The organism is Leptospira sp. B5-022, from assembly GCF_000347035.1.
In the GTDB taxonomy this organism is placed as follows: domain Bacteria; phylum Spirochaetota; class Leptospiria; order Leptospirales; family Leptospiraceae; genus Leptospira_B; species Leptospira_B cinconiae.
Window position 1 is genome coordinate 57672 of record NZ_ANIJ01000015.1, and the last position, 57671, is coordinate 115342.

General features: G+C 41.3%; 46 protein-coding genes (2 of these 46 cut by a window edge). 29 read left to right on the forward strand and 17 right to left on the reverse strand.

The annotated features are described in order from the left end of the window. Window positions 1–958, forward strand: partial view of a DJ-1/PfpI family protein gene (locus tag LEP1GSC192_RS06035; protein ID WP_020769115.1) — the 3' portion only. The gene continues 185 nt to the left of window position 1, outside the view; 958 of the gene's 1143 nt are visible here — the last part of the coding sequence; the start codon falls outside the window, past its left edge; the stop codon is at window positions 956–958. Between the two features lie 25 nt (window positions 959–983). On the opposite strand, the gene LEP1GSC192_RS06040 is transcribed toward LEP1GSC192_RS06035, so the two are convergent. Further along, window positions 984–2222: a M48 family metallopeptidase gene (locus LEP1GSC192_RS06040; RefSeq protein ID WP_020769217.1), complete on the reverse strand. Its 1239-nt coding sequence runs from the start codon at window positions 2220–2222 to the stop codon at window positions 984–986. A gap of 11 nt (window positions 2223–2233) precedes the next feature. After that, entirely contained in the window at window positions 2234–3253 is a 1020-nt protein-coding gene (locus LEP1GSC192_RS06045; RefSeq protein WP_020769392.1) for a YafY family protein, read from the reverse strand. Between the two features lie 157 nt (window positions 3254–3410). Here LEP1GSC192_RS06045 and LEP1GSC192_RS06050 point away from each other — a divergent pair, with 157 nt between their 5' ends. From LEP1GSC192_RS06050 to LEP1GSC192_RS06065, 4 genes are all read left to right on the forward strand, one after another. Beyond that, window positions 3411–3626, forward strand: coding sequence for a hypothetical protein (locus LEP1GSC192_RS06050; RefSeq protein ID WP_020769084.1), 216 nt, complete (start codon window positions 3411–3413; stop codon window positions 3624–3626). Between the two features lie 176 nt (window positions 3627–3802). Further along, a complete protein-coding gene (locus LEP1GSC192_RS06055; protein WP_020769187.1) occupies window positions 3803–4903 on the forward strand; it encodes a DegT/DnrJ/EryC1/StrS aminotransferase family protein in 1101 nt (366 codons plus the stop codon). A 936-nt stretch (window positions 4904–5839) separates the two neighbouring features. Next, complete coding sequence (locus LEP1GSC192_RS06060) at window positions 5840–9205, forward strand: efflux RND transporter permease subunit (RefSeq protein ID WP_020769146.1); 3366 nt, start codon at window positions 5840–5842, stop codon at window positions 9203–9205. Window positions 9206–9610: 405 nt separating this feature from the next. Beyond that, on the forward strand, window positions 9611–10636 hold the full coding sequence (locus LEP1GSC192_RS06065; protein ID WP_020769401.1) for an LEA type 2 family protein: 1026 nt from the start codon (window positions 9611–9613) through the stop codon (window positions 10634–10636). Between the two features lie 541 nt (window positions 10637–11177). Here LEP1GSC192_RS06065 and LEP1GSC192_RS06075 read toward each other — a convergent pair. Next, a complete protein-coding gene (locus LEP1GSC192_RS06075; RefSeq protein ID WP_020769339.1) occupies window positions 11178–12443 on the reverse strand; it encodes a sugar transferase in 1266 nt (421 codons plus the stop codon). A 111-nt stretch (window positions 12444–12554) separates the two neighbouring features. On the opposite strand from LEP1GSC192_RS06075, the gene LEP1GSC192_RS06080 reads away from it, so the two are divergent. The 3 genes from LEP1GSC192_RS06080 (at window position 12555) to LEP1GSC192_RS06090 (ending at window position 16946) form a co-directional block, all read left to right on the forward strand. Continuing rightward, a complete protein-coding gene (locus LEP1GSC192_RS06080; protein WP_020769285.1) occupies window positions 12555–13322 on the forward strand; it encodes a response regulator transcription factor in 768 nt (255 codons plus the stop codon). Beyond that, window positions 13306–15318, forward strand: coding sequence for a membrane protein (locus tag LEP1GSC192_RS06085; RefSeq protein WP_020769170.1), 2013 nt, complete (start codon window positions 13306–13308; stop codon window positions 15316–15318). Before LEP1GSC192_RS06080 ends, LEP1GSC192_RS06085 begins: the two co-directional genes overlap by 17 nt. A 152-nt stretch (window positions 15319–15470) precedes the next feature. Further along, a complete protein-coding gene (locus LEP1GSC192_RS06090) occupies window positions 15471–16946 on the forward strand; it encodes an NAD(P)/FAD-dependent oxidoreductase (protein WP_020769245.1) in 1476 nt (491 codons plus the stop codon). Window positions 16947–16993: 47 nt separating this feature from the next. Here LEP1GSC192_RS06090 and LEP1GSC192_RS06095 read toward each other — a convergent pair whose 3' ends face one another. Next, window positions 16994–17650, reverse strand: coding sequence for a TetR/AcrR family transcriptional regulator (locus LEP1GSC192_RS06095; RefSeq protein WP_020769160.1), 657 nt, complete (start codon window positions 17648–17650; stop codon window positions 16994–16996). A gap of 135 nt (window positions 17651–17785) precedes the next feature. On the opposite strand from LEP1GSC192_RS06095, the gene LEP1GSC192_RS06100 reads away from it, so the two are divergent. Next, window positions 17786–19810 (forward strand): FAD-dependent oxidoreductase, encoded by a 2025-nt coding sequence (locus LEP1GSC192_RS06100; RefSeq protein ID WP_020769147.1) that lies wholly within the window; start codon window positions 17786–17788, stop codon window positions 19808–19810. Between the two features lie 13 nt (window positions 19811–19823). After that, entirely contained in the window at window positions 19824–21566 is a 1743-nt protein-coding gene (locus LEP1GSC192_RS06105) for an acyl-CoA dehydrogenase family protein (protein WP_020769063.1), read from the forward strand. A gap of 69 nt (window positions 21567–21635) precedes the next feature. On the opposite strand, the gene LEP1GSC192_RS06110 is transcribed toward LEP1GSC192_RS06105, so the two are convergent. The 8 genes from LEP1GSC192_RS06110 to LEP1GSC192_RS06145 form a co-directional block, all read right to left on the reverse strand. Further along, window positions 21636–22730, reverse strand: coding sequence for a hypothetical protein (locus LEP1GSC192_RS06110; protein WP_020769250.1), 1095 nt, complete (start codon window positions 22728–22730; stop codon window positions 21636–21638). A gap of 172 nt (window positions 22731–22902) precedes the next feature. Next, the gene (locus LEP1GSC192_RS06115) at window positions 22903–23682 is read right to left on the reverse strand and encodes a GNAT family N-acetyltransferase (protein WP_020769118.1); all 780 of its coding nucleotides are present in this window, start codon (window positions 23680–23682) and stop codon (window positions 22903–22905) included. Window positions 23683–23782: 100 nt separating this feature from the next. Continuing rightward, a complete protein-coding gene (locus LEP1GSC192_RS06120; protein WP_020769127.1) occupies window positions 23783–24139 on the reverse strand; it encodes a PilZ domain-containing protein in 357 nt (118 codons plus the stop codon). Window positions 24140–24252: 113 nt separating this feature from the next. Continuing rightward, entirely contained in the window at window positions 24253–25074 is an 822-nt protein-coding gene (locus LEP1GSC192_RS06125; protein WP_020769038.1) for a hypothetical protein, read from the reverse strand. Window positions 25075–25159: 85 nt separating this feature from the next. Continuing rightward, a complete protein-coding gene (locus LEP1GSC192_RS06130; RefSeq protein ID WP_036089281.1) occupies window positions 25160–26056 on the reverse strand; it encodes an alpha/beta fold hydrolase in 897 nt (298 codons plus the stop codon). Between the two features lie 78 nt (window positions 26057–26134). Beyond that, window positions 26135–27091 carry an aldo/keto reductase gene (locus LEP1GSC192_RS06135; protein ID WP_036089205.1) on the reverse strand — a complete coding sequence of 319 codons (957 nt, stop codon included), beginning with the start codon at window positions 27089–27091 and terminating at the stop codon, window positions 26135–26137. Between the two features lie 140 nt (window positions 27092–27231). Next, window positions 27232–29994, reverse strand: a complete 2763-nt coding sequence (gene polA / locus LEP1GSC192_RS06140; protein ID WP_020769369.1) for a DNA polymerase I — start codon at window positions 29992–29994, stop codon at window positions 27232–27234. Beyond that, window positions 29991–31118 (reverse strand): glycosyltransferase, encoded by a 1128-nt coding sequence (locus LEP1GSC192_RS06145; RefSeq protein ID WP_036089294.1) that lies wholly within the window; start codon window positions 31116–31118, stop codon window positions 29991–29993. Before LEP1GSC192_RS06145 ends, polA begins: the two co-directional genes overlap by 4 nt. Window positions 31119–31243: 125 nt before the next feature. Between LEP1GSC192_RS06145 and LEP1GSC192_RS06150 the strand changes: the two genes are divergently transcribed. The 4 genes from LEP1GSC192_RS06150 to LEP1GSC192_RS06165 all read left to right on the forward strand — a co-directional run bounded on the left by LEP1GSC192_RS06150 (window position 31244) and on the right by LEP1GSC192_RS06165 (window position 34188). Continuing rightward, window positions 31244–32032 (forward strand): class II glutamine amidotransferase, encoded by a 789-nt coding sequence (locus tag LEP1GSC192_RS06150; protein ID WP_020769097.1) that lies wholly within the window; start codon window positions 31244–31246, stop codon window positions 32030–32032. 5 nt (window positions 32033–32037) lie between these two features. After that, window positions 32038–32409: a cereblon family protein gene (locus LEP1GSC192_RS06155; RefSeq protein ID WP_020769190.1), complete on the forward strand. Its 372-nt coding sequence runs from the start codon at window positions 32038–32040 to the stop codon at window positions 32407–32409. Between the two features lie 54 nt (window positions 32410–32463). Beyond that, window positions 32464–32850, forward strand: a complete 387-nt coding sequence (locus tag LEP1GSC192_RS06160; RefSeq protein ID WP_020769129.1) for a DUF5329 domain-containing protein — start codon at window positions 32464–32466, stop codon at window positions 32848–32850. Between the two features lie 102 nt (window positions 32851–32952). Further along, entirely contained in the window at window positions 32953–34188 is a 1236-nt protein-coding gene (locus tag LEP1GSC192_RS06165; RefSeq protein ID WP_020769264.1) for a glycosyltransferase family 1 protein, read from the forward strand. A gap of 39 nt (window positions 34189–34227) precedes the next feature. Here the strand turns inward: LEP1GSC192_RS06165 and LEP1GSC192_RS06170 are convergent, their stop codons facing one another. Then, the gene (locus LEP1GSC192_RS06170) at window positions 34228–34635 is read right to left on the reverse strand and encodes a helix-turn-helix domain-containing protein (RefSeq protein ID WP_020768999.1); all 408 of its coding nucleotides are present in this window, start codon (window positions 34633–34635) and stop codon (window positions 34228–34230) included. A gap of 135 nt (window positions 34636–34770) precedes the next feature. Here LEP1GSC192_RS06170 and LEP1GSC192_RS06175 point away from each other — a divergent pair, with 135 nt between their 5' ends. The 6 genes from LEP1GSC192_RS06175 to LEP1GSC192_RS06205 all read left to right on the forward strand — a co-directional run bounded on the left by LEP1GSC192_RS06175 (window position 34771) and on the right by LEP1GSC192_RS06205 (window position 40979). Beyond that, complete coding sequence (locus tag LEP1GSC192_RS06175; protein ID WP_020769102.1) at window positions 34771–35571, forward strand: SDR family oxidoreductase; 801 nt, start codon at window positions 34771–34773, stop codon at window positions 35569–35571. A 428-nt stretch (window positions 35572–35999) separates the two neighbouring features. Beyond that, the gene (locus tag LEP1GSC192_RS06185) at window positions 36000–36365 is read left to right on the forward strand and encodes a DoxX family protein (RefSeq protein WP_020769367.1); all 366 of its coding nucleotides are present in this window, start codon (window positions 36000–36002) and stop codon (window positions 36363–36365) included. Window positions 36366–36667: 302 nt separating this feature from the next. Then, window positions 36668–36928 carry a hypothetical protein gene (locus LEP1GSC192_RS06190; protein WP_020769197.1) on the forward strand — a complete coding sequence of 87 codons (261 nt, stop codon included), beginning with the start codon at window positions 36668–36670 and terminating at the stop codon, window positions 36926–36928. A gap of 106 nt (window positions 36929–37034) precedes the next feature. Beyond that, complete coding sequence (locus tag LEP1GSC192_RS06195; RefSeq protein WP_020769057.1) at window positions 37035–37736, forward strand: CPBP family intramembrane glutamic endopeptidase; 702 nt, start codon at window positions 37035–37037, stop codon at window positions 37734–37736. Window positions 37737–37790: 54 nt separating this feature from the next. Then, window positions 37791–39635, forward strand: a complete 1845-nt coding sequence (locus tag LEP1GSC192_RS06200; RefSeq protein ID WP_020769377.1) for an OmpA family protein — start codon at window positions 37791–37793, stop codon at window positions 39633–39635. Between the two features lie 87 nt (window positions 39636–39722). Further along, complete coding sequence (locus LEP1GSC192_RS06205) at window positions 39723–40979, forward strand: FAD-dependent oxidoreductase (protein ID WP_020769125.1); 1257 nt, start codon at window positions 39723–39725, stop codon at window positions 40977–40979. 4 nt (window positions 40980–40983) lie between these two features. Here the strand turns inward: LEP1GSC192_RS06205 and LEP1GSC192_RS06210 are convergent, their stop codons facing one another. Further along, window positions 40984–41886 (reverse strand): class I SAM-dependent methyltransferase, encoded by a 903-nt coding sequence (locus tag LEP1GSC192_RS06210; RefSeq protein WP_020769185.1) that lies wholly within the window; start codon window positions 41884–41886, stop codon window positions 40984–40986. A 211-nt stretch (window positions 41887–42097) separates the two neighbouring features. Between LEP1GSC192_RS06210 and LEP1GSC192_RS06215 the strand changes: the two genes are divergently transcribed. Beyond that, window positions 42098–44491 (forward strand): transglycosylase domain-containing protein, encoded by a 2394-nt coding sequence (locus tag LEP1GSC192_RS06215; protein WP_020769119.1) that lies wholly within the window; start codon window positions 42098–42100, stop codon window positions 44489–44491. On the opposite strand, the gene LEP1GSC192_RS06220 is transcribed toward LEP1GSC192_RS06215, so the two are convergent. After that, entirely contained in the window at window positions 44466–45962 is a 1497-nt protein-coding gene (locus LEP1GSC192_RS06220) for an ABC transporter substrate-binding protein (protein ID WP_020769223.1), read from the reverse strand. The two genes, LEP1GSC192_RS06215 and LEP1GSC192_RS06220, sit on opposite strands and share 26 nt — an antisense overlap. 9 nt (window positions 45963–45971) lie before the next feature. On the opposite strand from LEP1GSC192_RS06220, the gene LEP1GSC192_RS06225 reads away from it, so the two are divergent. The 5 genes from LEP1GSC192_RS06225 to LEP1GSC192_RS06245 all read left to right on the forward strand — a co-directional run bounded on the left by LEP1GSC192_RS06225 (window position 45972) and on the right by LEP1GSC192_RS06245 (window position 53243). Continuing rightward, window positions 45972–47855 carry an ABC transporter ATP-binding protein gene (locus LEP1GSC192_RS06225; protein ID WP_036089213.1) on the forward strand — a complete coding sequence of 628 codons (1884 nt, stop codon included), beginning with the start codon at window positions 45972–45974 and terminating at the stop codon, window positions 47853–47855. A gap of 11 nt (window positions 47856–47866) precedes the next feature. Beyond that, window positions 47867–48910 (forward strand): tetraacyldisaccharide 4'-kinase, encoded by a 1044-nt coding sequence (lpxK, locus tag LEP1GSC192_RS06230; RefSeq protein ID WP_020769342.1) that lies wholly within the window; start codon window positions 47867–47869, stop codon window positions 48908–48910. 130 nt (window positions 48911–49040) lie between these two features. Then, window positions 49041–50315 (forward strand): LA_0442/LA_0875 N-terminal domain-containing protein, encoded by a 1275-nt coding sequence (locus tag LEP1GSC192_RS06235; protein ID WP_020768987.1) that lies wholly within the window; start codon window positions 49041–49043, stop codon window positions 50313–50315. A gap of 142 nt (window positions 50316–50457) precedes the next feature. Next, window positions 50458–51792: an LA_0442/LA_0875 N-terminal domain-containing protein gene (locus LEP1GSC192_RS06240; protein WP_020769326.1), complete on the forward strand. Its 1335-nt coding sequence runs from the start codon at window positions 50458–50460 to the stop codon at window positions 51790–51792. A 182-nt stretch (window positions 51793–51974) separates the two neighbouring features. Further along, window positions 51975–53243, forward strand: coding sequence for a hypothetical protein (locus LEP1GSC192_RS06245; protein WP_036089298.1), 1269 nt, complete (start codon window positions 51975–51977; stop codon window positions 53241–53243). On the opposite strand, the gene LEP1GSC192_RS06250 is transcribed toward LEP1GSC192_RS06245, so the two are convergent. Both LEP1GSC192_RS06250 and LEP1GSC192_RS06255 read right to left on the reverse strand, forming a co-directional pair. Next, window positions 53237–53998, reverse strand: coding sequence for a HesA/MoeB/ThiF family protein (locus LEP1GSC192_RS06250; protein WP_020769302.1), 762 nt, complete (start codon window positions 53996–53998; stop codon window positions 53237–53239). The genes LEP1GSC192_RS06245 and LEP1GSC192_RS06250 overlap by 7 nt on opposite strands. A 12-nt stretch (window positions 53999–54010) precedes the next feature. Then, window positions 54011–54484 (reverse strand): HEAT repeat domain-containing protein, encoded by a 474-nt coding sequence (locus LEP1GSC192_RS06255; RefSeq protein WP_020769122.1) that lies wholly within the window; start codon window positions 54482–54484, stop codon window positions 54011–54013. A gap of 102 nt (window positions 54485–54586) precedes the next feature. Between LEP1GSC192_RS06255 and LEP1GSC192_RS06260 the strand changes: the two genes are divergently transcribed. The 3 genes from LEP1GSC192_RS06260 to LEP1GSC192_RS06270 form a co-directional block, all read left to right on the forward strand. After that, window positions 54587–55747 (forward strand): LptF/LptG family permease, encoded by a 1161-nt coding sequence (locus tag LEP1GSC192_RS06260; protein ID WP_020769010.1) that lies wholly within the window; start codon window positions 54587–54589, stop codon window positions 55745–55747. 121 nt (window positions 55748–55868) lie between these two features. Beyond that, window positions 55869–56600: an ABC transporter ATP-binding protein gene (locus LEP1GSC192_RS06265; RefSeq protein ID WP_020768986.1), complete on the forward strand. Its 732-nt coding sequence runs from the start codon at window positions 55869–55871 to the stop codon at window positions 56598–56600. Continuing rightward, a protein-coding gene (locus LEP1GSC192_RS06270; protein WP_020769344.1) for an ABC transporter permease crosses the window boundary here: on the forward strand, window positions 56594–57671 show its 5' end (the start). The gene runs 1265 nt beyond the window's last position; only the first 1078 of its 2343 coding nucleotides appear in the window; the start codon lies at window positions 56594–56596; the stop codon falls past the right edge of the window. Before LEP1GSC192_RS06265 ends, LEP1GSC192_RS06270 begins: the two co-directional genes overlap by 7 nt.

Consider the following 57671-nt stretch of genomic DNA (forward strand, 5'->3'; position numbering starts at 1 on the left):
CGCAGTGATCGGTGAAAATAGAATGACCGAGTTGACTGATTTTATGATCCCTTATGGCGTTTTAACTTCATCGAAAATCGCAAAGGTAATTGCAGTTTTTCCGAGAACGGGTCCTGTCCAAATGTTTCCCGCATTAAAAATAGAAGCGGAAATATCTTTCGATCTTTTCGAATCGGAATATCCGGATGGAGCGGATTATGTGATCGTGCCGGCGGTACATTATTCGGATGATCCCGTTCTTCTTTCCTTTGTGCAAAAACAATCCGCAAAAGGTTCTACGATCCTAGGAATCTGTGACGGAGTTTGGGTACTGGCAAAGGCGGGTGTTCTGAAAGAACACAAGGCAACAGGTCATTGGTTTTCTTTTTCAAAATTGGAGAAAGAGTTTCCTGAAACTAGATGGATCAAGGATACCAGGTATATTGCGGATCGTAAGATCGTCACTACTACAGGGATCACCGCTTCTATTCCTGTTTCTTTGGCTTTAATCGAAGCGATTTCCGGAAGAGAAAAAGCTTCCGAAATGGCGTTAAGTTTAGGAGCCAAGGATTGGAAACCAACCCATAATAGTTCCGATTTTTATCTGAGCGGCAAAGATATGTATGTTGCCGCAAAAAACTATCTTGGGTTTTGGAATTACGAAAACTTAGGAGTTAGGGTCTCAGAAGGTATAGACGAAGTTGTTTTGGCTCTTCAAGCGGATTCTTTTTCCAGGACTTATAGATCGGAAGTGTTTTCCGTTTCCGACCAAAAAAAGATCCGAACCAAAAACGGATTGTTAGTACGTGTAGATAAAATGGACGCGGAAGTCGCAAGTTTAGATTTCATTTTAGAAAATCTGAATGGAATCGCTGCAGTGACTGCGTATGATAAAATCCTAACGGAGATTGAATCTAAATACGGAATAGACACTGCCGCTTTTGTGGCCTTACAGATGGAATATCCTTGGCGGAAGTAATTTTCGCATCAGAAGGCCGGATTCCTTATTTCCAGCCTTCTGCGAATTCAATCCTTTCTAAGGTCGTGGGATGAGAATGTTCAAAGATCACTTCCAGTTTATGTGGATTCAAACGGGCCTTATTATCCTTTGCCAGTTTGATCTCCGTACTGATGAATGATTTTTTGTCGTCGGTTAAGACAAGTGCCTCTTTGTCCGCTTGGGTTTCCAGAACTCTGGAAAGTGTCGCCGAAAAAGGTCCGAGTATCGTTCCTACAAGGGATAATATCAGAAACAGAAACGGTAAGGTAGAAGGAGAATAGAATTCTTTTAACGGGATCAAACCTTCTTCTTTTACTTTTTGGAATATATATCCTAATAAGAAACACAATAAGAAAGTTTCCAATGTGCTAAGTGCGATCTCGATCATTTGATGATTGTGAACCCAATGACCGATTTCATGTCCAAGCACACTGACTACTTCTTCTTCGGTGTGGTTTTGGATCAGTGTATCGTAGAGGAAGATCTTTTTACTTTCTCCCCAGCCTGTGAAGTATGCGTTTGTGTGACCTGAATATTTACTCTCGTTGATCACATAGATATTTTCTACCTGGATATTCGCCTTTTGGCTCAGGGCCAATATTTTTGTTTTTAAACTTCCTTCTTGGATAGGGCCGTAATCATAAAAGATAGGAGTGATGAGGATTGGATACAATACGGACATGAGTAATCCAAAACTCAAGGATAAGATAGGAAGTATATATTTCCAAGCGCGCGGAAGATTTTTAAGAACGAATGCGACTACTAAAACAACTATTCCGCCAAATAAAAATCCTAATCCGAAAGACTTTGCTTTAAATAAGATCCAATCCGTTATGTTCATATTGGAAAACTGAAATTCATGTTCTATCACATAACCGAAATAATAACTGAACGGTAAGGAAACGATAAATTCCAAAAGATAAAAGGAGATGAAGAACAGAAATACGGTCGGATAAAATCTATCTCCCGTTTTTTTGCGGAAGTATTCTTCCAGTTTTACCGAGATAGGAGTAAATACAAATGCTCCTGCTAAAGCAAAATCAAGTAATGAACCTATGATCGAGACAAAAAATCCCCTCCTTTGGTATTCTATCCCGGCGTTTATATCTTCTTGCGAAAAATACTTTAGAATTCTTTCATGTAGCTCCGGAGAAAGATCTCCTTGGTAGGAGAAATATTTCATTATTAGCGTAAGTAAGATCTGTAGGGAAAATAAAAAGAATAGGATATTTTTAAGTTTCATGTAATGGTTTTTTATACTTTTTCGTAGAGTTCTGAGATCCGTTTTATTGAGTTTCGGAAGACTGAGTTCAATTCTTCAGGAAGAACCGTTTCAATCGCATCCGGCCATCTCCATAAAAAGGGCAATAATCCCTCCAGGTTGGTGGATTGGAAGCTGAGTTTATTTTTTTCTTCCCTGTATTTGATCCCTGTCAGGAATAATTTCGCTTTTACAAGACCTTCTTCTTTGCAGATCCATTCCACATTTTTGGATTCATGGACTGGGAATAATCCCGCGTGAACAATCAGATCCTCCTCTGTTTCTTTTTTGGCCCCTCTTGACTGGTAAAGTGGATCTCCTTGTAGCAGTTCCACAGATAAGATCTTCGGTAAAACGAATCTTTTTTTGGTTTTTTCTTCCCTATCGTAGGCCAGTAAATAATGATCCTGGCCCCCTTTTCGAATGAGTCGGATCGGATCCGCTTCTTTCGTGTAAGAATCTTCCGGAAAGGTTTTATAATATTTAATACGGATAGGAGTATGATTTTTGAGAGCATCTAGGATTTGAAATGCGGTTTCTCCTAACTCTTCCGGATTTTCCTCCGAATTTTCGGTCATTTCCGGAAAGTATTCCAAATCTCCCGCGAATATTTTTCGAGCGGCGGTATAAAGTTCGTATTTTGGAGCTTCCGAATATCCTTTTAGTAAAAGTGCCGAAATTTCTCTTAGTTCTTCTTCGGTGAAATCTAATGTTTTGGAAAGCGGATCCTTAATAAGCACGTATACAAAATCTTTTCCGTTTTTTTGAGGATAATATTTGATATGGAACCCTAGGGCGCCTAACTCTTCGATATCTCTGGATAGTTTCCTTCTGTCGGAGTCTCGATTTTCATTATCGTAAAATCCCGCCATGATCTTTCTCAAGGAACTAAGCGTGAGTCCTTCCGGAAATCTGAAAAAATTGAATAATAAAGTGAGAAGCCGGTATTCTGTGGGATTCATTTCCCTCGGCTCGATCTCCTGGTCTATATCTTTGTCTAGTTCTTCTTTCATGGCTTGTTCCTAGATCCTTGCTTTTATAAAGTCCCGGGGCAAGGAAAAATCTCTGCCGCGTTTTTGAATTCGATGAAAGTCCCAAAAAACAACTTGATGAGTAAGATCGGATCTCGATAATTCTCTCGTTTCAGTCCCTTATTCTCAGAGGTTTTTTATGGGTAAAATTATAGGTTTTCTTTTTCCGAATTTTATAGGTCTTATTCTTATTTTACTCGGATGGTGGACAACTATCATCAATGTGGCTACTCTTCGCTTCGCAGGTGAGTCTTATTTTAATAAATGGACCTACACGGGACTGACCCTAATCCTTATCGGGGCTTATTTGCCTGAGATTTGGATCGGGATCCGTAACAAAATTTTCGGAGATTAATCCTCTCTTTTTTTTCTTGTACGAAAACGTCTAGACATTTCCGCTGGTATTCTGATTATTTGCGATACGTGCCCTAGATCGTTCTGGGTCCGTGGATTTTGAAAAAAATCTTTACGGGCCGAGTACATGGGTTACAATGCGACATAATAAAATTACTGGAACCTGAGAAGGGGAAGATGAGCGCGGAAACCGAAGTTTTAGAGAAACCAAGCCGGAAAAAAACCGATATCGAATTCCATAAACCCACTCTTTCTCGGGAGGACCTGAAAACCGTATTGGAAGCATTGGTAGAAGACCATCTCTCTTCGGGTTCTGTGACCCATAAATTTGAGAAGGCTTTCTCTTCCACTTTCAGGACCAAACAGGTTGTTTCTGCAAACAGCTTAACTGCAGCCTATCATTTGTCCTTATTGGCGCTGGAGATCCAGCCCGGAGATAAAATCGCTATTTCCACATTCGCGCCTCTTGCTGCCTTAGATGCAATTTTCTTAATGCAAGCCCAACCCGTAGTCGTGGATATGGGAAAACATTCTTTCCATATCTGTCCGGAAAGATTGGCTACCGCCTTGGAAGACGAATCCATAAAAGCAGTGGTTGTGGATCATACCTTCGGCTCATTAGCGGATTTTTCCAAATACGATTTCAAAAATCGTCCCGTGATCGAGGATTTTTCGGAAGCCGTGGGCGCAAGGACCGAAACGTTTACCCCTGGAAAACAGGGAAAAATTTCCATCTGTGGGCTTTCTATCGAGTATCTGATCACAACCGGGAACGGGGCTTTGATCTGTACGGATGATGATTCTTTGGCAAAAAAGATCAGAGCTAGAAAAGATGGAAAAGATCCTTATCCGCGTAAAGAAGGCCAACCAAGACTAGATTACGATATGATCGATTACCAAGCGGCTTTAGGGATCGAACAATTGTCCAATCTAGGCGTGATCTTGGAAAGAAAAAGAAAGATCGCTCAGGTGTATTTGCAATCTATCCAGGGTTCCCAAGTGGGCTCTCACTTTAACGATCCGAATTCCGAAACTTTCAATCGTTTTGTGATATTAGCTCCGGGGAATTACGAACAGGTAGAAAGATATTTCCGTTCTTTACAAATCGGCACTCGTAGAACGGTTGCGGAACCGATCCATCATATTTTAGAACTTTCTAATTCTGATTTTCCGAACGGAGAAAGGCTGTACCAAAGAGGCCATTGTATTCCGATCTATCCGAACTTAACTAAGGATAACGTACAAAGGATCTCTCAAGCGATTCGTAGAATTTACTAATGCTTTATTTTAAATCGTGAGTTGTAGGAGTTCCTGCTTACCTCGCTGCTAATTGCGAACTCTCTATATTGTTTTTATTTTTTTTCGTCTTCCTTTGAAAATCCGTAATTGTAAGTATTGAAGGACGATAATTGTAGTCAGGGTTTTATTCGATACTTTTTCGATCTTTTTGTATAATCTGGAAATTTGGATTTGCATTCGAGGATATTTTAGTATGGAATTTGCAGCTATTCGGTATTGTGAAAACCTAAAAAGTACAATTAACTACATAAAAGTATAATGAAATTTTAATGAATTCATTCTACTTTGAGCAGAAGTCCTCTTTCATTCGCAAGTAGATGCGAGGAAATGTAAAAAATGTTTTTTCAAAACGATTTTCTAAGTGGGACGGATCATGCTTAGAGAAGAGAAATTTGGTAAATAACCCTCCGCGTCTTAGCGTCTCCGCGTGAAAAAAGAATAGAGAGGGTTTTTGAATCAAAGGGAAACAGAGGACGAATAATAGCGACAGCGATCGTAGCGGAAATCCGGCGATGCACCATCGTACAGGATGGAAGGCTTTAAATCAGGGAAAAGTAATGGTGCTTCGCTGATTGAGCGTAGAGCGCGGTCCTGACAAAGTCAGGAGTCGCCCAAACTAGTGCAAAAGTATAAACTCGACCATTTATCCGAATCGATTTCGAAAATTTCTCCTTTCTAACCGACTCTCGTCTAGGAAACCTTAGAATCATTCGACCAACTTCGTATGACGTTTGTTTCTGATTTTGTCTCCTTATTTCCGCGCAACGCACTTAGTCCGATACCAAAACCTTTCTTTCTAAATTTCCGAATCACGGTCCGCGAATTTGTTTTCGAAAATTCAGGAATGGATCGCAATGGACCTCTGAGCTAATCCTTTATTCGATTTTCGAAATGTAAGGATACTCCGGAGGCACCTTGAATATCGCGCTCCTCTCTATCAAACGTCCCATTTTTATCACTAGTCTCGTGATCTTGATGCTGATTACCGGTATCTTCTCCCTTAGCAAGATGGGGGTGGATCTTTTTCCGGATGTGAACATTCCGGTAGTGTCCGTGACCACGATCTATCCAGGAGCAGGTCCGGAAGAGATCGAGGAATTGATCTCCAAACCGTTGGAAGAAGAACTTTCTTCCATCTCCGGTTTAAAGAAGATCACTTCTCGTAACCAGGAAGGTGTCTCCGTTGTTTTCGGTGAGTTTACCCTTTCTACGGATATCAAATATGCAGAGCAACAATTCCGAGATAAAACCGCATTGGTCCGTCCTAAACTTCCCGACGGGATCAAAGAACCTAAAGTAGTTCGTTTCGATCCGGCCGATCAACCTATTATTCGTCTTGCGGTGTTCGCGGATCTGGACCAAGCAAAGTTATACGACCTTGCAAAAGAGACCGTTAAGTCTAAATTAGAACAGATCGCCGGTGTTGGGTCCGTAAAATTAGTCGGAGGGACAAGAAGAGAGATCCAAATCGAATTAGATAGAAATAAATTAGTTTCTTATCAAATGCCTATGGTGGTGATCGCCAACAGGCTGAAAACCGCGGGTTTAAACGTTCCGGTAGGTAAATTCGATTCCGGGGCAAAAGAAACTTCTTATAGAACGTTGGGAAGATATGAATCTCTTTCCCAGATCGAGAACACTATCGTCTCTTTCGGTGGAGATGTCGGGAATTCCGTTTTGATCAAGGAACTCGGTTCCGTCAGAGACGGAACGGAAGACGAAGAAACGTTAGGTTATCTTTGGGCTTCTAAAAGTGACGAGGTGGAAGAAGAAGATGTAGGTCTTCTAACACATCCTTTCACTTGGATGACTCAGTTACCTAAAAGGATTAAAAGGACTTTCGCAAAATTCAGCGGGACCAAAGAGCCTATCGTAGAAAAAGAATTAAAACCTGCGCTATTTATTGACGTTTATAAACAATCCGGTGCGAACACCGTGGCTGTTGCCGACGAGGTTTTGAAAAGGATAGATAAACTGAATGCGGATATCCAGCCTCTCTCCGGTAAACCTAAGATCAGATTGATTCGAGACGGTTCCAGATGGATCCGTTATAACGTGGAAGACGTGACGGAAGCGATCGTATTAGGGATCTTATTAGCGGTAATCACGGTTTATTTCTTCTTAGGAAACTTAAGATCCACAATCATCACGGGCCTTGCGTTGCCAAACTCTTTATTAGGCGCATTTATTATCATGTGGATCATGGGATTCACGATAAACGTTATGACACTTTTGGCCTTGTCTCTCGCGGTAGGTCTCCTAGTCGACGACGCGATCGTTGTCCGAGAAAACATCTTCCGTAAATTGGAAGAAGGTGCAAGCGTCTTAGAAGCCTCTGAAAAAGGAACCATGGAAGTCGCTCTTGCGGTGATCGGAACTTCCTTAACCGTGATCGCGGTATTTTTTCCTGTAGGATTTTTATCGGGGATTGTAGGTCAGTTCTTCAAACAGTTCGGATTAACTGTGGTTTTCGCCATGATCATTTCCCTCTTTGACGGTCTTTTTGTGGCCCCTATGTTGTCCGCTTACTTTGCAGGTAAACTCACTCATGATAAAAAGAACGCTGCGGTGGAAGCATTCGATCGTTTTCAGAATTGGTTAGAAAAAATCTACAAGATCACGATGCAATATGCATTGGCACATCCTGGAAAGATTATCCTACTTACTTTCCTAATTTTTATCCTTTCCTTCGTAAGTTGCGCTTTTGTGAAAAAGACATTCTTACCTGCGAACGACCAGGGTGAATTTATGGTAACCTTAGACCTTCCTCCTGGTACTAGCTTACAAGGAACCAGGGAAGTTTCTGATAAGGTGTTGGCGGAACTACAAAAATTCCCGGAAATGGATAAGATCGCAATCACCATCGGTAAGCCCGATGGGGGAGAACCGAACACAGCCGTGTTGGCAATCGCTCTTGTCTCTTCCAAAAAAAGATCCAGGGATACTACTACCGTCAAAGAAGAGATCCGTAAAATGTTAAAGGCTTTCGATTACGCAAGGCCTGCAGTTTCGGATTATTCCGCAGTGGGCGGTGGAGTGCAGTATCCGTTCCAATTGGTCCTAAAAGGGAATAACCTGGAAGAAGTGGAAGCATATTCCAAAAAAGTAATAGAAAGATTAAAAGGTATCAAAGACCTCGCGGATATCGACTCCGACTTCAGGGGAGGTAAGCCGGAATATCAAATCGTTTTAGATAATTCTAAAATGCAATTGGTGGGCGTTCTTCCGGGAGTTGCAGGCTCCGAATTGAGATACCAGATCGCCGGAGATCAAGTTAGTAAGTTTTACGACAAAGGGATCGAATACGAAGTCCGGATGAGGCTTAAGCCCGACCAAAGGAATTTGAGAGCCGCATACGGCCAAACCAAAGTCCCGAATATAGCAAATCGACTGATCCCACTAGCGGCAATCAGTACCGGTAAAGAAAATTTAGGTCCTTCTAGGATCAACCGTATCGATAGAGCAAGAGCAGTAGTAGTGAATGCAAACCTCGCTCCAGGCGGTGCGATCGGGACTGCAATGGAAGAGGCTACTAAGATCTTGAACAAGGAAATTCCTCCTCCACCCGGAGTCCGTTTTAATTTCCAAGGTCAGTCGGAAGATTTAAAAGAGCTGTTCTTGAATATCATCGTGGCATTCGGTCTTGCTTTGATTTTCATCTACTTAGTCCTTTCTTCTCTTTATGAATCTTTTATCACTCCGATCACGATCTTATTCGCGATCCCTCCTGCAATTTCCGGAGCATTCTTCGCTCTGTTCCTAACGGGGGAAATGTTGAATATATTCTCTATGATCGGACTCATCCTTCTTATGGGACTTGTGGCCAAAAACTCGATTCTTCTCGTCGATTATGCAATGCAGGCAGTGAGAGAAAGAGGTATCACAAGAGACGAGGCAATCTTCGAAGCGGGTCTTGTAAGATTACGTCCAATCTTGATGACATCCATCGCGATGATCATGGGAACCGTTCCGATCGCATTAGGTCTCGGAGAAGCCGCAAAATCCAGGACCGCAATGGGTATAGCTATCATCGGAGGATTGATCCTCTCCACGTTAGTTACGTTAATCGTGGTTCCTTCCATATTCGGCGGTATCGATAAATTCAGAGATTGGCTAGAAGGCAAATTCCGTCCAGATATGACCGCTACCATTCATAGTGAAGGCGGACATTCCGGAAGCACGGCTATTTCCACGAATTCTAATCAACCTTCTCTTAGCGAATGGGCCCAAGATGTGGAATCCAAACCTAAGAAAGGAACTAGTTCTAAGAAGAAAAAGTAATTTGATGGCACCCCACCCTACTTAGGGTGGGGGCCGGTGCGGTGGTACCCAAAAAAGCGTTCGATGAAATCACATCACTTGATTTCATCTTCAATCTCGTTTGACCTCGGTTCTCTCGGTCACCGACTCGTCAGGGACGGTCGTCTTCTCGCTCCTATTGTCGCTGCGAAGGGGGGCCGGTGCGGTGGTACGCTTGCACCCCCATATCACAAAATCCTTATCCTTACAACCACTTTCCTACCCCATACTTTGTTGGAATTCCAACATCGCTCCCCAATAAAATTTTCTTTGTAATAAACCATTTTACTGATCTGAAAACTCCATTTTTTATTTCCATGTCTCCAAAACTTAGTTCCCAATATTACGTAAATCCTAAATAAAGACTTCACCTTTACGGAGGGGTTTATGATCCGAAAAACTTCCTTACATACCTATATCGTGATTACTCTCGCTGCAAACCTTCTATTCGGTTGTGCTCAATTACAAAAAGTTGATCTAAAAAAAGTAAAAGAAAAGATCGAAGATCTGGACAAACCTTCCTTCATCTTGGAAAAAGTTTCCATTGCGGAGATCAACCTATCCGAGATCAAACTCAGAGTCGATTCAAAGGTTAAAAATCCGTATCCGATCGCTTTGCCTGCGACCAATTTGGAAATGAATATCCTCATCGAAGGACAACAATTCACTAAGGCAAAAACCAAAATACCGAACGTGGGTGGGAATTCCAACAAACCTGTACCAGTGGATCTAACATTCGCCTATAACGATCTAGTCGCACTTTACAAAAAAGTTCCCGGAAAGATCGACTTGGTTGTCAAAGTGCAAGGAGTCGTTTCACTTCCAATCCCTGAAAAATACAGATCTATTGCTGGTGCGGCATCTCTCGACTTCCCGTTCGAAGAAGAAAGAAAGATCCCTGCAGTCCTTCCCGACATAGAGATCCGGAATTTCAAAATTATCAAACCGGATCCTTCCACCATCTTAAGCTCCGCAGGCACGGAAGACCTGGCCAAAAAAGCCACGTCATTCTTAGACACATTACTCGGTCCTCAGAAAAAATCCCCAGGTTCGGCAGTTGCCGCAGGAATATCCTCACTCGACTTAAAAGTGGACACCGAATTTCAGATCGTATTAAAAAACAGAGCCACATCTAGATTACAATTTTCTGAATTTGAATTTGACCTTACATTAGAAAAAGAAAAATTCCTAACGGGTCAACCGGTCCGAATCGAAAACCAAGGACAAGAATCCATCTTAAGTGTCCGCACGTCTTTTCCGCTCGGAACGGTTACCCAAGGTATTGCAAACGCGATTTCCAAACGGTCTGCGGCATTTCGACTGAGTGGAAAGGCAAGCACCGAGGCTCCTGAGATCGAAACAGGACCCGTTTTATTCAAGTTCGACAAATCCGGCTCTTTTAGTTGGAATTAAGGACAGGGCGCATGCTCGCCGAAAGGCGAGCACCCGGCTCTACGCTCCAATCCGCTTCGCGGGATTTCCGCTACGATCCGTTGCGCGTTACCGATCCAATATATATTATAATTATCTAATTTATAATCCTAAGGTACGAATTCCTCCCGAAAGAAAACCCTGCCCGATCCGTTCTAATATTATTTTTCTCCAAGAATGTTTGTACACTTTTATTAACACAAAACCGCCCGCCAAAATAATCCACTTCGGATAAGTTTCCAATTTTTAAATATTTTCCTGTTCCAATTTCTTCTTCTTCTAAATCCTTGGGAAAAATTGAAAACCCCTCCTCTAAAAAACCGATAAATCCCCTGACAGTCCCACCGAAAATTTCGTATTTCCCGGCAATACATTTCTTTGGAAGGTGCTTATCTAGCAAATAAGGACCTAAACGATCTCGGATTCGATCCGATTCCGAAATCAATTGATTTTCTTCACATTCAAATCCATAGCCGAAAATTTTCTTTCGAAACACTAAAACCACATGCATAAAAAGAATTCCTCAAACAAAAAATGTCCCGAGGATCTTTTTCTCAGTATTCCGAGAGATAGTCATGAATTGAAGATAACAATCTTTGATCGAAATTTCCAATGCTTTGAACGTTTTGCGATGGTCCAGTAAAACCGAAATACAAGCCACAAAAGAAAGGAATCTCCACACGATCTTGAAAAGACCTCGAGTGATCGGATTTTTGAGTCGGATCTTAAAGAATGTGCAATGAAAAATCAGATGTTTTTCTTCATCCTCCGCGATATGAAGAAGCGCATTCTTTACGGAACCGAAAGGGATCTTTTCCGCTATCCTTTTATAAAAGCAGATACCGATCACCTCTGCGACAAGTAATACCATCAGCTTTAGCCTAGTACCTATAAGCCTTCTTCCAAAAAGAAATAATTTTTCGGTCCAGTTACTTTGGATCAGTTCTCCTCTTAATGCACGAACACAGTCTCCTAAAATACGAGCATGCCTGCCTTCTTCTTTTACGAATAGTTTCAGCGCTTCCCTATAATTCGGATCCACTCCATAGATATGTATATGATCTATATCTTTTGCGATCCTACCTTCTCCCGCTTCTCCTAGTTGAAAGATCGCAAGGGACTTCGCAACCGGAAGTCTTTTCTGAGGAATAAAACCGATGACCTGCTCTTGGACGATGGGATAAGGACGATCTGCATTCTTTCTAAAATGTTTGGCCCAATTTCCCCAAAAATAACCGCGGTCCCGTTTTTGTAAGGAAGTCCATAATAAATTTCTAATTCTTTTTTTACCGAAAAGGTTCATCGCCAAGGTTAAACTTACGATCTGAAGATCTAATAAAAAACTTCTTCTTTTAAGATAAGAAAGATCGAAACAGAGGGAATACTTAGATCCTCTTCCGGAGTATAATTGAGAAAGTCCTGTGATCCCGGGACGAATGCTCCATCTACTTTCTAAATCCTTTGCTCCCCAACCCAATCTCAGAATATCTATCTCAGTCAAAGGGCGAGGACCAACGATACTCATATCTCCTTTAAGGATATTCCAAATTTGAGGAAGCTCATCCAAACCGGTACTTCGCAAAAATGAACCAACCTTTGTCGGAATTCCGTCCTTTAGAGTCTTGAACTTCCAGATCCGAAATAACTTCTTTCCCAAGCCTACTCTTTCTTGTAGGAAAAAAACAGGACCATGGTCAAAGACGGAGATAAGCAAAAATATCCCGAGTAAAACCGGGGAAAATACGACGAGCGCGATCAAAGCCGAAGAAAATTCTAAAATTCGTTTCATGGATCGAAGAATATCGACTTTTCAAAAACAAACCAACCTTCCAAGTGCGGATCACCAAGCACTCAAGTGCTTGACCTGCTAGTTCTTCCTAGCCTAAAATTCCGAGAACAGATGAAAGCCGAACCTCTCAAAATACTGGTTGCAGAAGACAATCTGAAACTCAGAAAATCGATTATCTCCGGCTTAGAAGAATCCGGAAAAATAAGATCCGTATTTGATTGTGACTCGGGCGAAGAGACCATCCGCTACTGCCTGGAAGAAGATACGGACGTTCTTCTTTTGGATGTTAGGCTCGCTGGAAAATTGAACGGAATAGAAACCATTATCGCCATTCGGAAGGAATTCCCTCGTAAACCCGTAGTCATCTATTCCATACAAGACAGCGACGAATATTTCAGGACTTTCAGAAGTTCAGGGATCTTAAGTCATTATGCGTACGTTCGAAAATCGAATTATCTTCTTCCTCAGATGGTGGTCCCACTCATTCGATTGGCTTACGATGGAAAAAGTTTTATAGACCCTGAGATCGAATCCAGAGTCACAGAAGTCAGGGAGAAGGACGAAAATTCTCCTCTCGCAGTATTGGAACCCAACGAAAGATCCGTAGCGGAAATGTTGGCAAAAGGATTCAGTAACGAACAGATCGCACAACATTTCGGATTCAAGGACAAAAGAACGATTAGTAGGATCAACGGACAGATTTATTCTGCCTGGGGATTAAACGAAACAAACTCCGACGAAAAAGTGGCCCGTACAAGAGCGGCGCTCATCGTTTTATCCAATCGTTTTTTAGAATGGGATATAGACGAAAAAATTTTTTACAGGAATTCCTCCGGAGACCGGATTCCATGGACACCTAATATTGACTATAGATCTTGAAATCTTAATCTGTTCCGTTTTTATTTTTCTTTCCACAAATCTGTTTTGGTTGGGATCCACGACCGGAACGAATTTAGAAAAGAAAAACGCTGCTGCGTATTTCAGTATTTTCACTTTAATCGTATCTTCCTTGTTATTCTCCTTTTCTGCGATCTTGGGTCAGAACGGATTTTCGGTAGTTTCTTCTTATCCGATCTTATATTTTTTTCCGGGATTAGTTTTACTCATACTCATCCCATTCGGATGGTTCGTAGTCATTGTTTGGTTTTTCGGATTTTTAAGAAAAAAAGGGATCTTTCTTTTCGTATTCTATATCCTATCCATTTGCCAATTGGTTGCAATCTCCATTCTACTTATCTATAACCCGGCTAAAACCTGGAATATCAGCTTATTTGAATATTGGAAATTTGTACCAGTCTCATTCAAATCCGCTTATCTGATCTATATTTTTACCTGCGTTTTGCTTTCCTTACTTTGTTTATTCTTATTTAAAATTTCGGATAATAGCCTCTCCGAATTAGGAAGGCAAAAGGCAGTCCCGTTCTTGAAAATGATCGGATTTTCTCTATTAGGAGTGGTGTTACTAGTTTCCGTTCTATTCCTAGGAGAGGAATTCGGGATTATAGAAAATCCGATCTTAAAAGCGGAGAAAGAACCCGAGTATTTTTACGGATTTGTACTTTGTATCCAAGCATTGATCTGTATTTCTATTTTAGTTTTAGGTTGGGCCTTAACTTCTTATGAAATACTCACAGGCAGGATCTTACCGAAAATCAGTTTAAAACAAGAATGGAAAAATTCCGTCTACACGGCCTTCACACTTTCAGTTCTATATTTTCTGCTCGCGAAACTTGGATATCTTAAAGCCGAAATTTTTATCGTATTTTCCTATTCCTTTTTTCTCTCCCGATTTTTCACGATCCAAAAGAATAAGCGGATCAGCTCCAATCAAAACAAAGTATTAAATAGGATCCTATCTTCCGGTTCGGTCAAACGTTCTTTCGGATATTTATGTAAGGATGTATTGGAGACTACTAAAGCTGCCCTAGTCTTCGAAGGAAAAATCCCTTATATCTCCGATACATATATCCATTATCCGGAAAATATTCCACCGGAAACATTTGAATTTTCTAAATTAGATCCGGCTCCCGAAAATCCAAACATTCAGTACCTGGACAAAGACAGGTTTTTAGGATTTGTGATCCGAGTAAAAATAGAAAGTGTACTTTCAGGAGAAGCCTATTTAATCCTAGGCCCAAAAGAAAACGGAGGATTATTCGCGGAAGAAGAAATTGAAATTGCAAAGATCACCGGAACCTGGCTCGTCCAAACCTTATTTTTAGAAGAAACAGGGAATATTTTAGAAGAACTACAAAGAAAGAAAATCCAAGAACAAAGACTTTCCGACCAAAAGACCAGACAGATCCTGCATGATGAAATACTTCCGGAAATTCATTCTCTTATTTTAGAGATTTCCAGTGATAGATCAGGAAGTTTCAACTCCGAACATGCAAATGCCTTAACGGGACTTCATAAAAGAATATCTTCTTTATTAAGAGAAATGTCGGATACAGGTTTGGAAATTTCCAGAATTGGTTTAATTCCAATGTTACAAAAACTGCAAGATAGCGACGCGAAAGATGCGAATTTAATTTGGAAAATCGACCCTAATATAAATTCTAGAACGGAAAATTATCCGCCGGAAGTGCAGGAAGTATTGTACTACGCATTCAGGGAATCTATACGCAATGCAGTAAAATATTCCGGAGAAGCCCGTTCAGAAATTACGATTCTTATTTGTTATGAAAATGGATTATCGATCCAGATCAAAAACGAAATAGGAAAAGATCTTATATCTTTACGTTCTTCCGGTCAAGGTTTAAAAATACATAGTGCACTTTTGAGGATCTTCCATGGTTCATTAACATTGGAGTTTCCAAATTCTAAGGAAGCGATGATCCGCATCTTTCTACCCTCTTCCGAAAAGGGACCTTAGATTGATATTTAGCAAGTTTTGATACCGGATCTAGTCCAAAAAATGGACTTGCTAGAAAGATTTTCCTTTCAATGATGCGCTTAAACCAAATCTTAAAAAACTCACAACAGTGAACTTTTGTTCACAAATATAAGTTAGCCGGAGCTTGGGAAATGCAGTCACAAAACAAAAAAGAAAAATCGATCTCTATCGCAATCGTGGGTACAGGTTTCGGCGGCCTATGTGCCGCAATACAACTTAAGAAAAACGGATTTCATAATTTCGTAATTTATGAAAAATCAAATTCCGTAGGAGGAACCTGGAGAGAGAATACGTATCCGGGAGCCGCTTGTGATGTTCCTTCTCATTTGTATTCTTTTTCTTTCGAACCGAATCCTAATTGGCCCAGAAAATATTCGGCCCAACCGGAAATACTTTCTTACTTAAAACATTGTGCGGAAAAATACGGGATACTACCTCATATTCGTTTCGGTACCGAGATAAAATCCGCAGATTGGGATGATCCTTCCCGAGTTTGGAAGATCAAAACTTCCCAAAATGAAACCTTTGATCATGACGTTTTTATTTCCGCAGTAGGACAATTGAATCGCCCTGCTCTTCCTTCCATCAAAGGTCTGGAAAGTTTTAAAGGGAGGATATTCCATTCTGCGAATTGGGACACTTCTTATAATTTTTTAGGGAAAAAAGTGGCCGCGATCGGAACCGGTGCGAGCGCCATTCAGTTCATTCCGCAAATCGTAAACCAAGGAGCGGATGTGACAGTTTTCCAAAGAACCGCTCCTTGGGTGGTTTCGAAACCGGATCGTAAATATTGGAGTTTCGAAAAGTTCTTATTTAAATATCTTCCAGGTTATCGGCTATTACATCGATTCCAGATCTATATGTGGAACGAGATCAGAATGATCGCATTCCAAAAGAACAATCATGCAAATAAGATCGTAAAATGGATGAGCCTTTCTCATATGAAAAAATTCATCAAGGATCCGGAACTACGTAAAATTCTGACTCCGGATTATCCTGCCGGATGTAAACGAATCCTTCTTTCCAATGACTATTACGAAGCATTAGCAAAACCGAATGCAAAAGTCCTCTCTGAATCCATCCAAGAAGTGAATCCGGAAGGAATAATCACTAAAGAAGGTCTCAAAAAATTCGATACGATCGTTTTTGGGACAGGATTTAAGGCCACGGAATTCCTTTCTCCCATGAAAGTAAAAGGGACTAAAAACCAAGATCTGAACGAGGTTTGGAAGAATGGTGCAGAGGCTTATCTAGGCATGACTGTTGCAGGCTTCCCCAATTTTTATATTTTATACGGACCGAATACGAACCTAGCCCATAATTCGATCGTATATATGATTGAGTCCCAAGTACGTTATATTATTTCCGCTTTGAATGAAATGAATAGAAAAGGGATCCAAGCATTGGTCCCTAAAGTCCGTAGTATGCAAAATTATAATACTTCTTTAAATAAAAAATTTGATAAGTTTGTTTGGGACACAGGATGTACGAATTGGTATATCAATGCTTCCGGTAAAAATACGAACAATTGGCCAGGTCATACATATGAATATTCTTATAGAACTAGGAAAATCGATCTGTCCGAATATGAAATTCTCTCAGCTTGAAAGATAAAGAACTTTATCAAAATTGAATCTGAGAACAAAAGCCGCTTCTATTCCGATCCAGGAGGTGGTAGTGTCATTCCTGTATAAGCGCACTCTATAACGGATAAGATAAATTTTTTCATTTCCTCTTTATCCTTATGAGGTTTTATCCTCCCTTCCATAAAAAGCATCGCAATCCCATGGATCATAGACCAGGATGCCACAGTCTTTTCTCGTGTTTGCCCAGGCTTGATCGCTCCTAGTCGTTGTCCCATTCGGATGATCTCATGCAGCTGCCTGTATGTTCTTCTGGAAACAGCAGATAACGTTGGATGTAACTTTAGATCCACACCACCGAACATGATCCTGGCAAATTGCCGGTTATTCAAGATAAACTGAATATAGGTCCAACCAAGAGCGCGGAAACGTCCTATAAAATTATTATCCGTTTTTTCGAGTTCCTTCTGATACTCGGAGAAGTATTTCTGAAATCCCCTTTCTGAAATCGCAGCCAGCAGAGCGTTTTTGCTTTCGAAATGATGATAAGACGCGGCATGGCTTACGCCTGCAAGCGCTGCGACTTTTCGTAAAGAGATCTCTTCGAGAGGAGTTGTCTTTAATAGTTCCGTACCCGCAGATATAAGATCCTCTCTGACAGTGATCTTGTCTTTCTTAAACGGTCTTCCCGGTCCCTGTTGTTGGCGACTTTTATTCTTTACGGGCATGCCAATGATTCTTAATACCTTACATTCTTTGCAAGAATATATTTACCAGTGGTAATTTAAATCTTGATTTTCTGATTCTTTATATTACCACTGGTAAATAATAGCTTTAATACGGAATTTATCGGAGTTGGCATTATGGAAAGAGCGTTTCAGCCCATAAACATAGGAAGTTTTATCCTTCCGAATCGGTTCATCATGGGATCTATGCACTTAGGACTCGAAGGAAAAACGCAAACCGCAAAAAGAATGGCGGCATTTTATGGGAAACGCTTTGAAGGCGGTGTCGGCCTAATCGTGACCGGCGGAATAAGCGTGAATGAAGAAGGAAGAGGATCCAAACACTTCTTCAATATACAAAACGAAGAACACGCATCCGAACTACAAAAGATGAACGATCTTCTAAACGGAAGCGGAACTATGTGTGCACAACTTTTCCACGCGGGACGTTATGCGTTTGATAGGAACTGCGTAGGCCCTTCTGCACTCCGTGCTCCAATCAATCGATATGTTCCAAAAGCTCTCACAGAAGAAGAATGTTGGAAGACCGTAGAAGATTTTGGGATCGCAGCAAAACTCGCAAGAGAAACAGGATTTGGAGCCGTGGAAATTATGGGGAGCGAAGGTTATCTCATTAATCAATTCTTCTCTCCGGTAACAAATCAAAGAGACGATCATTTCGGAGGAGATCACAAAAGGAGAATGAACATGGCTGTCGAAGTTCTGAAGGCGGTCGTAAAAAATCTTCCGGAAGGTTTCCCGGTCATTTTCAGAATGTCAGGGATCGATCTCATTCCAGGCAACCCGACTTTCGAAGAAGTATGCGATCTCGCGCAAACACTGAAGCAAGAAGGTGTATCCGCATTAAACATTGGGATCGGATGGCATGAATCAAGAATTCCAACGATCAGCCAATTGGTTCCGCGAGGAGCCTGGGCAAATATTGCGGGTCGGATCAAAGAAAAAACTCCGGGGATTCCTATCATTGCATCCAACCGAGTGAACGATCCGATCACAGCGCAAAAAATTTTTGATCAGGATCAGGCTGATATCATTTCTATGGCGAGGCCGTTTCTCGCAGATCCGTTCATTGTAAAAAAAATCCAGACCGGCCTGTCGAATCGGATCAACACATGTATCGCATGCAATCAATCTTGTTTGGATCATGCGTTCGTAGATAAGTCTGTTTCCTGTCTCGTCAATCCCCAAGCTGTTAATGAACTGGAATATGAAATCAGCCCCGATGTGAAGGTTCAAAAAGTTGTGGTGATCGGATCGGGTCCGGGGGGACTGGAAGCTGCGAGGGCGAGCGCTTCTCTCGGTCATAAAGTTATACTTCTTGAAAAATCCGATCAGATCGGAGGACAGTTCCTTCTTGCTTCGAATATTCCCGGCAAATCGGAATTCAAAGAGACACTTCGATATTTTAGAAACGAACTTCCTGCACTCGGAGTGGATATCCGTTTAAATACGAATTGTGATCTAAAGCTACTTGAAGAATTAGATCCGGATGCGATCATATTTGCGACAGGCGTTAAACCGAGAGAATTTACTCTGCCCGGCATTCATAATCTTCCGGCAGGAAATTATACGGAATATCTGACCGGGAAATTCAAAGCGGGGAAAAAAGTGGCAGTGATCGGCGGAGGCGGGATCGGCGTCGATGTGGCTCATAAACTGACCGAAGAAAACGATCCTAGCTTGGAATCTTATTCAAAAAAATATAATATCGATTCGTATACGAATGCCGTTATCCAACCTCACAAATCGGAAAGAGATGTTGCGATTTTTAGGAGAAGCGGAAAACATGGGGCGGGCTTAGGACCTACTACTTTTTGGGCTCTCAAACAGGAATTAGAGGCCTCCGGCGTGGAATTCTTTCAAGGCCTCAACTATAAGGAAATCACGAAAGACGGCTTAAAGATCACTATGAAAAATGGAGAAGAAGTCCTTTATCCTTGCGACTCCCTGATCCTTTGTGTAGGACAGGAAAAAGAAAGTTCTCTTTATGAGACCTACAAATCCTTGCACCCGCAAAAACAAATTTTCGTAATAGGTGGAGCGAAGGACTCCAAGGGAATCGATGCGGAGAGAGCGTTTTTAGAAGGATTGAATGCCGCATACAACATTGGAAAAGAAGACAAAGTCTCTGCGATAGTATAGATAAGAAGGGAATATGATAGCGAATAATTATTTTAAAGACGACGAAGATCTAAAACTATTCTTCGAACATTTAATCGATTGGAATTCGATCGTAAAGGCAACGGAAGGTGAAGAATTTTTCGATCACGAACTTTATAAGAAAACGAATAACCCAAGATACGAAATGGCTCCATCTAACGTCCAAGAGGCCGTTGAATTATACAGATCGAGTCTTGAATCCTTGGGAGAATTTTTCGGTAAAGAAGTCTCTCAACTTTCGAGCGTTATGGATAAAAACCATCTACGCTACGAAAATGGAACGGTGATCTTTCCGGAGGAAACTACGTCGATATACGAGAAATTCCGTGAAACAGGACTCATGCCCTTCTCCATTTCCAGAGAAGCAGGAGGACTCGGATTACCTGGAACCATGAGCGCATTCTACGGAATGATCATGGCAAGAGCGGATGTTTCTTTTTGTATGACTGTCGCTCTATTGAATCTAGCGCAGATCGTTTCCAGATACGGAACGGAAGAACAAATCGAAAATTTTGCGGCAAAAGCGGCAACGGGTGAAACTCTTTTTGCAATGTCTCTTACCGAGCCCGATTTCGGCTCCGATCTAAATAACGTCAGAACCACCGCCGTAAAAATGGAAGACGGACATTACCGCTTAAATGGAACGAAACGTTTTATATCCCAAGGTTGCGGGCTCGGTCCCTATCCTTCTAGTCTATTAACTCTAGCTCGAACAGGAAATGGAGGAGCTAGAGGATTATCCGTATTCTTGGTAAAAAGCGAGGATGTAACGGTTGCTGGAATTGAAACAAAAATGGGAATTCACGCATCACCTACCTGCGAGATCGTGTATGAAAATAGTTACGGTGAACTCTTGGGGCAAGAAGGGCTCGGTCTCACCAGATACACTACGGGTATGACAAATTTTATGAGACTCGGAAGCGCGGCATGCGGCCCAGGAAGCGGAGCCGGAGCACATTATGAATCTCTAAAATATGCGCAAGAAAGACAACAGTTCGGAAAACCGATCGCGGAGATCCCTGCCGTTGCCGAAATGCTTAATAAAATCCAGAGAGAAGTCAACGCATCTAGACTTCTCACATTTGAAACGGCTCGAGTTGTGGATATGTACCAGCATCACCAGATCCGTTTGGAAAAATCGAATAAAGAAGATAGAGAGATCCGAAAAGACGAAAAAGTAAAAAAATGGGGAAATCTTGCCTCCGTTCTTACACCTATCGCAAAATACTATTGTTCGGAAGAAGGACATAAATGTGCCGGCCTCGCCATCCAAATCCATGGTGGAGCCGGTTATACGGAAGATTATGATGTGGCTAGAATATTTAGAGATTCAAGGATCAATACGATCTATGAAGGAACAAGCCAGATTCACGTTCGGATCGCAGTCGGAGCGATTGTTGCGGGAATGACCGGAGACGGGAATTTCAAAAAATATCTGGAATCGATCAAGGCGGAAATAGGATCGCCTTCTAAATTCCTAAAAGAACAATCCGAAATATTCGAAGATGCGATAACTAAATTCAGATCCATCGAAGAGGATCAGACCAAAGAAAGGGTCGCGGAAAATCTAATGATCATTACTGCAAGATATTTATGCAGTATGTTGTATGAGAAAGCTTTAAACAAACTGAAACAAAACGACCAATTTGATCGTTGGTCAAAGGATTGTAAAGCGTATCTGATCGACAGTACGGCTATCGCAAAATCATGCATTTATAGGATAGAAAATGCGGTATAAAACGATCGTACACAAGCCGATTTTTTGTTAGGTCCAAATTCGGGAATTTTCGCTGAAATGAAACTGGAATTATTTTAGGAATTTCGGAATAAAAGAAGTCTTTTCCGGATAGAACTGAGAAGCGAGTAAGAATATAAAAATACTTACCGCAATCCCGATAGACGCAAGAAGTACATCCTTACCTACTTTGCGGAATGTCTCCAAATAAGGAGCGTCCCTGTAGGTAAGGAAATTTAACATAATCTCTCTTCCCGCAAGCATTCCCAAGAACACCCAGGTGGTGGACATAGGCATATTGTTGATCTTCTGGAAGAATATTAAAATACTCGCATATACCAGATCTACGATAGTGGCGGCCTTGGACCATTGGATATCGGACTTCTCCGTAACTATCTCTTGGATGGTACCACCGTTGGTATACAATATGATCCCGAGCGCTCCGATCAGGATAGAAACGGCACAGGCAAGTTCCATCCAATTCAATTGTCTAGGAAGATAGACAACTATATTGGCAGCGTCCTGAGCAAGCCATGCCGCCCATAAAAATAAAGTAGAGAACCATTGCAAGATCGCCCATTTTCTTTCGGTCCTTGGATCGGGTATATGATCGTCATAATATTCTTTCGGATCGACTTTTACCAGGATTCCCCAAACGACCAAAGCGGTTACAAATGCGATCATGTATCCTAAAAAGGATTTGGTCAGCATCTTTTCTATATTCTGTCCGCCGAATAAACCTAGGATCAAGAATGTAGTAGAGATTGGAGATTTCATCCGAGTGATGATGACAAGTATGATAGGCGCGATCAATTGTAGAAAATTATACTCAGATGGCGGTGTAAAATTATCCAGTCTATGAAAATGGACTTCTCCGTTTGCGGACCACCAAGCATATCCAAACACCAAAGAAAGAATTCCGCCCAATGCGGCAAGTTTTGGGAACCAATGTACCGACTTTTTACTTTCAATAAATGTACCGACCGTCTGAACGGCATCGTTACCTGCAACGGAGAATGCGGAAATGCAGAATGCAAACCAGCCAAGAATGTAAGAAGAGATCCCTAAATAATACCCCAAACTCATAACCAAAAAGGAGAGAAATACCAGTATATAAAACTGGATCTGGTCCTTAAAAGAGGGATGTTGGAAATCGATTTGATTCATGAGTTACCCAAAAGGGTTTTCGCTTGTTTAGAATGAATTTAGTATAGAAAAAAAGGAGAAGCCCAAACGGTCAAGGTGTATCGGCCCATATTTAGGCACAGATAAGGCGGAAAAATAAAAACGGGCCTCCTTTGAGACCCGTCCTTACGAAAAAACCCGATTTCCTTGAATTCTATTCTAGGTAATGTTTGCTATATCTGGATTCGATGTCTTTAATATCGAAGATGATAAAGAAATCCGTAGTTTTGAAAACGGAGTCCAACGCAGGAGTTCCGCAGATCAAAGATCCAGCTCTGATATATCCTTTGATCAATGCCGGAATCCTTTTAGAAACTTCCTTAATATCTTCAGGAGAATAATTCGTATCAAAACCTTCCATCTCGAATCCAGGAAGCGGTTTAACGTCGAAATTTTCTCCAGCTAAAGCTTTTTTGTCTTTTAGAAAAGCATACACATCGTTTGCAGCTTGAGCATCTGTGCTATGAACGGAGCCACAACCGAAAAGGTATCCGATATTGTTCTTCTTCATGTATTGAGCGAGTCCGCCCCAAAGAAGAGAGATCACGGATCCGTCTCTGTATTCGGGATGAACACAACTGCGACCGATCTCTGCAGGTTCTCTTTCTAATTCGTAAATTTTAGTAATATCGAATTCGTTGTCGGAGTAAAATCCGATATTCGCTTTCGCAACACTTCTACGCAGAATACGATAGGTCCCGACGATCATATCATCTCTGTTCTTATCTACTACGATAAGATGGTCGCAAAATAAATCGTATTCGTCTCTGTCTTTACGTGTAGCTGCGGATTGAGGTAAACCTTCTCCCAACTCCAGATTGAATACATCATAACGAAGAGCTAAAGTTCTTTCGATCTCGAGTTGGTTCTCTGCGATCCGTACCTCAAGCTTACGCTCTACTTTTTGCTTGTTTTGGACTGTTCCTGATCCCATTGTCGTCCTTCTTTTCCTTGTTAGGATGCTTCTATCTATCATCCTAAATGGTTACAGTCGGATTACGCTGGAAAGAAATTCCGATGACTGACTTGGTCGATTAACCTGCCATTCTGCGGAGAGATGCAAGTTTTTTGACATAATCACCGAGGAATTGTTTCCCTTTCAGATCGATTTGGGTGAATTGAAGCCCGAAAAGTCCCTGTGCTTCCTTGGAGGCGCTCAAGTGTTTGATCTTACCTAATGCTTTAAACGGCTTGTATCCGGGCAGAGAAACCAAAATTTCCACGCTGGAATGTATATCGCATCCATCAAATTTATGAGGGACACGAACGGCGATCCCTCCTTCGCTGACGTCCTGGGCGATGAGAATATCTAAAAACCCGTTTCCCATCAATTGGAGTTGAACCGGTTGTTTAGGGAAAGGAACCACCCTTACCTGCTTTCTTTTCTCCATCGCGGACCCTCCGGATTAGAATAATGGCCAAACCTATATTATAAATAGATAAGACGGGAGAAGAAAACGGTTTTCTTCGAAAAATAATCGCGTAACACTTGTTCAAAATAGTGCTAAGTATTTAGTCCCAACTCTGTCTCCGCACCTTCTAACAAAGAGAGTTTGTATGTGGAAAGTATCTTGGAAACCTTCTTCTCGAACTTACGATTGAATACGAAAAAATTTAAGGATTTTTCCAAAAAGAAGATCATCTCTATCGGTTTCCATTCGATCACTCCTCGTTTGGCATCTATGATCTTTCCATGTTGCAATAACGTGGAGATGGCTCGTATAGAATGTTTCGGGAAGGTCGTTCTCAAAGCTTGGTACAAAGCCTTAGAGTCCGCTTCTAAAAAATGGAATTTACGGGAGAATAATACAGCGTCGTGAAAATATTCGGGACGGATCACGGCTCCATTCAATCTTAAAGAGATGATCAGAAATCCGATCAAGTCCGACATCTCCGGAAAAATACCTAAGCCGGGAACATCTTGACCGGGATACAGACGAGTGGAATCTCTTCCTTCCTGTTTCGGATGACGTGTCTGGAGCCAATTTACAACCAGATATTTTTCTTTGAAGAAGTAATCGTTGAGACGGATCCTATATTCTTGGATACTCAAACGTAGATGGACTAAAATTTCGTTCTGATCGGTAAGAGTGAGCTTTTGGTAAGTGTCGTCGCTTCCGGAAAGATCCAGTTGGAAGGAATCGTATCCTCGTTTTTTGAGTTCCGCGAGAACTCCTGTGATCTCGAAAAGTTCCCAAACACTTTCTTTTGTCAGTGAATGAAATAGAACTCCGGATTGAGCAACGTGAGAGTCCACCGCTGCACATAAAAAATCATCGTATACAAAATCGAAAAAACGCGGATTATTGTATGCAACCTTACCCATCGAATCTTTCGCTTTCTTTACAGTCTGGCAGGTTTCTTCCTTTTTTCAAGGAAATAAATCCGGTCACCAAACGATCTGAGAAATATCAAAGTTTCGATCTGAAGTTAGAGTACGCTTTCAAAACCTGATCGGGAGCTTCCGTTTGCGGATAATGTCCGATACCGGAGAGTTCGTACACGTTCGCGTCCGGTCTCAACTCTCTGAGTCGGTCCACCACATGTTTACCACTCACTGGATCTTCTAAACCGTCCGCTAATGCGTACGGGATCGGACAATCCAGAAGGGCCCCGACCCATCTCTCTCTGAAAATTTTTCTTTCTCTCATGTATCTTATCAACTTGTGATAGATCGCCTTTCCTCCTCCGTTGTTCACACATTCCCAGAAGCCGTCCAACTCCTCTTGGTGAGGTTTAGTATTCGGACCGAATACTTCCGAAAAACTTTTTTGGAAGGAAGTCTTGTTCACTAGGCGAGAGAATAAAAATCCCAAAGGACCGTTTAATAATTTTTGCACTGCCCTTGGTCTATGAGTCTCCGGAAAGATCCCCCCATTCAAAAAGAATACGGACTTTAAGTCGGGTCCACCGATCCTCTGTCCGGATAACTTCTCTCTAAATCTGGCTACCAATTCCTGGGCTACAGTATCTCCCAAATCGTGCGCAAGAAGATGTACTTTTTGAACTCCTTGCTCTTGCAGGAAAAATTCGACCTGGTCCGCGTATTGAAAAATTGAATAATGTCCGTCTTTCGGTTTTTCAGAAAAACCGAAGCCTAGATAATCTAAGGTCAGAACTTTGTACTGACGTGTAAGAGTTTCCCATACATCCTTCCAGTCCCAGGAAGAAGTGGGAAATCCGTGTAAAAGAAGAAGCGCTTCTCCTTCTCCACCGATCCGATAGAATAGTTTCCTTTTTTTCCATTCAAAGAAAGCTCCCGTTGCCTTCCAGGCCAAGGGATGGGTTCTCCAAAGCGGCTCCGTCATAGACTCCTCCAGAAGAGGCAATATTGTACTCCCTAGTTTCCGAATGGGAAGTGTAAAATCTATAACACGAAGGAAATTTCAGTCCATCGCATCTAAAAGGTTGGATAGAAAAACTTTTCTCTCCTTGCCTTCCGGAAATCTGCCGAGTCCCGCACCCATATTATCTTTAAGATGAGAAAGTTTAGAAGTCGCGGGGATCGCACAAGTCACTGCAGGATGAGAAAGGATATATTTTAAGAAGCCCTGCGCGAAAGAAAAACAATCCCATTCCTTAAAATACTCCGGTAAGGTTTTGCCTTTTGTATTTCTGAAAAGTCCACCTTCTTCGAAGGGACGATTGATTAGGACTGCGATCCCATGTTCTTGGGCGAATGGTAAGATACGATTCTCGGCTTCTCTAGTTTGGATAGAATAAGGTATCTGTAAGAAGTCCGGTTTTTCTTTTTCTGAGATACGTTCCATTTCAGAAAATGCGGAAATCGTAAAATGGGTCAGACCTATATAACGGATCTTCCCTTTTTCTCTTAAAGCCCTTAAAGTTTTGACGTGAGTTTGGGTATCTAGTAAATTATGGATTTGGAATAGATCGATCTTATCCGCTTTCATTTTTTTGAAAGATGCTTCGATCTGAGATTTTCCGGCGGCTTCTCCCCGGATCCAAACTTTGGTAGCTAAGAAAAATTTTTTTCTTTCCGTCTCCGAAAAATCCTTGGATAAGATCCCGAAAATTTCCTCGGAACGACCGTACATGGGAGAGGAATCCACCACACCTCCTCCCTTATCTAGGAACTCCGACAAAACTTCTTTTAAAGGAGCCAAAGAAGAAGGAGCCGGATCCACATCTAAAGTTTGCCAAGTACCTAGACCGATTGCTGGAATTTCTTCTCCCGTTTTTGGGATCTTACGTTTTAACATTTTAGAAGCTCCGGACGTTTGGGAGAATAATGGAGAAATCATTTTCTCCGAAAGACTGATACCTGCGGCGGATAAAGCCAAAAGTTTTAGGAACTTTTTTCTGGAATAAAAGTTTTCCATAAGAACCTGTCCCGATTGGTCCGTCTTCTTGAAGCCCGAGACCAAATACTTATTTATAACCTAAATTTTGGGACGGACTATAAAATTCTCCCCAAGCGGCCGAATTTTAAGGGCCGCAAGCCGGAAGACTCAACTAAAAATTAATGAGCCTCGTCCCAGTTTTGTCCGAATTTTCCTTCTACCTTGATCGGAACGTCCAGAGGAAGAGCGTTCTCCATCAAATGTTTACAAACTTTCAGAAACTCGTCCTTCTCCGATTTGTAGACTTCGAATACTAATTCGTCATGTACTTGGAGTAGAAGTTTGGACTTCCATTTTCTTTTTTCGATCTCGTTCTGGATCTGGATCATTGCGATCTTGATCATGTCGGCGCAAGTACCTTGGATAGGAGTATTGATCGCAACCCTTTTGGCGCCTTCTTTTGCTTGGCGATGTGTGGATGTAATATCGGGAACAGGTCTCCTTCTTCCTTTCATGGTCTCTACATAACCCTTCTCTTCGCAGAAGGCGATCGTATCATCCATATACTTTTGGACACCGGGATACTGGGTTAAATATCGATCTATAAAACTTTTGGCTTCTTCTCTGGAAATCCTGAGGTTTCGACTAAGGCCGTAAGGTGTAACGCCATATATTACGGAAAAGTTAACTACCTTTGCCTTATCCCGCATCTCGGGAGTGACCAGATCCTCTGAAACTCCGTAGATGGCAGCGGCCGTCCTTTTATGGATATCGATCCCTTTTTTATACGCGTCCATCATGGCAGGATCTTTAGAAATATGGGCCATGATCCTGAGTTCAATCTGAGAATAGTCCAAACTTAAGATCTCGAAATCCTTATGGCCTGAGACAAAACCTTTTCGGATCAATCTTCCTTCTTTTTCACGGATGGGAATGTTTTGTAAGTTCGGATCCGTGGAAGAAAGTCTTCCCGTCGCAGCTATCGTCATATTATAACTGGTATGAATTCTTCCGTCTTTGGGAGAAGCCATACTAGGAAGAGTATCCACATAAGTAGAGATCAACTTTGTGTATTTTCTATAATCCAAAAGTTTTTCGATGATCGGATGTTCTCCCAACAATTCTTCCAAGACTTCATGGTCTGTGGAATAACCTGTTTGGGTCTTTTTGACCACTCGGAGTTGCAGCTCATCGAATAATATCTTCTGAAGTTCTTTAGTGGAAGCGATATTAAATTCTTTTCCTGCGGCCTTGTAGATACTTTTTTCCAGGTCTTTCACTTCCCTTTGAAAATCTTTGGAAAGTTCCGCAAAATATTTTGCGTCCACGGAGATCCCCGCCTTCTCCATTTCCGTTAAAACAGGGATTAAAGGCAGATCTATATCCTTGAACACACTTTCTAAACCGGACTGCTTCAGGGATTTGCGAAGAACATTATATAATCTTAAAGTAATATCGGCGTCTTCCGCAGCGTATTCGGCGACCTTATCCAGATCCACTTCCCAAAGATTTTTTTTGTTCTTACCGGTCCCTACTAGTTCGGCATAAGTGATCGTTTTATAGTTCAGAAGATCTTCCGCAAGATCGTCCATATTGAATCTGCGGCTTTCCGGCGCGAGAATATAGGCAACAATCATCGTATCAAAAACGATATTTACCACTTCGAATCCATGGTTTTGCAAAACGATCAGATCGTACTTAATGTTCTGACCCACCTTAGGTATATTCGGATCCGCTAATACGGGTCCCAATATCTCTCGCACCTGATCCAAAGGAAGAAGTTGGTCCTTATTGGTAAATAGTCCTTCTTGGGTATGAGTAACCGGAATATAAAAACCGGTTCCTTCCTGGTTGCATAAAGAAATCCCTAAAAGTTCCGCATCAAACGCGTATTGAGAAGTGGTTTCCGTATCCACGGAAAGGATCGGAGATTTTTTCCAAGCTCTTGCAAGTTTGGTTAATTCTTCTACAGTTTCTACTCGTTTATAAATTCCTTTTTTAGCACTAGGAGCTTTTGCAGATCCAGTCGCTGCTTCTTCCGGTTCGTCTTTAGGAGGTTCTTTTCCTACGGACTTAGCAAGGTCTCGAGATAGAACATTATAACCTTGGTTTTTGAGATAACGTATCCCTTCGTCGGAAGCATAATCGGGAAGTTTAAGATCGTCATCCTTGATGCCCAGATCCAAATCTCTTTTGATTGTGGCCAATTGTCTGGACATAAACGCGTTATCTTTATGTTCTATCAGTTTGTTCTTTAATCCCGGGTTTTTGATCTTCTCTATATTTTTATAGATCCCTTCCAAGTTTTTGTATTCTTGGATCAGTTTAGAAGCTCCCTTCTCGCCGATACCTTTAACGCCGGGAATATTATCCGAAGTATCACCCACGATCCCCATATAGTCGGGGATCTGTTTTACATCCACACCTAGTTCTTCTTTTACCCAGGAAGAGTCGATTTCCACAAATTCGGTGACGCCCTTTTTTCCTCGGAGCATTTTTATATTCTTTTTTTCTAATAATTGGTATAAGTCCTTATCTCCGGAGAAGATCAGGATCTCTTTTGCGGAAGATTTATAATTTTCCGCAAGAGTCCCTATAATATCATCCGCCTCATGTTTATCGATCCGGAGTATCCTAAATCCTAGGACTTTTAATGTCTCCATAATCTCATTCAATTGAGGACGAAGATCCTCGGGCATAGGCTTACGATTTGCTTTATATTCCGCGAATGTGGCCCCTCTTTCCAAAGGTCCGCCAGGATCGAAAGTCATAGCGACATGAGTAGGAGAATAATCCTCGAAAAGTTTGAATAACATTCTGAAAAATCCGAAAACAGCACCGCTTGGTTGTCCTGTTTTGGAATTTTTCAGATTGGAAGCCGCAAAAGCATAATACGCCCTAAATGCGAAAGCGTGACCGTCTACGATGAGTAATTTTTTCATGCTGCTTCCCCCGATTTTCCTTTCGAACCGGAATAAATCTCTTCGCCCAATAAACTATAATACGCTAATTCGGTTTTCTTAATGGTGTTTTTAACCGAAAATCTTTTTACGGATTCCTTATTAAAAGTACCCATAGATTTTCGAATTTTAGGATCTTCTAATAGAGTCTTATAAGAAGCAGCGAGAGAGACCGCATCCCCCACCTCGGAGATGAGCGCGCCCTTTCCTTCCGCAAGCATTTCCGAAATTCCTCCACCGTTTGTTGCCACGATTGGTAAGCCGGAAGCCATTGCGTCTAAAACGGAAGTCCCGAGTCCTTCTTCTTTGGAAGTTAACGTAAAAATATCGAATAAGGAGAGAAGTTCGGGGATATCCGTCCTGAATCCAGTGAAGATCACCTTATCCGAAAGTTTTTTTTCGGAGGCGATACGTTCCAGTTCCTTTCTGAGTTCTCCTTCGCCTACGATTAAAACCTTAAATTTTTTATCCGTTTCTACCTTGGACAAAGCGTTGAGTAACGTTTTTTGGTCCTTATGATCGACTAATGCGGCGATATTACCTATGATTAGTTCTTCTTTAGAAAGATTGAATTCCTTTCTTAAATAAGAAATATCCATTGTTTTTTTGAAAACGCCTAGGTCGATCCCGCTGTAAACGGTCACTACTTTCGCCGGATCTATGCCATCCAAGATGAGAATTTCACGAATACGATTCGAAACACTTAAGTAAAGATCCACTCTGTCGGAAACATACTTACGTTTGCTGAACCAATTCTTTCTAAGTCTAAAATCCACTCTTCTGGAAACTATAAGTTTCACATGAGGGAGTTTTGCCTTCGCCATCCAAGCAATTGAATGTGCTTTTGCAGTATGAGCGTGTATAAGTTTGATCTCTTTGGAAACGATCAGTTCTTGTAGAGCCTTTACGGAACCGAAGTCCCATTCACCTTTTAAAGGAAGAGTAACTGTTGGAAGTCCAACATCGTTAGCGCGCGCCTCTAAAGAAGAGCCAGGTTTACATAAGATGAGTTGGGGGATTTTGTGTTTTTTTAAACCTTCTGCCAGAAGAAAAAGTTGCCTTTCTCCTCCTCTCCAGCCGGTTTCCGTGTCGATATGAAGAATCACCCGATCAAATTGAGGTTCCCGCTTGAATTCTGCAAGAGTTCCGCCATTTCTTTTTAGGAAAAAGTCCTGGACAAACAGAATTCGCATTAGCGATGATTATTCTAATATAACAGAGGAAATCCAGAATGTGCGAACTTTTGGGAATGAGTGCCAATGTTCCTACGGATATTTGCTTTAGTTTCACAGGCCTTGTCCAAAGAGGCGGGAAAACGGGACCCCATAAAGATGGATGGGGGATCGCATTCTATGAAGGCAAGGGTTGCAGGGTCTTCCAAGATCCTCAGGCAAGTGCGGATTCACAATTGGCGGAGCTCGTCCGGACATTTCCGATCAAAAGTAATTTAGTCATTTCTCATATCCGAAAAGCGAATCGTGGTAAGGTGGATCTGAAAAATACACATCCTTTTGTTCGGGAGCTTTGGGGTTATTATTGGACTTTCGCTCATAACGGGCAATTGAAAGGAGTGAAGAAGGAACCATTAAAAAATTTTGCTCCCGTCGGAACTACGGACAGCGAGCATGCTTTTTGTTGGGTTCTTTCCGAATTGAAAAAGAAGTTTAAGACAAGGCCTAAAAATGAAACGGTACTCTCCCAAGAAATCCGTAAACTTTTGTCTAAACTCGGAAAAAAGGGAGTTTCGAATATCCTGATTTCGGATTCCAAATATTTATACGCATATTGTTCCACAAAGTTAGTTTATATCACAAGACACGCCCCCTTCGGAGAAGCCAAGCTCCTAGATGCGGACTTAAGCATAGATTTTAGAGAGCATACAAATCCGAAAGACGTAGTAACCGTTTTAGCCACCAGCCCTTTAACCCAAAACGAAATTTGGACCCACTTTTTACCCGGAGAATTTCAAGTTTGGAAAGAAGGAAAACAATGGCAAAGATTTTCTCCCGATATTAGATAGAATGTATGCCGGATCTTCCTAGTGGCGTTCCTGAAAGCGAATCGATCGAAAAAAAAGAAATAATCCAAGAGAATTGGAAGTTATGCACTTCTTGTGGAGAAAAGATCACAAAAGAAGAATGGAAAACTTCCGTGGATGGAGCATATCTTCATAATTTTATAAATCCACTCGGGATAGAATTCAGGATACTCACATTCTCACAAGCGATCGGAATTACTTGGCAAAAAGATTCTTATCTGGAACATACTTGGTTTCCCGGTTTTGCCTGGAGAGTAGGAAGTTGCTCCGCTTGCGGCTCCCATCTAGGTTGGAATTTTGAATCTGTTTCGGGTTCCAGTTCCTTCTTAGGACTTGTCTTGGGGAGAATTACTTCTTAATTCCAATACTTGGTTGCAAGATTTAAAACTGAGGATTTTAATGAAGAACTCCTTATGAAAAATATCTCATTCTTTATTCTATTCATTATTTTAATCTCGAACTCCGCCTCTGTTTTCGGATCGGAACCGGAAGATGAGATCAAGGCCTTGGTTTCTTCCTTGGACTCTTGCAAGGATTGTGTTTTCGTAAGAAACGGTTCGGAACATAAACTGGATGAGGCAAAGGCTCATTTACTAAAGAAATACGACGCAGCCAAAAGTAAAATAAGCAGCACGGAAGATTTTATCAAAGGATTAGCAAGTAAGTCCTCTATTACCGGAACTCCGTACAAGATCAAATTCCCAGACGGAAAAGAAGTAGAATCCGAGAAATGGCTTACCGACAAATTGAACGAACTTCGGAATCCACCGCCTCCGACAAAACAAAAAAAGCGGAAATAAATCTACCTAAGCGAAAAATCACTTAAACTACAGCACTCTGTAACGAAAAAGTAATGCTCCCTTCATGGATTAGATACAAGAATTTAAGATGATCGAAAGTCGATGCTTCCATCGACTTATATCAGTTCTTATCCTAAAGCAGGTCCCTTTCGAATATTAGTGGTGACCGAAACTTTTCCTCCTGAGATCAACGGAGTTGCAAAAACACTTCATAGAATGTTGGGTGATCTTTTACAAAGAGGCCATGAGATCATTCTGGTCCGTCCAAAACAAGGTCATAATGATTACGCAACAGCGAGCAATAACTACAGAGAAGTACTTGTAAGAGGAGCAAAAATCCCCTTATACGAAGATCTACGGTTTGGATTTCCTGAAAAATACCTACTCCGTAGATTAATTGAATTAGAAAAACCTGATATAGTACACGTAGTTACGGAAGGGCCATTAGGTTGGTCGGCGGTAAGAGCGGCCAGACATGTTGGAGTTCCAATCATCAGCGATTTTAGGACAAATTTCCACGCGTATGCTAAATATTATAAATTCGGATTCGCGGGAAAGTTAGTCCATAATTATCTAAAAGGGTTACACAATAGGACCCAAACGACCTTGGTGCCGACTGCTCAGATCAAAGAACAGTTAACGGTACAAGGATACACGAATGTACAAGTGGTTTCCAGAGGAATAGATTCGGATCTATTCCATCCAGCTCGCAGAAATCCTAAATTAAAATCGGAATGGGGACTAAAATCATCCGAACTTGGAATTTTATATGTAGGAAGATTGGCTCCGGAAAAAAATCTGGACTTACTTGTAAGAACTTTCCGCAGGATCCAATCCAGAGTTCCAGACACAAAATTGATCTTAGTAGGAGACGGACCTTCTAAAGGAAAACTACAAAAGGAAAATCCCGATTTCATATTCAGAGGAATGAGAAAAGGAAAAGAACTGGCTGAACATTATGCCACAGGAGATCTATTTTTATTCCCAAGTCTTACCGAAACTTTCGGGAATGTGATCGTAGAAGCAATGGCATCCGGTCTTCCTATTGTAGCATACAACTACGCGGCTGCCAACCAACATCTCCAACACGGTAAGTCCGCTTTACTCTGCGGTTTCGATAAAGAAGAAGAATTTATAGAACAATCCTGCATCTTAGCGGAAAATAAAAAATTGGCCCTCAAGCTGGGTCATGCCGCGAGAAAAATCGCAGCTTCCTGTACCTGGGATGATGTTACCGATTCTTTGGAAATGACTTATTCTAAACTTTCTCTTTCTAAGAAAAGATCTGCAAAGTCCAAAAAAGCGATAAGACTGAAAGTGCAAATGGTGAGAAGCTAGTTCTGTTAAGTAGTAGTAGTTGTTGTTTGCCAACAACTACTACTTTCTCAATTCTTTTGTCTTCGATCTAATAAAAGCGTCTTTGTCCTTCTTTGCCTCTTTTAATGCCGCTTTGATGTCTTTTGGAATATCAAAATACTTTTCCGCCCAGGTATAGATCTCAAAAAAGACAGGTAGTAGATCGATACCTTTTTGTGTAAGCTTATACAGAACTTTTAATTTGCTATCTGGATGGTCCGATTTTTCGATGAGGCCGCTTTCTTCTAACGACTGAAGTCTGGAAGCTAAAATATTCGTAGCGATTCCCTCCTCCGACTTCAAGAATTCACCGTAAGTCCCTTTTTTATTAAACATCAGATCCCTGATAATGAGAAGAGACCATTTGTCTCCCCAGATATCCAGGGAGCAGCTAATCGGACAATTCGATCTTTTTTTGTTCACCGACATAAAATTTATTCTAAAAAGTGCTTGCAAAAAGCAAGTATTTTTCAGTCTCCTATATTTACTTGCAAATTGCAAGTAAATTGATCGACCACAAGAAGTCGTCATAGCCACAAATCTTTGCAATATAGGGGAAATAAGATGAAACAGACAATTTTAGTTACAGGAGCCTCTTCCGGTATCGGGCTTCTTCTTGCCAATAAACTCCATCAGGACGGTCATACTGTTATCGGAACAAGCCGCAATCCCGAAGAACATAGATTACCTTTTACATTATTAGAATTAGATATTTCTTCCGACAAATCGATCGAATCCTTCACGAAACAACTCTTCAGTCGGATACAAAGTTTGGATGTTCTGATCAATAATGCAGGTTATTTGGTATCAGGTCTCGCCGAGGAAACTTCTATCGATTTAGGCAGACAACAATTCGAGACCAATTTTTGGGGTACGGTAAAACTCACAAATCAACTGCTGCCTTATTTCAGAAAACAACGTCATGGAAAGATTATCACAGTCGGATCCATTCTTGGTTTAATAGGTCTTCCTAATGTTTCTTACTACTCGGCTTCGAAACACTCTTTGGAAGGTTACTTTAAAGTTCTGCGTTTTGAGTTAAGGGACTTTAATATTAAAGTCAGCATGGTTGAGCCGATGGGGTTCAAAACAAATATCGGCGCTAGCGCCGTTAGGTCAAAAATACAAATTCATGATTACGATCTCCTTCGGAAACAAACTGCTGCATTCTCGAAAGAGACATTCGATAAAGCACCTACTCCGGAACCGGTTGTAGATACCGTAGTAAAAATTATTAATCAAAAAGATCCAAAATTCAATTTCCCGGTGGGCCAAGGGGCTTCGTTTATTCTTACGATGCAACATTATGCGTATAAAACTTTCGAGAGTTCGATCTTGAAAAGACTATATAAAGCGAAATTATAAAAAAACGATATTGTTACACTTTTAAACCGCGCGAGGTCTTTGCAGGACGGCAAAAGCCGGTCCGAAGGACCGAGCGGGACTCCGCGAGTCCGTAAAAGACCGACCCTTGCAACGCAAGGGACGCGCCCAAACTTTTATAATGAATCGTTACAGAATTTTTTTGAAGAACTTTTTTTTCGCTTGTACTTTCTTCGCCCTTACTATAATGGCTGGCAAATTTAACGGCAAGGAGTCTAGCCTATGCTGAAATTTCCCGGCCCTCGTACGGATCATCGAGAAAGAAATCGTCCCTTCGTCACCAGAGAAAAATATCTCACCTTCCTGAAAATCGCAAACAAGTCTTCTCATTCCAGACAGAGAAGGTTTCGTAACAAAAACAGAGAAAAAAGGCAGACCTTGTCGCCCTAGTTACCTTATCATGGTTTTCCATGGAAAACCTAGACGCTAAATCGATCAGTCTCTGGATCATGGCGACCATCTATACGATCGCCGGCATTCTTCATTTTGTGATCCCTAAATTTTACTTAAGGATCATGCCTCCTTGGATTCCCTATCATAAACTTATGGTCCAACTCAGCGGTATCGCGGAAATCGCTTTGGGACTCGGCCTTTTTTTTCCCCAAACCAAAGTGTTGGCTGCTTGGGGAGTGATTCTTCTATTGATCGCTGTGTTTCCGGCTAACGTGTATCATTTTCAATCTAGGACCAGAAAAGATCCTCCTAGTTGGGCTTTACTCTTAAGACTTCCACTTCAATTCCTTTTGATCTACTGGGCTTATACTTTTACGTATTGAGTTCGGTTGGAATTGTTGGAATTCCTACATAGCGAATACGATCGGTAGTAGGATATTCAACAAAGCATAACAATTGACATGTGGGAGTTCTTACACGGTCGTAAGCTGCGGCTGTTGGAACTCCTACAACAAACAATAGTACAACGATTTTTCCTTTTGAATTCTTTATAAATCCTGGTATACAATCGATCCGATTTCTTTTGCGTCTAAAAGTCGTATCTTTACTTTTTATTTTAGTTAAAAATTTATTGAAAGGACTTGGGAAACTGCTATTCTCCCCTTCTTAGTTTTGGAGTTTATTTATGTTCAAGTTATGGATAGCGATCTGCGGGAGCGTTTTGGTTTTAGGGTTGGTTTTTTCTTCTTCCAAAGTCCTGGCGAATACCAAATACAGCGTCTTCTGCGCCGACGGGAAGATTGAAGCGGATTCCCGCACCCTAGATCAGATGAAATCGGCTCGAGGTTCCAATGTTTGTCTTCTGAAAGAATTCGATTATTCTTCCGATGCAGATAATTATGCACAATCTTTAGGGGGAAAAGGTTCCGCCTGCAGCTGTAATTGATTTTTATCTCCTTTCTTTAAAGATCGGGATATTTATCATCCCGATCTTTTATTAGCAAAATCCAAGAAATTGTCGATCAAAGAGATACCTGTATTAGTTTATAGGAATGAAATCCATTGATAGAACGTGGTTGAATCTAATCCTGGCACCGATCTGGTTTTTAGTCGTAATCTCCGTATTTTCCGTATATTACTCTTTTCTTGGAATCCCCGCAGAAGAAATAGGATTGAAAATTTCGAACCAGACTCCTCTGATCATTTTAATCGTCCAGCTCTTGATACTGGCAACATTACTAAGTTCCACTAGACATGAATCCTATCATCTATTCAAAGATGCTTGGATCAATTCGGATTGGAAGGTCCAGTCCTTGACGGGAATCTTTGTCGGATGTATCATTGCAGGCCTCTATCTGTATTTACTTTCACCCGCTCAAACATACCTGCAAAATACTGTAGGTGATTATATACCCGCCGGGGAAACTATGAAAGTATTAGGGAAACAAATCCCTATCTTTTTTGTGGCGAACGTACTACTCGCCCCTTATGTGGAGGAAAATTTATATCGAAATTTTGCTCTTTCCGATTTCCTGCATAAGTTCGGAAAACTGAAAAGTATCGCACTCACGTCTTTATTTTTCGGGTTATTACATTGGACAGGCGGTTTTTGGTATATACTTATGACTGCGATATTCGTCGGGGTCCCTTTTGCGATCCTTACCGTCCAAAGCCAAAGTATCATCTGCGCTTTCGTTTCGCATCTGACTCTCAATATAATAGAATTCGCTTATATCCTCAGCCTGAACTTATGAATTTTTTCGCTTTATAAGCTTCGGTAGAGTCGGAAATTCACCGAAATAGAATGTATGATCCGTTCTTTTTCATATCTCTTGTTGTTGATCCTCTGCCTAAGATCGGAGCAACTTTTCGCCGAGGAGAGAATTATCGAGGGAAAACTTCTACAATTCGGTAGAATGTTAGGTACAGGAAACGAGTTCATTCAGGTACTTTCCAACGATCTGAGCCCTGAACTTTCCAGACTTCATAACCAAACCATTCGTGTACTCTGCCAGATGAGAGGGGAAAATTGCGACCCGATACGTTATGAGACCTATCCATTTTCCGAATCCAAGGGCCTTGCGGATTGGACCTTAAAAAGAATTCCGAATTATGTGAACAGAGGGTACTTCGCTTTTAATCCGACAGTCACTCCGGATGGAAGATCCATTTTTTGGACCGTATATTCTAGCAAGGGTAAATCGGGCACTCAAAGGATCTGGTTTGCGGAGAAGGACGATAAAGGTTTTTGGAGAGACGGGAAAGAGATGCCTGCTCCTCTAAATAACGACTTGAACTCGGCTGTGATCGCGGTCCTCCCGAGTAATAATGAATTATTCGTCTTCGGTTCTTTCGGCGATGACGAGGCTTCTCGCAAGATCCAATTCGAGTTCCAAGATAAAAGAGAAGAATTAAGAAGAAACACCAGAGACGAGATGGAATTCCGCTTAAAAGAAGAACAGCTCGCTTACGAATATCTCCGAAAAATGAACAATCTTCAAAACAAAGCGACTGTTCCATTATATAAAAGTTATAAAGAAAAAGGGAATTGGTCTTATCCTAAAGCGATTAACTTTCCCGATTTTGCGAATTTATATCTGAAAAATAATACTTCCGTCTTCGGAGGATCGACCCTTTCTTCTTCCGGAAGGATACTGATCTATTCCGTCCAGCAACCCGATTCCCACGGCAAATTGGATCTGTATGTCAGTATCCAAAAAGATGACGGCTCTTTCGGAATAGGTAAAAATTTAGGCGAGATCGTTAACACTTCTTCCGAAGAGACCGCTCCGTTTTTAGCGGGAGACGATAGAACACTTTATTTCTGCAGCGACGGTCATAAGGGCCTTTCCGTATATGTAACCAAAAGAATCGGAGAAGGTTGGGACAATTGGACTAAACCGGTAGAGGTATCCGCAAACTTAAAAGGAGTGAACTTCTTTTCTATTCCCGTAAATAGCGACTGGGCTTATGTAAGTAAAGAAGGTCAACTGTATATGGCTTATCTTCCTCGAGATTTTCGCCCGAACCCAGTTGTAGTGATTAACGGCAAAGTTTTGGATGAAGAAGGAAATCCTTTGGGTGCGGAAATTCATTACGAATCCTTAACACGTTTGGAAAAAAGAGGAAGTGCGAAAAGCGATTCTAAAACCGGTTCATTCAGTTTAGTTCTTCCTTACGGCGAAAAATACGGTTTCTATGCGGAGAAACAAGGTCATCTTTCCGTTTCTAGAAATATCGATCTTACGGATTCAAAACAAGAAGACGCAAAATTGGATGTGGAATTCCGTCTTCCTGCTTTGGCAGTGGGTCGACAAGTCCTTCTGAACAATTTATTTTTTGAAACAAACAAGTTCGAGATCTCCAAGGATTCCGAACCTGAATTGGATCGTTTGGCGAACTTTTTAAAATCGAATCCCAAACTCAAAATCTCCGTCGAAGGTCATACGGATAATATAGGCAAAAAAGAACATAACCAGGAACTTTCCCAAAACAGAGCGAAGGCTGTTGCGGATTATCTAATCTCTAAACATGGAATTGAGGACACGAGAGTTCGGACCCAAGGTTTCGGGGACAGCCAACCGATTTCCTCCAATGATAACGCTTCGGACCGTCAAAAGAACAGAAGAGTTGTGTTGCAGATCGTAGACTGACTGTTCGGTTACCTTTTTTGTAGCATTCCTTCCTTAAATACAGGTTTTACCTTGTATTTTTGTTTTAAAAAAGGATTCTAATCCGGAATGAAAATCGCGGTCATCGGTAGTGGAATCGCCGGCTTAAGCGCATCTTGGTACTTGGGCAAAGAACATGAAGTCTCTCTTTTAGAAAAACATCCTTTGGTCGGTATGGATGCTCACGGCACCGATCTTTTCTCCAACGGACATTCTATCCGTGTGGATGTTCCATTTAGGGCATTCAAACGTAATTATTATCCTTGTCTTTTAGATCTTTACAGGGAAGCGGGCATCGAAGTAAGGCCGGTAGATTATTCGTTTTCCTTAAACTACGGAGACGGCACGACTTATTTCGGTTTTTCCACCTTGGGTATCGGAGGGAATTTTGTTCCGATCCCTTATTGGGTTTGTTTTTCCAATAAAACTTCTAGACGTATTTTTTCGGATGCGATCCGCTTTTACGAAGAATCGGAAAGAGAGCTCCGATCATTAGAAGGAGAACAACTTACCATCTCTCAGTTTTTGAGTAGATTCGGTTATTCCGTCGAATTCGAAGACCTGTATCTGATCCCTATGTTTTCCACGATTAATACCTGTACTTCTGAAAGCGCTAAAAATTATCCGGCAGAAGTAGTGATCGGTTATCATTCCAGCGGATTAAAATTCCTTAGATTTTTAACTCCGGAAAAAGGAACTAGGGACGTTACGGAAAAACTTTCAAAAAGAGCTTCTTCCGTCCGTTTGAGCACCGACCCTAAAAAAATCGTTTTAGAAAAAGATAAAGTAAAACTGATCTTCGAGAATGGAGAGGAACTTTTCGATAGAGTGGTGGTTGCTGCTCCCGCCAATCAGGCGATCTCCATTCTTCCGGATGAATATTCAAAGGAGAAGTCCCTACTTTCCAAACTTAAATACGAGGCTTCGGAAGTAGTAGTCCATTCGGACGAAAAGTTTATGCCCAAACAGAAAAGGCATTGGGCTCCTATGTGTTTTTCCCTTTCTCAAGATAGTTCTACCGCAACTGCCACGATTCTTCTAAACAAAGTCCTTCCCTCTATGAAAGGTAAGGCGGTTTTCCAGACTTGGAATCCGCTTGTACAACCGAATGAAAAAGATTTTATCAGCAGATCCAAATTCGAAAGGCCTGTGATCGATATCGCTTCCAGAAAAATTTTGGAAGAATTGAAGGGCTTACAGGAACTTCCCGGGAAAAAAGTTTGGCTTTGCGGTTCTTATGCAAGATACGGGATGCCGCTTTTAGAAGCGGGAGTTTCCACTTCTTTGGATGTAAAAAGATGGGTAGAAACTTCACTCAAATCTTGATTAACTAACTGGGTTTTCTGACCTTATAGATCCAATATTCGAAATGTTTTTTGATCTTTTCGGAGCCGAAATATTCTCCCAACATCTCGTATCTTCCCGCTAATCGTTTTGGGATCTTTTTTTCCGATTTAATTTTTTCTAATATAAATTGGGAAAATCCCGGAAATACGAAAGGGTCTATTCTTTCTAAGACCTCGAAATTGAATCCTACTGCGGAATATTCGGAAACGATCCCTTCCACTTTTTTAAGATCGCGGGACATCTTTGCCATCCTCGAGATCAAATTCCGTTTGAAAGTTTCCCAATAAGAAATCTTTCGATCGGAAAATAATATTTCCGAAGATACGAATACTCCTCCCGGCTTTACGATCCTATAAATTTCTCGGACTAAATTATTTCGATCGGGGAAAAAATACAGACTATCCAAGGCAAGCACTACATCGAAACAATTGTCCTCGAATTCCGCTAATGTTTCTACACTTCCTAAAATGAAATTGGGAGAACTTGTTTTTCCGTCATAACGTCTTTTTGCAAATTCAGTCTGGATCTTGGAGATATTGATCCCGTATATATTCGAAACATTTACTCCGAAAGTATTTTCCCAAATTCTAAATTGATCCCCGCATCCGAATCCCAGATCTAATAGTTTAGAATCACGATTTAAGCCGGCCAATTTTCCCAAATATTCCGCTAAATTCGCGCAAGCTGTGCCGTATTCCTTTGTGTTCTCCCAATAACCCAGATTGGCCCAGGATTCACCGTCCTCATTCAAGTAGAGATGAGAAAGATCGGTAGGAATTCCCTCTCTTCCGAAAAGTAGTCTTACCTTGGGCCAGATCTCAGTTTTAGCAGGAAAAGAAGAATGATGGCGTTGAAAAATTTCTTTTTTGAAAGGCAGATCTTCCATAGTTCCTTAAGTTCTTCGGTTATCCAAAGCAAAACTGTATTGGACATAGATTTTGGAAACTGTCTACCAGAATCGCCACTTAATTGTCCGTTCTTCTCCCCTTTTAGATATGTTACTATACCGACATAAAAGAGAAGGAACCGGACAAAAATTCGTAAAAAAAGTCCTTTTCTTTCCCTAACTTACGGCGGAAAACCTACCGACGGACCTTATGAACATCAAAGATCGTATCCTTGGAATTTTAGTTTCCTTCCTCCAATATTCGAAAACAAACTGGAGATCTATCCTCAAATACTCTGTTATTTCCGGAATTGTAGTCCTTTCCTTTTTGATCGGCGGATCTTACGTTGTCTGGCTCACCAAACAGGAAGAAGTCGTGCGCAATCTGGAAACTTTCCAGAGGGAAGTTTCGGACACATACGATCCGAACGAGATTAAACCGATCCGTATCCTTGACAAAAACGGAAAATTGATCGGCGAATTCTCCCGTAGAAAATTCAGACCCATTCGTACGGACAATTTAGCGAATCATGGAAATATAATATGGGCATTGCTTAGTTCGGAAGATAGGGACTTTTACGAACATAGTGGTGTGAATTTTACTGCTTTACTAAGAGCTATCATAGTTAACCTAACTACCTTCCAAAGACAGGGAGGTTCCACCCTCACGCAACAATTGGCAAAACTCACTTTGGATCTAGGAGCTCGGAACGTCTTCAACAAACTTACCGAGTTTTATTGTACATTCTATCTGGAAAGTAAGTTCGATAAGAATACGATCCTAGCAATGTACCTAAATCGTATTTTCTTAGGGGAAGGAAACACAGGAGTAGAAGAAGCTTCTCGCTATTACTTTAATAAACCTGCATACGAATTGACTCCTGCGGAAGCGGCTCTGCTTGTTGGGACAATTCCGGCTCCTTCCAATTATAATGCCGTTCGAAATCCGAAAATAGCTCTCAAAAGACAGAAAATGGTGATGACTGTAATGGGAAAAAACCAAAACCTTCATCCGAATCCGAAGTCTATCGAAAGAGATTTCGAGAAGAAAGTGGATTTGAATATCCGCAAGTTCAGATCTTTTTATGTGGTGGAAGAGACGAAGGAAGAAGGGGACAAAGTTGTAATCACTTCCGAGATCGGAAAGTACGGATTCGATAAGGATTTTACGATCAATTTGGCTCCCGATTTTAACTTCGGCATTCGCCAATTCGTGATCGAAAATTTTTCGGAGATCGACCTGGAAAGCCGCGGAATGAATGTTTATACTACTTTAGATTATGATAAACAAGAAGCGGCAGAACGCTCCCTTAGAGAAGGAATAGAGGCAGTCCGTAAAAAACTTTCCGAAGATAAAGCGAATTATTTAAAAGCAGGCAAAACGGAAGAAGTTTCCAAACAAAATAAGATTATAGAGAACATGAACGGCAGCCTGATCTCCATCAATCCCACAAACGGATATGTGGAAGCGATGGTCGGTAGTTACAAAATTTCTAATATATTTAGATTAAACCGCGCCGTTTCCGCCGTTAGACAACCCGGATCGGTAATCAAGGGACTCGTATATCTGATGGCATTCGAAAAAAGGATCGCCACTCCGACTTCTATCGTTGTGGATGAGCCGATCAAGATCAGAGGTTATGCTCCTAAAAACTGGTATAAGGGTCACAGAGGAGCAATGCAGGTCCGAACCGCTTTCGCTCAATCGGTGAATACGATCGCGGTTAAGTTTATGGATGAGATCGGCGTCGGCGATTTTATCCATACTTTAGGGAAAATTTTGGACTTAGATAGTTCCGAGTTGAGTAGAAGGTTCCAACACAATCTTACATTAGCGCTCGGTTCCGGAGAATTATCTCCTAAAGAATTGGCAACCGTTTATGCAACAATCGCCAATAACGGTAAAAAAGTAAAACCTGTGGAAATCCTAAGGATCACAGACTTCGAAGGATCCGAACTTTATATGAATAGTCTTCCGGATCCTAGGGAAGCGGAACAAATTTTAGATCCTGTAGCCTGTGCCATGACATTAAACTTATTAGAAGCGGTCGTATCGGAAGAAGGTACACTCAAGATCGCATTAAAGGACGGAGAAAAATTCCCGCTCGGAGGAAAAACAGGAACTGTTCAATCTCCGAAAGAAGCGCAAAAACGTTGGGGTTCTAGAAAAGGAGTACGGGACGTTTGGTTTGCCGGGGTAAATCCGAATTTAGTCACTGCAGTCTGGGTGGGTAATGACTTAGGCGCACCTTTCCCAGGTTCCGGTTCAGGCACAAGCGGTTCCATTTGGTTTAGATATGTTTCTCACGTTGCTAGAACATTAGGTTTTAGTGATAGTCTAATCACTCCATTTAACGGAGATTATGTGAAAGTGGATATCTGCGCGGAAACAGGCGGACTTCTTTCCAACGAGGCGGAATGTAAACATCCTCTATATGGACAGTATTATTACGTAGGAGATCAACCGGGAGGCGGCGCAACTACCCCTACGGTCACACAAACTGAAGGAACTGCTTCCACAAACGGTTCCGATGAAGCGCTTTCCGGAGAAGACGCGGTAGAATTAGAACTTCCTGAAATTAAGGAAGATCCGAACGACGATTAGGAACTTTTTGTAAACGGTCCCCGATCAGATACAACTCATAAGGGGACCATAAAAAGATCCAAGGAGCATCTTCCGCTAAAATGGAGAATGCTTCTTGTATCTTTGGACTTATATCCGTTTTGTCCGTGGATCTGATCTCCTGGAAAATTTTTTCCATTTTCGGGTTAGAGTAGAAGGCTCGATTTCCTCCGTTCCCGAATCGATCTCCCGCAAACAACGGATCCAAAAATGCGAACGGTCCCGGAAGATCCGCATACCAAAACAATAACGTTAGGTCTCCTTTACCTTCTCCATTCTCTTTATATAATGCCGCCTTTTCCATAGGAAGGATCTTGATCTTCAATCCTAAATCCTTTAGATTTTGAACGATTGCAGCTCCGTTTGCTTGGTTTTCTTCGTCTCCTCTCATCCTAAATTCCAGTTCTCTTTCTAAAATTTTAGGATAACATACGGACTTAGAAAGTAATTCTTTTGCTTTTGTTAGATCATAAGGATAAATTTCTTCGGAAGAAGTCCAGGTTTCCGAAATCGATTTTGGAAATGGGCCTACGGCAACTTCTCCTTTTCCTTCCAATAGAACACGGATGATCGTTCGCTTATCCACGGAGTAATTTAATGCTTTTCTAAAGTTCTTATCGAAACAAGGCCCTTTAGCGTTGATCGCAACATATTGTACACCTCCCCCTTTTCGGATGGAGATATGATCTTCTTTTACTAACGAGTTTTGGAGAAGAAACACAGGCAATTTCATTAGATCCAATTCGTCTTTGAAATATAAATACAATCCAGTGCTTGCTTGTGGAAGAACGCGAAATAATATTTCAGAGCCTAGATCGTTGGAATGATTTGCAACTAATCTAAGATAATTATTCCTTTTCCATTCTACTAATTTAAAATCCCCACAAGGCAATTCGGGTGAACCGCAATAGATCCAAGCCTGGGGCAAAGAAAGTTTTTCTAAAGTTTCCCTAAGTCCGCCTTCGAAATAAATTTCCAAACTGGAATCCGAGAGGACCTTTCCGCCTTTTAAAAAAGAATATGTGCTTTTTCTTGGTCCTGGGGTATTTCTCAATCTTTCCAAAGATCCTAAAATCGTTTCCGTACTAACGTTCGATTTCAGATCGTTACGGATCTCCATGATCAATTTTCTGATATTGGGAGAAGAGCCTTCTGCGAGCTTGTATGATCTTACTAAGGACGGGATGACCTTACCTTCTACGTTTATATCGAAAAGTTTTGGGTAAATATATTTTAGAACAATTCTGGAAGATAGGTCCGTAGATCGGATCGGATCCAAAGAGATCGGATCGGAAGGTAGCGAAAATACCAGTTTTTCGGGACTTCTCTCCTCTTTTCCGCAATCATAAAAAAGAAGGGACAAAAGAAGGAAAGCCAGAGAAAAGGTAAGAGTCGGTTTCGGTCCGGCTTGAAACAGGGACGAGACCGAGTCTAGAAATCTAGGATAAAACATTCCGGACCTATGAACGTCTATAGACGCCTCTTGGGGTATTCCTTCAAGTATAAATACAGATTAATCACCGGGGTCGTACTATCCTTTTTTGTGTCCATACTCAATGGAGCCTCTCTCACTAGTGTTATTCCGATATTCAACGCGATCGGAAAAGGCGGAAAAGCCGACTTCCAAATTTCACTCACCAAAAAAGAAAGTATCGCACTAAAAGATAGGGAAGAGGGAAAAGAATTAGAAGCCATCCAAAAGATAGAGGCCCTATCCGCAGATATTAAGATCAAAACCAACTATTATCTGACTACTCTTCCGAAAGACCAGCTCGTTTTACTTTTTTGTTTATTCATCTTTCCCATCTATCTGGCAAAACTTTTATTCTTAACAGGCGCTGTCTATTGCATCAACTCCGGAGGATATCTAGCCGTCAGAGATCTTCGTTTAGAACTTTATTCTAAAGCTCAAGAACTTCCGCTCAACCATTTCGTACAAGAGAAGACCGGGATCTTTATGAGCCGCATCGTAAACGATGTGGAAGTCTTGGCCAAGCTGATCAGTTCGGATCTGAAAGATGCGATCGTGGATTTTTTCTACATACTCACACATTTACTTATTCTCCTTTTCTTAAGTTGGGAAATGTTTATCGCCGTTCTGGTTGTGGTCCCATTGATCATGGGCCCTGTGACCTCCTTTGCCGATCGGATCAGAAAAGCGACGCGTAACCAACAGGAAAGATTATCAGCGTTAAACGGTCATTTACAGGAAGTCATCTCGGGTATACGTGTTATACGCGCATTCTCCATGGAAAAAACGGAAGCGGGAAGATTCTGGGACATCAATAACGATCTTTCCGAAAAAACGTTCAAAGGGCATTTTTATCATCAGATCGGTCCGTCTTTAGTGGAACTTTCCAGCTCGATCGTTGCAGTGATATTTTTGGCTTTCGGCGCTTATTTGATCGAACTGGAAAAGCTGACCTTAGGTCATTTTATGATCTTCTTCTTAACTTTGGTATTTTTGACCAGACCTTTTAAGCAGATGGGAATGTTATCCAATTCCATCCAAAGTGCGGTTGCGGCAGGGACCAGAGTTTTCGAAATGTTGGATAGCGAAACGGATGTAAAAAATTCTCCGAATCCTATCTATCCTAAAAAACTTTCCAAAGAATTAAAATTCGATTCGGTAGGTTATACCTATCCCGGAGCAAAAAGTCCTGCATTGTCCGACTTAAATCTTTCCATCCAAAAAGGATCCACGATTGCGTTAGTCGGCTCTTCCGGGGCCGGAAAATCCACTTTGGTAGATCTTGTACCGCGATTGATCGATCCGACCGAAGGCTCCATTACCTGGGATGGAATGGATCTTAGGAATTTAGACCTGGCTTCTTTAAGAAAAAAGATCTCCATCGTGAACCAACAGGTATTCTTATTTAACGGAAGCATCCGAGAAAATATCTGCTATGGAACGGAGAATGTTACGGAAGAAAGAATGAGAGAAGTTGCAGAACTCGCCTTCGCGACCGAGTTTATCCTTTCTTTCGAAGACGGCTTCGATACCATAGTGGGAGAAAGAGGAGTCATGTTATCCGGAGGCCAAAGGCAAAGGATCTCCATCGCAAGAGCATTATTGAATAATCCTGAAATCCTGATCTTGGACGAGGCCACTTCCGCGTTAGACACCGAATCGGAAAGAGTGGTCCAACAAGCGCTTGAATCCTTATACAAAAATAGAACCGTCATCATTATCGCTCATAGACTCTCCACAGTTCAGATCGCAGATACTATTTTTACTATGGAAGGTGGAAAAGTGGTAGAATCAGGATCTCACTCGGAATTGATCCGCCTGGACGGAAAGTATAAGAAATTGTACGAGATGCAGTTCGCAGAATCTCCGGTTTAAGAAAAAAGAATATGATTTCTTTTGGGAAGATCCTCTTTTTTCCGATCTTATTTTTACTCAGCCTGGTTTATAGGATCTTATTTTTTTTTGATAGAAGTTTTAAGAAAAAAAGGACTCTCTCTTCTTCCATAACGATTAGTATCGGGAATTTTAGCGTGGGTGGAACAGGCAAAACACCTTTTACACTTCATCTAGCAAAATTACTCCATTCTAATTTTCCGAAAATCCGAATCGTGATCTTAAGCAGAGGATACGGTTCTTCCGGAAAGGGAACCCGAAGAGTCACTAATAATTCTCTTCCGTCCGACGTGGGGGACGAACCTCTTCTATTAAAAAAGAATCTTCCTTTTGTAGAAGTGTATGTGGGAAGTAACAGATTCGACTCTTACCAACAATACAGATCTGAAAACAAAATCCCGAACGATCAAAAGGTATTTGTATTACTGGATGACGGATTCCAACACCATGCTTTACAGAGGGACTTAGATTTGGTTTTATTGGACTGTACCAATCTTTCCAAAATGGAATTCTTACTTCCTCTAGGTTTATTAAGGGAATCTTATCATTCGGTATCTAGGGCAAATTTTTTAGTAGCATCCAAGTATTCGGAAGAATTGGAAAGTTCCCTTTCGAATTGGATCCGAAAATACAAACCTTCTCGAACCTTAAGATTTAGATTTTCGCCCCAAATATTAGTTCCACTTTCCCCGGGATCATCCGAGCGATCCGTCAGGGATTTGACCGGAAAATCCGTATTTGGCTTTGCAGGTTTAGGAAATCCAGGCTCGTTCTTTTCTTCCTTACAAAATCAAAATCCTTCCGAGCTAAAAACCAAATCCTATCCGGATCATTATTCTTATACAAAGGACGATATAACCCGGATCTCGGAGAACACTTCCAACCAAAATTACATTGTCTGCACGGAAAAAGACGGAGTAAAGATCTCTTCACTCATAGGGACCGATAAAAATTTTTCAAAATGGTTTTATCTTAAATTAGAAACCGTTCTGGAAAACGAATCCGAATTGATAAGCTCGGTCCGCAGTTTCATCTAACTAGCTAAAAAGACTTTCTCTTTTCCTTAAAAATAGTCTAATCCTCACTCTTTCTTGTTTACAGGTAGGAATATAGCGAATAGAAATAAATTTTTTATTAATATCCGAAACTGTTAATGAAGAAGGTTGAATGAAGTCCAAGTTCCTATTTCTATTCTTATTATTCCTGCCTGTAGTCCTATTTGCCGAGGCCCAAGCCGTATATTTACGTAGCGGCCAAATATTACATGGAGATGTCGTCAACCAAACCGCAACCTATATCGATCTGAAATTACAAAACGGGGAAACGAAACGTATCCAAAAGGAGAATATCTTAAGGATCTCTTATAGAGAACCGCAAAAGGAAGAACCTAAAAAGACCGAACCGGTAACTGCCGTGGAAAAACAAGAGCCCAAAAAGGAAGAACCGGCTATCGTCTTTCCTCCCTCGATCGTGAAAGTAGCCAAAAGAGCGGTTAGAAATCCATTAGAAAGACATTATGTAGATATTTATTTAGGTGTTGGAAGCGGAACCTTCTCCCCCCAAACCGTAGATTTTTACTATAAATATCAGAACATAAGAAGTTTATTCATCGATGCGACCCCTTTTTATTTAGCCGGAAGCCCGAACCGTACTGCGGGCACATCCGTATCAGCGGGGATCAATTATAAATTCAAAAAATTCTCCTTAGAAGCAGGGGGAATGGAAATAAATACTTCCACAAGTTCCAAAAACCTAGGACCGGAAGGAGATCCGATCGTGGTTTATGGATCTTATCCCGAACAAATGAAGGCGGCTTTTTTTAAAGGATCTTATTCCGCGCTCTCGAGGTCCAATTTCGAGTTGTATCCGAGTATAGGTTATATCCGAACTTGGAATAGAACCAAAGATTCACATTCACAGGTATTTCAGCCGGATAGCGTGGGTGGAAAATCCAATTTCCAAGCTTCTGAAAGTTTGATCGGGACATCCGTTGGAATCGGTTTTGCTTATTTGTTCGGTTCTAAATTCGAGGTACGGCCTGAATTCGAAACCTTAACGATGAAAGGTTCCCAGTCGATCCACCAGGATTATACCGCTATATTTTTAGCGCCCCCTTTCACCCTCTTTGTACTTCCTGCGGACTATAGTTTTGATTGGAAGGCAAAAGGAACTCACACTTCATTAAAGCTGAGTTATTTTTGGAAAATGGGGATCGGTTTTTTTATAAAATATGATTCTTATCAATGGAAATATTCCCTACAAGACGGAAGTTTTCCGATCACACTTTCTCTGGATTCCGATCCTCCTACTTTGTCGGAACTTGTAAGTTGGAATTTCAGCCAGAAGTTACTTGCGCAAACTATAAATGCCACAGGTAAGGCGACTTCGATACAATTCGGAGTTTCTAAAACCCTGAACTTCGGACCCGAAGAAAATTATTAACCGAAGAGCAATTTCACTATGTAGTATTTGTTATAAGATAACCGCTCTTAGATTTCGGAGCTGTCAATTTATTGCTTGAATCTTGTCTTCATCTCAAGGATTCTTTCCCAGAGTTCAAGTGGTAAGTGAGATCGGATCCGGGATGCGAAGACTAAAAAATAAGGTAAGAGCGGCAATTTTCTTCGGATGTATGATATTCTCACTAACTTCCGTCCATCCTAACGATCAAGTCATCTATATGAAAGACGGAAGAGTGATCACTGCGGAGATCGTTTCTCAAACCGCATTTAAAGTGGTAATCAAACTTCCAGACGGATCCACAAAAGAGATCTCAAAACAAGATATCAAAAGGGTTGCATTTAAAGAAGCCAAAACCCCGGAACCAAAAGACAAAACTCCTGTTGGACCTCCTACACCCGCTCCCGAAGAGGTTGTAAAACAACAGGAAGAAGAATCCAAAAAACAAGCCGTCTTAGATGAAAAAACGGAAAAAAGAAAAAAACAAATCGAAGAAGCAAAACGAAATCGTTTAGAAATATTTCTTGGCACTGGATCCGGAACCGTAAACTTCCAAGGCGCGAATTTTTACGACCAAGTGATAGCGGTTGGAAGTAGTATAGGCCAAGACAGCGGTAAATTCGAATATTCGTTAGAACCGAAACCCAAAAGCGGAAAGGCCGGTTCATTTGAAGTCAGATACTCTTGGAATCGATATGTGGGGGAAATAGGCGCAAGTTCCGCTACATCCTCTGCGACCCAAAGTATTTTCGGATTAGACGGCCCAAGTGGCGGCACATACCCGAAATTTATCCAAGGAAATTATGATGTTTCCATGAAACATGTTTTCGGAAATTTCTCTTACTCGGTATACCCGCATCCTAAATACGATGTGCGCCCCGTTATCGGATACCACCAGTTCTGGTCAAAAACGGAGAACTTTAATTCGACGATCTTCGGAACGGGAACTGCTCCGGCATTTACGGAACAATATTTCGGGATCGTTCCTACTTCCGCCTCAGAAGTCCTAAAAGGATATTCCTTCGGAGTACAATACGACTTAAAAGTAGGTGGATTCGAGATCCGGACCGGTTTACATATTCTTAAATTGCAGGGTTTCGGGACCTACGATCGAAATATTTATGCTTACGCTCCATTATCATTCGATTCCCAATCTAACGGCATACAGACATACAATAAATGGATCGCAAATGGAGCCTTATTGGATATTAGATTGGTCTATCCTTGGAAATACGGGATCGGCTTTTGGTTCGGTTTGAATTCGATGAGCTGGACTTATACCATATCCGATTCCTCTCTATCGATCAAGAACGAAAACGTATCGGACAGTAACCCGGCCCAAGATGCTGTCCTAGGAAAACTACTTTTCGAATCTTTGATCGGCCCAGGCGCTCTCAAAGAAACAAAAGCCACAACGATCCAGATCGGCGCCACGTACTCGTACGACTTCAACAAATAAGATACAAATTTTTTTCATCCTAGTCCGTTTTTAAATCGGAAAACAAATATTAAGAACTCGAATATTATACCGGGAAATCGCGTCTAATTTCTCTGAATATGTTCTATCCGAAACGAATTTTCGTTTTAAGCCTATTTGTTCTCTTCCCTTTAAATATGTTCGCCGAAATCCAATACGTTTACATGAAAGACGGAAGGATACTTAAAGGAGAAGTTCTTCACCAAAGTGCCTTCAAGATCAGATTTAAAAGTACCGAAGGAAAAGAAGAAGAAATACTGAAATCCGCAATCCGTAGAATTACATTCAAAAATCCTGATATAAAAGAACCGACTAGACAAGAAAAGATCGAAAAAACTGATCCTGTACTCGAAACAAAATTAAAGGCAGAAGAAGAGGAAAGGCGAAAGAAATTAGAGGAGGAAAATCTCAAACAAAAGGAAGAATTAAAGATCGCTCAAAAAGATAACCCTTCTACACTTTCGAATCGTCATACTTTCGAAATTTCGGGAGGAATAGGGAGAAGCAGTTATGAAAGCCAGGTCGCCAATTTCCATAGAGGAGTGGAACAATATGCCACCCTCTTAGGTAATCGAGGAGGATTTTTCTATAATTCTCCGGATCGAAAAGATTCGGACGCAAAAACTATTAATCTAAGGTATACTTGGAAACGTATTATTGGAGAGTTTGGCGGGTCCCATTTAAACTCTTTGGAATCGGTAAATAATTTCGGGAATATCGTATATCCGGATCTTTCGGGGGTAACGGTCTCACAGGCCGCATTTAGTCCTGGTGTTCCCCATCATCAAATCAGCTATAAGCAGGTATACGCTCAAATTTCCTATAACGTATTTTCTAAAGCAGGATTCGAAGTCCGGCCTATATTAGGTTACCATAAAGTTTGGCAGAAGGGAAAAGACGATTCTACTTACGAAATCTCTCCCAAAGATCCTGCAAATACGAATACTATAGATTGGGTCATCAAGTATGGGACAGGTTTCAGTGATTATTTAAGCGGTCCTTCTTTCGGAGCGACGATAGAATACAAATGGAAGGAGAAATGGGAGACAAGGTGGGAATTCCAAAAACAATTCCTTCATGGAAATTCCGTCTATACACGAGACCAAATTGCCTTCCTTGCCGGTAGCTTTTTCGAAAACAGAGCCGCCTTGAACAACCAATGGAGGGTGGATTCTCAATCGATTTCAGGAAAGTTAATCTACCATTGGAGAGATTCGGTCTTCTTCTGGACAGGATTCCAATATTCCAAACTCTCTTATAAGATGGAACACTTCGGAGGGGATCTAGATTTAAACGGGAGTCCTATAAACGCCTATGTAAGTTTAGAATTGATCCAATCGTTAACCCAGGGCCTTGCAGGAAATTCCACCGCAAAGGCAATCTATGTGGGAGCGGGATATTCTCTCGACTTCTCTAAAAAACAAACTCAATGAAGTAAACCGCAAACAATACAATCTTTACGTCTGAAAGTGGAGATAGTCCTGAACTCCATTGATCTGGAATCTACCTGTAAAATCCTGCCGAATAAACCCGATTCTCTCTCGAAATCACTTAATAATAATTGAATACATTCCGTGGCCTGAATCGTGCCGATCATCCCTGCCATACTGCCTATTACTCCGGCATCCGCACAAGAAGGCACATGTTCCGGAGGCGGAGGATCCTCATACACACATCTAAAACAAGCATCCTTACCTGGACGGACTCCCATCACCATTCCATCAAAACGAAGTACACCCGCAGTGATAAAAGGGATCTTCTCTCGAACACATGTATCGTTCGTTAAAAACTTGGTATCGAAATTATCGGAACCTTCCAAGACCAAATCCGATCCGCTCAGCAGGTCCTTCGCATTCTCTACGTTAAGTCTTGCTTGTATACCTTCTACCCTTATATAAGGATTTAAAGATCTAAGATTTTCGGAAGAAGCTTCCGATTTGGATCTTCCTATATCAGAATGTTTGAATATGATTTGCCTTTGTAGATTGGTGGTCTCAACGATATCGGAGTCTATGATCCTGATATTTCCGACTCCAGCGGCCCCTAAATATAACAAAGCCGGAGATCCAAGACCCCCGGCTCCAATTACCGTAACAACGGATTTTTTGAGTTTTTCCTGACCGCTACGTTTAACTTCGTTTAAAAGAATATTCCGAGAATAACGACTCAGTTCCTCCGGACTCAACACCGAAAAAAAGGATTAACCCTTTAACTTTTTAGTAAGAACGTTTAAGAAGTCGGAAACAAACTCGTCTGATCTGCGGTTTTTGTCCGCAAACTCAAGAGCTTCTTTCGCAGCGTCTTCCGCCTTCTCATTTTTGATCACGATGTTCAGGATAGAAACAAGAGCGGTGTAGACGATATCTCCATTGTCGGAGCTGATCACTTTGTTTTTTAAAGCGATTGTCGAATCACCGGCTTCTCCGATTTGGCCCAGAGCAATCCCCGCAGGAACAGCAACTTTAGGGTCGTTCGAACGGTTCAGAAGATTGATCAATTCCGGAACTGCGGACTTTTCTTTTTTATCTCCCAAATAAAGGGAAGCTTCGATTTTTTCCTGATCGGATCCGCTGGAGAGCGCCTTAATATGATCTTCCGTACTTTTTTCGGCAGAAACCGAAACAGTAAAAATAAGAGTGGCGAGTATTGCGAGCGAAATGACGCTTTTTTTCATGATCTCCTCCTGTAACGGAGGAATTTTCTCTTAAGAGCCAAGATCGTCAACCCAAATAAATGAATCGTAGGAATCGCTCGGCCATTTGATGATGGATTCGGAATGCAGTTCAGTCTTCCCGAAATCCGTCCCAAAGAATGGATCCAAAGAATAAAAGAGGAATTTTTTCCACCACGAATCTTGGATAAGTATGTATTCTCCGAGTTCATTAAAATATTTATCGGGGCCCTAATCACTTTGGGATTTTTGGCCTTAATGTCCTCTTATAGCGATATCAAGGGAGACATGGCTTCTTCCAAAGGGGGAAAGATCCACGGTTGGCTTTTTATCCTTTTCCGACTCCCCCAGATGCTCATCCAGTACATCATGAACATCGCGATACTTTTCTCCGTTTCTTTCACTGTGGGGCAGTTCTCTGCAAACAAAGAATTGGTGGCGATGATGGCTGCAGGGATCTCATTCCGGAGGATTGTAGCCCCGATCGTAGCATTTAGTTGTGTACTTTGGTTTGCAGCATTCTTCTTAAAACAAACAGTTGTAGCTCCATTAAACGCAAGAGCCAACGAAGAACACAAAATGTTAAAAGAAGGAGACCAAAACACGTTAGTCGGAGTGGTCTACCAAAAACATTTCAAAGGGCAAGAAGGATTTTATTATATTTATTATTACGATACTAAGGAAGAAGAGATCAAAGGCGGATTTAATTATATCTGTCTAACCAAGGAGCAGACTCCTGATTATCTTTTAGTAGCCCAAAGAGCAAAATTCGATTATCAAAAAGGAGTTTGGATCTTAAAAGGTGTAGAAGAAACCAAATTCGACGACGATTTACAAGTGGTCTCCGTACAAAAGTTTACGGAAAAAGAATATACACTTCCGGAAAAGCCCGACTATTTCAAAAAACTTAAAGGTTCAGTAGAAGAGATGAACTTCTTCGAACTTTCGGAAGAAAAAGAAAATCGTATCCGCAAAGGTTTATCTTACGGAGATGTGGATATAGCCAAGCACACATTGTTTGCGGAACCTTTGCTGATCGTGGTGTTAACTTTAGTAGGCTGTGCCAGCGGATTTTTTACCAAAAGAATGGCGATTGTCTCTTCTCTTGGAGTGAGTATCGGCGTAGCGCTTCTCTATATGGTCATGGATCCTTCTTTCAAATCCTTGGGCGAAAACGAAGTAATCCCGATCTGGCTTGCGAGTTGGATCACTCCAATATTATTCCTATCAGGACTTTACGTAGTTTACAAAAGGTTAAAAGTTTGAAAAATAGGCTGACAATCCCCAACTTCATCATACATATAAACTTTAGAAAACATTAACATAGATCAATCCCGCACCTAAAAAATCTATTTTACTTAGGCCATTAGGCATAAACGATCCTTGTATGAAAAAATCCGGAAAACATGATCCGAAAGATCCGGTCTTTGAAACCGTAAATCTCAGTAAAATTTACGATATGGGCCAAGTGAAGGTCCCCGCTTTGACCGATATCAACGTCCGATTTTTCAGATCCGAATTTTCGGTCCTACTGGGTCCCAGTGGGAGCGGTAAATCCACCTTGTTAAACATATTAGGCGGATTGGATTCTCCCAGCTCCGGAGATCTTCTTTTCAATAATCGACCTTTAGAAGCGGATCAAAACGAAGACCTCACCGAGTTCAGAAGAAAGTATGTGGGATTCGTATTCCAGTTTTATAATTTGATCCCAAGCCTTACGGCGGAAGAAAACGTAAAACTTGTTACTGATATCTCCGACAATCCGATGTCTCCACTAGAAGCTTTAAAAATGGTCGGTTTGACAGATAGAAAAGATCATTTTCCTTCCCAACTTTCCGGAGGAGAGCAACAAAGGGTCGCGATCGCAAGAGCCATAGTAAAAAGGCCCGAAATACTTCTTTGTGACGAACCGACAGGTGCATTGGACTTTAAAACAGGGAAAATCGTATTGGATGCCATTTCCAAGATAAACAAAGAACTAGGTACGACTACCATTATAATAACGCACAATGTAAGCATCGCTTCCATTGCGGATAGAGTCGTTGAGATGAGAGATGGTTGTATCGTCTCGGACAAAACCAATCTACATAAAACTTCTACGGAGAGTTTGCATTGGTAAGGGTCTTAGATAAAAAAGCCTTTCGGGAATTATTAGCTTGGAAGTCCCAAGCCCTGACAATCACATTAGTGATCGCTTCCGGGATTGCGGTATTCCTGACTTCTTTAAGCGCATACGATTCCCTTTTAATCTCAAGGAACAATTTTTATGCGGAATATTCCCTTTCTCAGGGATTTGTTTCTCTTCATAAGGCGCCTGAATCCATAATTTTAGATATTTCTAAAATACCTGGGGTATCCTACGCAGAAGGTAGGATCATCAAAGATATTGTTTTGGATTTCGAATCGGAATCAATTCCAAGCGGAGGAAGAATAGTCACCTTAACGGAAGGTCTAAACCGTTTAGCGATATTACAAGGAAGATTGCCTAGGGAAAAAGACGAAACCGTTATCAGCGAGGCTTTCTCTATTGCGAATCGATTAGCCCCCGGTTCCAAACTCACGGCAGTTTTAGAAGGAAAGAAAAAAATACTGACTGTCTCCGGGATCGCACTTTCTCCGGAATATGTGTACGTTTTTCGTCCGGGAGGATTTCTGCCGGATGATAAACATTACGGGATCCTGTGGATGAAAAAAGAAAGTGTGGAAGAGATCTTCGATATGAACGGAGCGGTAAACGATATAGTGTTTGATTTCGCTCCCAATGCCGAAAAAAACTCGGTGCTCAAAGAAATCGACCTCAAGCTGACCACATTCGGAGGATTAGGTTCTTACGATAGGGATAAACTACCATCTCACTCCTTCCTAAGGGATGAATTCAAACAACTAAGAACGACAGCCTTCTCCATTCCGATGGTATTTTTGGGAGTAGCGGCCTTTCTTCTTCATATAGTATCTTCCAGAATGATCTCCAAACAAAGGGAACAGATCGCCACACTAAAAGCGCTTGGATATGGAGATAGAAGTATCGCATTCCATTATTTGTTGATAATATTATTTATTTGTATAATAGGTTCCTTTTTGGGAATAATATTCGGATATTATTTAGGGACTCAGATGGTAGATCTTTACGGAGACTATTACAGATTTCCGGATTTAAAATTCCTATTCGAGCCTAAATTAGCGATCCAAG

What these genes read in the sequence shown, in the direction of transcription:
- LEP1GSC192_RS06040 (WP_020769217.1), bottom strand. Translation starts at nt 2,222, where the DNA reads ATGAAACTTAAAAATATCCTATTCTTTTTATTTTCCCTACAGATCTTA.
- LEP1GSC192_RS06045 (WP_020769392.1), bottom strand. Translation starts at nt 3,253, where the DNA reads ATGAAAGAAGAACTAGACAAAGATATAGACCAGGAGATCGAGCCGAGG.
- LEP1GSC192_RS06050 (WP_020769084.1), top strand. Translation starts at nt 3,411, where the DNA reads ATGGGTAAAATTATAGGTTTTCTTTTTCCGAATTTTATAGGTCTTATT.
- LEP1GSC192_RS06055 (WP_020769187.1), top strand. Translation starts at nt 3,803, where the DNA reads ATGAGCGCGGAAACCGAAGTTTTAGAGAAACCAAGCCGGAAAAAAACC.
- LEP1GSC192_RS06065 (WP_020769401.1), top strand. Translation starts at nt 9,611, where the DNA reads ATGATCCGAAAAACTTCCTTACATACCTATATCGTGATTACTCTCGCT.
- LEP1GSC192_RS06075 (WP_020769339.1), bottom strand. Translation starts at nt 12,443, where the DNA reads ATGAAACGAATTTTAGAATTTTCTTCGGCTTTGATCGCGCTCGTCGTA.
- LEP1GSC192_RS06080 (WP_020769285.1), top strand. Translation starts at nt 12,555, where the DNA reads ATGAAAGCCGAACCTCTCAAAATACTGGTTGCAGAAGACAATCTGAAA.
- LEP1GSC192_RS06090 (WP_020769245.1), top strand. Translation starts at nt 15,471, where the DNA reads ATGCAGTCACAAAACAAAAAAGAAAAATCGATCTCTATCGCAATCGTG.
- LEP1GSC192_RS06095 (WP_020769160.1), bottom strand. Translation starts at nt 17,650, where the DNA reads ATGCCCGTAAAGAATAAAAGTCGCCAACAACAGGGACCGGGAAGACCG.
- LEP1GSC192_RS06100 (WP_020769147.1), top strand. Translation starts at nt 17,786, where the DNA reads ATGGAAAGAGCGTTTCAGCCCATAAACATAGGAAGTTTTATCCTTCCG.
- LEP1GSC192_RS06105 (WP_020769063.1), top strand. Translation starts at nt 19,824, where the DNA reads ATGATAGCGAATAATTATTTTAAAGACGACGAAGATCTAAAACTATTC.
- LEP1GSC192_RS06110 (WP_020769250.1), bottom strand. Translation starts at nt 22,730, where the DNA reads ATGAATCAAATCGATTTCCAACATCCCTCTTTTAAGGACCAGATCCAG.
- LEP1GSC192_RS06115 (WP_020769118.1), bottom strand. Translation starts at nt 23,682, where the DNA reads ATGGGATCAGGAACAGTCCAAAACAAGCAAAAAGTAGAGCGTAAGCTT.
- LEP1GSC192_RS06120 (WP_020769127.1), bottom strand. Translation starts at nt 24,139, where the DNA reads ATGGAGAAAAGAAAGCAGGTAAGGGTGGTTCCTTTCCCTAAACAACCG.
- LEP1GSC192_RS06125 (WP_020769038.1), bottom strand. Translation starts at nt 25,074, where the DNA reads ATGGGTAAGGTTGCATACAATAATCCGCGTTTTTTCGATTTTGTATAC.
- LEP1GSC192_RS06130 (WP_036089281.1), bottom strand. Translation starts at nt 26,056, where the DNA reads ATGACGGAGCCGCTTTGGAGAACCCATCCCTTGGCCTGGAAGGCAACG.
- LEP1GSC192_RS06135 (WP_036089205.1), bottom strand. Translation starts at nt 27,091, where the DNA reads ATGGAAAACTTTTATTCCAGAAAAAAGTTCCTAAAACTTTTGGCTTTA.
- polA (WP_020769369.1), bottom strand. Translation starts at nt 29,994, where the DNA reads ATGAAAAAATTACTCATCGTAGACGGTCACGCTTTCGCATTTAGGGCG.
- LEP1GSC192_RS06150 (WP_020769097.1), top strand. Translation starts at nt 31,244, where the DNA reads ATGTGCGAACTTTTGGGAATGAGTGCCAATGTTCCTACGGATATTTGC.
- LEP1GSC192_RS06155 (WP_020769190.1), top strand. Translation starts at nt 32,038, where the DNA reads ATGCCGGATCTTCCTAGTGGCGTTCCTGAAAGCGAATCGATCGAAAAA.
- LEP1GSC192_RS06160 (WP_020769129.1), top strand. Translation starts at nt 32,464, where the DNA reads ATGAAAAATATCTCATTCTTTATTCTATTCATTATTTTAATCTCGAAC.
- LEP1GSC192_RS06165 (WP_020769264.1), top strand. Translation starts at nt 32,953, where the DNA reads ATGCTTCCATCGACTTATATCAGTTCTTATCCTAAAGCAGGTCCCTTT.
- LEP1GSC192_RS06170 (WP_020768999.1), bottom strand. Translation starts at nt 34,635, where the DNA reads ATGTCGGTGAACAAAAAAAGATCGAATTGTCCGATTAGCTGCTCCCTG.
- LEP1GSC192_RS06175 (WP_020769102.1), top strand. Translation starts at nt 34,771, where the DNA reads ATGAAACAGACAATTTTAGTTACAGGAGCCTCTTCCGGTATCGGGCTT.
- LEP1GSC192_RS06185 (WP_020769367.1), top strand. Translation starts at nt 36,000, where the DNA reads ATGGAAAACCTAGACGCTAAATCGATCAGTCTCTGGATCATGGCGACC.
- LEP1GSC192_RS06190 (WP_020769197.1), top strand. Translation starts at nt 36,668, where the DNA reads ATGTTCAAGTTATGGATAGCGATCTGCGGGAGCGTTTTGGTTTTAGGG.
- LEP1GSC192_RS06195 (WP_020769057.1), top strand. Translation starts at nt 37,035, where the DNA reads ATGAAATCCATTGATAGAACGTGGTTGAATCTAATCCTGGCACCGATC.
- LEP1GSC192_RS06200 (WP_020769377.1), top strand. Translation starts at nt 37,791, where the DNA reads ATGATCCGTTCTTTTTCATATCTCTTGTTGTTGATCCTCTGCCTAAGA.
- LEP1GSC192_RS06205 (WP_020769125.1), top strand. Translation starts at nt 39,723, where the DNA reads ATGAAAATCGCGGTCATCGGTAGTGGAATCGCCGGCTTAAGCGCATCT.
- LEP1GSC192_RS06210 (WP_020769185.1), bottom strand. Translation starts at nt 41,886, where the DNA reads ATGGAAGATCTGCCTTTCAAAAAAGAAATTTTTCAACGCCATCATTCT.
- LEP1GSC192_RS06215 (WP_020769119.1), top strand. Translation starts at nt 42,098, where the DNA reads ATGAACATCAAAGATCGTATCCTTGGAATTTTAGTTTCCTTCCTCCAA.
- LEP1GSC192_RS06220 (WP_020769223.1), bottom strand. Translation starts at nt 45,962, where the DNA reads ATGTTTTATCCTAGATTTCTAGACTCGGTCTCGTCCCTGTTTCAAGCC.
- LEP1GSC192_RS06225 (WP_036089213.1), top strand. Translation starts at nt 45,972, where the DNA reads ATGAACGTCTATAGACGCCTCTTGGGGTATTCCTTCAAGTATAAATAC.
- lpxK (WP_020769342.1), top strand. Translation starts at nt 47,867, where the DNA reads ATGATTTCTTTTGGGAAGATCCTCTTTTTTCCGATCTTATTTTTACTC.
- LEP1GSC192_RS06235 (WP_020768987.1), top strand. Translation starts at nt 49,041, where the DNA reads ATGAAGTCCAAGTTCCTATTTCTATTCTTATTATTCCTGCCTGTAGTC.
- LEP1GSC192_RS06240 (WP_020769326.1), top strand. Translation starts at nt 50,458, where the DNA reads ATGCGAAGACTAAAAAATAAGGTAAGAGCGGCAATTTTCTTCGGATGT.
- LEP1GSC192_RS06245 (WP_036089298.1), top strand. Translation starts at nt 51,975, where the DNA reads ATGAAAGACGGAAGGATACTTAAAGGAGAAGTTCTTCACCAAAGTGCC.
- LEP1GSC192_RS06255 (WP_020769122.1), bottom strand. Translation starts at nt 54,484, where the DNA reads ATGAAAAAAAGCGTCATTTCGCTCGCAATACTCGCCACTCTTATTTTT.
- LEP1GSC192_RS06260 (WP_020769010.1), top strand. Translation starts at nt 54,587, where the DNA reads ATGCAGTTCAGTCTTCCCGAAATCCGTCCCAAAGAATGGATCCAAAGA.
- LEP1GSC192_RS06265 (WP_020768986.1), top strand. Translation starts at nt 55,869, where the DNA reads ATGAAAAAATCCGGAAAACATGATCCGAAAGATCCGGTCTTTGAAACC.